Below are 57,671 nucleotides of genomic sequence, written 5' to 3'. Positions count from 1 at the left end.
TGCCTGCCACTACTATCACCCCCGATGATCTTACCCACATTGCCACCTTTGCGGACCTGCCCACCGAAACGCTGCAGTGGCTACTCGACCACAGCGAGGTGCGCACCTTCGCCTCCGGCGACACTGTGCTGAGCCCCGGCGACCCGGCCGAGTTTATGGTGGTGGTACTAGCGGGTGGCCTACAGTTCTTTGGAATACGCAACGGCAACCGTGAGCCCATCTTCCGGGTTGAGAAGGGCCACGTGAGTGGCGTGCTGCCCTATTCGCGGCTGCGCATCATTCAGGGGCTGGGAGTGGCGGTGGGTCATACGGAGCTGCTGCTGCTGCACCGCGACAACTTTCCGGCCCTGGAGCAGGTCAGCCCCGAACTGGTGCAGCGCCTGGTGGGGGTGATGAGCGACCGGGCCCGGCTGGAAGCCCGCGCCCAGGAGCGTGACGACAAGCTGCGGGCCCTGGGTAAGCTCTCGGCGGGGCTGGCCCACGAGCTGAACAACCCCGCCGCCGCCATCATGCGGGCCGCCGAAGCCCTAGACAACCGCCTGCGGGCCAAACCGGGGCTGCTGCTGGAGCTGGTGCGCCACTGCCCCGAGCCCAACGCTCTGGCCGACTTGGCCGCCATGGCCTCCAACCCACCCCTTAACCGGGAGCCCCTTTCGCCATTAGACCGCGCCGACCGAGAAGACGAGCTGGCCAACTGGCTGGAGGAGCAGGATGTGCCCGACGGCTACGCCCTGGCCGCGGGCCTCCTAGAAGCGGGCCTTACGCTAGACACTCTCAAACCGCTCATTACGGCGCTGCCGGCCCCCAGCCGCCCCTCGGCCCTGGTGTGGCTGGAAGGCCAGCTGACCACCCTGTGCTTGGTGCGCGACGTGCAGGAAGCCGGTGGCCGCATCAGCACCTTGGTCAGCAACGTGAAGACTTACAGCCACATGGACCGGGCCGGCGACTTTTCCCCCCTGGATGTGCACGCCGGCCTCGACAGCACCGTGAACATCCTGAGCTACTGCATGCGCGAGGAGAAAGTGCAGCTTACCCGCGACTACGCGCCCAACTTGCCCTTAGTGAAGGGCCAGGTGAGCAGCCTTAACCAGGTGTGGACTAACCTTCTCGACAACGCCATTGATGCCATGTCGGGCGGGGGCGAAATCACGCTACGCACCCGCCAGGAAGGCGACTTTGTGCTCGTATCGGTGATTGATAACGGGCCGGGTATCCCGCCCGATGTGCTGCCTCACATCCTGGAGCCCTTCTACACCACCAAGCCCGCTGGTGAAGGCACCGGCCTAGGCCTCGATATTGCCCTGCGCATTGTGGAACAGCACGATGGCCGCCTGGAGGTAGAAACGGAGCCGGGCCACACTGAGTTTCGGGTGTGGCTGCCGGCGGTGAAGTAGTGATGTAGTAAGCTGCCCCGTTGCTCGGCTGAGTCAGCCGGGCCGCAAAAGCACTAGGCCACTCCGCCACAATTCCATTTAATCCCCGATTATTTCCCTATTTCACCTCATGGCTACTAAGAAACCTATTCTGCTTGCCGTTGATGATGATGCGCAGGTCCTAAATGCTATTGAACGCGACTTACGTCAGGAATTCCGCCGCGACTACCGGGTGCTGCGCGCCAGCTCCGGCGAGGAAGCCTTGGCTACCATACAAGAGCTGCAGCAGCGCGAGGAGCCCCTGGCCCTGGTACTAGCCGACCAGCGCATGCCGGGCCTGCAGGGCGTAGAGCTGCTGGAGCAAACCCGCCAGCTCTTCCCCGATGCCAAGCGCGTCCTCCTGACGGCCTACGCCGATACCGAAGCCGCCATCCGGGCCATCAACCACGCCCGCCTAGACTACTACCTCATCAAGCCCTGGGACCCGCCTCAAGAGCTATTGTACCCCACGCTGCATGATCTGCTGACGGCCTGGCAAACCGCTTACCGTCCCCGCTTCCAGGGGTTGCGGCTGATTGGCTTCCAATGGTCGCCCCTCTCGCACGAACTCAAGGACTTCTTGGCGGGCTACATGGTGGCGTTTCAATGGCTTGACTACGAGAGCAATGGCGAGGCCCAGGAACTGCTACAGCGCACCGGCTTCACGCCCGCCGACTTGCCCGTGGTAGTATTCGAGGATAACACGGCCCTCTCTAACCCCGAGCGTAGCGTGGTGGCGGAGCGCCTAGGCCTGTCGCAGAAAGCCTCGCAGGAGTTGTATGATGTGGTAGTGATTGGGGCCGGCCCAGCAGGACTGGCGGCGGCCGTGTACGGCGCCTCCGAAGGGTTGCGCACCTTGGTGGTAGAGCGCATGGCCCCCGGCGGACAGGCCGGTACCAGCTCCCGCATTGAGAACTACTTGGGGTTCCCGACCGGTCTCAGCGGCAGCGAGTTAGCCCACCGGGCCTGGTCACAGGCGGTGCGGCTAGGGGCCGAGCTGCTGGCTCCGCAGGAGGTGACTGGCCTACGCATTCAGGACGGCTACAAAATCCTGACCCTCGGCAACGACACGGAGGTAAAGACCCGCGCCGTAGTGCTGACTACTGGCGTGAGTTACCGCACCCTAGAGGTACCCGGCATTCATCAGCTGACGGGTGCCGGCGTGTACTACGGTGCCGCCCGCACCGAGGCCCGCTCCTGCGACGAGCAAGACGTGTACATCGTGGGCGGCGGCAACTCGGCGGGGCAGGCCGCTATGTACCTGGCCACCTACGCCCGGCGAGTATTTATCGTGATTCGAGGCTCCTCCTTGGCGGCGTCAATGTCGGCGTACCTGATTGAGCAGATTGGCCAGACACCTAAAATTGAGCTACTTACTCATACCCAAGTAGCCGAGGTGCGCGGCGACGACCATCTGCAGGAAGTGGTGCTCAACCGCAACGGACAACTGGAGGAGCGGCCGGCCCGAGCCCTGTTCATCTTTATCGGGGCCAAGCCCAGCACCGAGTGGATCTGCAACACGGTGGTGTGCGACGGTAAAGGCTACCTGCTCACCGGCCGCGACCTAGTAACCGACCCGCGCTACGCCGAATCGTGGAAACACAACCGCGAGCCGTACCTGCTGGAAACCTGCGTGCCCGGCGTTTTCGCCGCCGGCGACAGCCGCGCCGGGGCCATGGCCCGCGTAGCCTCCGCCGTGGGCGAAGGCAGCATGGCCATCAAGTTCGTGCACCAGTATTTGGATGAGTAGAAGGGAGGTGATGAGGTGATGAAGTGACGAGGTGACCTAGCCTAGTCTAATTCAAAGGCGGTCATGCTGAGCGGAGCCGAAGCATCTCTCACGCTTCGTCCTCACGTCAGAAGTTAGCTAGAGGTAGAGATGCTTCGGCTCCGCTCAGCATGACGTTCTTCTCTATTGTATTCCACACAAAAGCCCGTCATCCTGCGCAGGATGACGGGCTTTATATAACAGCTTAAGTACAGTGGTCTAGGCCACTCCTGCAGCCACTATTTGGCGTTATACATGCGCTCGTAGTACTCTGTGGCCATGCGGTGCGACTCGAACTCGGGCTCTACTTCGCGCATGCTGGTTTTGGCAATTTCCAGGAACTTCTCGGGCTGCCCGTAGTAGAGCGGCACGATTTCGTTCTGGAGTACGTCGAGCACGTTGGTGGCTTCAATATCGTCCTTCACGTTGTCAGGCTGGTTGATGTCGGTGTGCTCGATGATGAAGCCGTTCTCGCCGTGGCGCACAAACTCCGGAATCCAGCCGTCCGCGATGCTCAAGCTCAGAGAAGCATTCATGGCGGCGGTCATGCCGCTGGTGCCCGATGCTTCGCGGGGGTAGCGGGGCGTGTTCAGCCACACATCAGAACCCTTTTTCAGAGCCGCCGACAGGCCTAGCTCGTAGCCCGTGAGTACGGCGCAGGTCTTCAGGTTCTTGGTTTTGGCGATGATGTCGTTGAACAGGCCGATAGCGCCGTAGTCCTTGGGGTATGGCTTGCCGGCCCAAATTACCTGCACGGGGCGGTTCTGGCTGTTCACGATTTCTAGGAAACGCTCGAAGTGGCGCAGAATCAGGTCGGCGCGCTTGTAGCCGGCGAAGCGGCGGGCCCACACCACGGTTAGCACCTCGGGGTCGAGGAGGGTACCGGTCTGGTCGGCAACAATCTTGAAAAGCTCCTGCTTCAGCTCCTTTTTGCGGGTTAGCAAAGCCGCATCGTCGTTGGCTTCTAGGGCAGCATGTAGCTGCTTATCACGCCAGTAGGTGCCGTTTTGGGAGTTGGTAATGGCAATGATAGGGCAGATGCCCTGGTAGTGGCCCCACATGTCGTTGGCCACCTCGCCGTGCACTTTGGATACGCCGTTAGAGATGCGCGAGAAGCGCAAAGCAGTAAGCGTGTAGTTGAGGCTGTTGTTTTCCACCAGGCCCAAGTCGCGCACTTCCTGCAGCGGCACGTTGCCGAAGAACGACATTTCGTCGAGTAGCTTCACGGGGTGCTCCTCGTTGCCGGCCAGCTCGGGCGTGTGGGTGGTGAACACGAGGCGCTTCTTCACCTCATCGAGGTTGCGGCCGTGCTTATCGTAGAGGTAAAACGCCAGCGGGAGGCCGTGACCTTCGTTGAGGTGGTACACCTCGGTCTGACGGCCAAGCAGATCAAGCAGCTTGCCACCACCCACGCCCAGCAGAATGCTCTGGGCCACGCGGGCCGCCGTGTCGGCGTCGTAGAGGTGGTGGGAGATGGTGCGCGAGAGGTAGTCGTTCTCGGGGATGTCGGTGGTCAGGAAGAACATCGGCACCGTGCCGAAGGTCTCAGGGGCCAGATACAGGGCCTTCACTAGCACCTGCGCGTTGTGAATGTTGATGGGGAACACTAGGCCAGTATCCTGCAGGAAGCTGTACTGCTTGATGCGGAAGTCGGCGCGCATGCTCATGTCTTCATTGCGGCCCTGGTCATAGTAGCCAAACGACCACAGGATGCCGATGCCTACTAGGTTCTGCTTCAGCTCATACGCTGAGCGCATGTGTGAGCCAGCCAAGAAGCCTAGGCCACCCGAGTAGGTTTTAAGCGCTTGGTCGAGCGCAAATTCCATGGAAAAGTAAGCCGCCGGAGTGCTGAACTCGGGGGCAGTAGCGTACATCTGAAAGTCAAATGCCATTGGAGCACGAAGGGTCAAAGTGAGAAGTATGGCGGCAAGTCCGCCTCGGAAACCGAGTACGGATTCCGGCTCAAAAAAAGCGGAAAAGTGCAGACTGTTTGAGGGTGAGCAGCCTAGGAAGGCCAAAATGCTAACCCGCCACCAATAAAAGACAAAAAACCATCATTGAGATGCCATTGGTAGTGGCCTAGGCCAGTACCGCGCCTTCTGCATGCGACACAAGCAGGATGATGAAAGTGTTCAGCAGCCTTTTAGCTCACGTACGAGGACTCAGCAATCGATTGTCAGTCTGCCATTTGATAACAAATCATTAATGCTGCTCAGCCGTATCATGGGCAATCTGCTGGGTAGCTTTGCCGGGCAGTAGTCCATCCTTTCCTACCTCCACAACCAAAACCCTCCTTTCATGCAGTATTCTTTTCGCTGGCTCACGGCCTCTGTTCTGAGCCTCGCCATGCTGGCTTGTGCCAAGCAGGACCTCTCGCCCAGCACCCCCGCGACGGCCGTTGTCATTGGGCAGAATGTAAGCAGCGCCGGCTTCCCCGAAGGCTTTGACACGGGCACCAAAACGGCCTACACCACGGGCTCCGTTACCCTCGGCTCGGGCTCCTGGACGCTCAACGACGCCCTGCTCGGCAACGCCACCGCCGACCCTAAAACCGGTGCGCAGTCGGTGCGGGTGCGTAACGTGGGCACGGTGGGCATGAACTTCGACGCAACAACCGGCGCGGGCGTAGTGACGGTGCAGCATGCGGTGTACGGCACCGATGGCAGCTCGCAGTGGGAGCTGTGGGTAAGCCAGAACAGCGGCAGCAGCTACGCCAAAGTGGGCAGCACCATCACTAGCAGCAGCTCTGCCCTGAGCACAGCCTCGTTCACCGTAAACCTAAGCGGCAACATCCGCCTGCAGATCCGCAAAATCTCGGGCGGCACCAACCGCATCAACATCGATAACGTGACCCTGGAGCAATATGGCTCCGGCACCACTACGCCCCCGCCCACCACGGGTGGCAAGAAGTTTCTGTTCGATGGCTCGCATGGAGAGTTGGCCGGCAACGCCGACTGGGTCCTGGACGTGAACAGCGGCGTGGCCTCGCGCTACCCCTCACCCGACCAAAGCGGTATCAGCAGCAGCACCCTGGAAACCTACTGGACCGGCGCTATTTCTGCCTGGGGCGTGGCCCTAGTGAAGCTAGGCCACTCCGTGGAGCAATTGCCCGCTGGCACGGCCATCACCTACGGCAACACCGCTAACCCGCAGGACCTAAGCAACTACAGCGTGTTTGTGGTGGATGAGCCGAACACGGTGTTCACAGCCGCTGAGAAAACAGCCATCCTGCAGTTTGTGCAGAACGGGGGCGGGCTGTTCATGATTTCTGACCACACAATTTCCGACCGCAACAACGACGGCTGGGACTCGCCAGAAATCTGGAACGACCTGATGCAGAACAATTCCGTGAAGGCCAACCCCTTCGGCTTCTCGGTGAACATGGATAACATCGTAGAAAACAGCACCAACGCGCTGGCCTCTACCACCAACCCCATTATAAACGGCTCGCAGGGCCGGGTGAGCCAGTTGTCGTTCCACAACGGTGCCACCATGACGCTCAACCCCACCGCCAACTCCACGGTGCAGGGCCTGATCTGGCGCACCTCGGCCACCCAGGGTAACAACCTGGCTATGGCTGCCAGCAGCACCTTTGGCACGGGCCGCGTGGTAATCATCGGCGACTCTTCACCGGCCGACGATGGCACGGGCTCGCCCGGCAACACCGTGTATGACGGCTGGAACGAAAACGTGAGCCACGCCCGCCTGCACTTAAATGCCTCGCTCTGGCTGGCTAAGTTGCAATAAGTTGCTAGGCCACCTCAGGTGGTCATCCCGACTCAACTCCCCGTCGTCTGGTACTGCAGGCGGCGGGGATTTTTCGTTAGCAACCCCTGCGGCAGGTAGCGCCATTGGCACCTTGGGCAAATAAAGTGGCCTAGAATAAGCTAACACAGCACCAATTCCGCGCATTTTGGCATTACCTCAACCGATTGCAGAGCCTGTATCTTGCAGTTCCGTCACTGAATCCCACCTCACGTATGATCTCAGCCCGATTTCTGCCTTTGCTGGCTGGCACCCTGCTGGCCGCTGCCGCGCCCGCTGTAGCCGCCACCACCCCTTCCGTTACTGAGCTGGCCGCCCCGGCCGCCAAAGCCGCCTCCGCTACCCGCATCGACCCTACCTTCTGGTGGGTGGGCATGAAAAACCCCAAGCTACAGCTGCTGGTGCACAGCCCCGGCATTGCCAGCAGCACGGCCTCCCTTAAGACGTACGAAGGCGTAACGCTGGACGGGGTGCAGAAGCTGGAGAGCCCCAACTACCTGCTGCTCAACCTCACCATCAGCCCCACGGCCAAGCCGGGCAAGCTGCAGCTGGAGTTCAAAGGCGCTAAGAAGATGACGTATGCCTACGAGCTGCGCCAGCGCACCACCCCCGGCGACAAGCAGAAGGTGCAGGGCCTTAACCAGCAGGACTTCATCTACTTCCTGATGCCGGACCGCTTCTCGAACGGCGAACCGAAAAACGACTACATCCCGGATATGCGCGCCCCCAAAGTGGCCCGCGACTCGATGTACTCCCGCCACGGCGGCGACCTGAAGGGCATCGAGAACCACTTCGACTACTTCAAGAGCCTGGGCGCCACGGCCATCTGGATGACGCCGGTGGTAGAAAACGACATGCCCAAGGCCAGCTACCACGGCTATGCCCTCACCGACTACTACAACACCGACCGCCGCTACGGCACCCTGGAGGAGTACCGGCAGTTTGTAGACAAGGCCCACCGCAACGGGCTGAAAGTGGTGCACGACGTGGTGCTCAACCACATGGGCAGCAAGAACTACCTGTTCCTGGATCAGCCGGCCAAAGACTGGTTCAACCAGTGGCCTAGCTTCACGCGCAGCAACTATAACTCCTCGGCTCTCAACGACCCCTACGGCTCGGAGCTGGACCGCAAGCTGTACAACCGCGGCTGGTTCGACACCACCATGCCCGATGTGAACCAGAGCAACCCGCTGGTAGCTACCTACCTGATTCAGAACTTCCTGTGGTGGGTAGAGTACACTGGCCTAGATGCTTACCGCATCGATACTTACCCCTACTCTGACCCTAAGTTCCTGATGCAGTGGGGGCAGGCTCTCAACGAGGAGTTCCCAAACCTATTCAAGTTTGGTGAGGCTTGGGTGGGCAGCACGGCCCAGCAGGCCTTCTTCGCCCGCAACATCTTCCAGCCCGTCGATGGGTTCAAGTCCAACCTGGAATCGGTGTTTGACTTCCAGTCGCAGGGCGCTATTCACGACGCCCTACGCGGCGACCAGCCCAACATGAACCGCGTGTATGAGGCCCTGCAGGGCGACTGGATGTACGAGGATGCCACCCGCAACGTGACCTTCCTCGACAACCACGACATGAGCCGCTTCTACTCCGTGATAGGAGAGGACTTTGCCAAGTACAAGCTGGGTGTGGCCTGGCTGCTCACCACCCGCGGTATTCCTCAGCTGTACTATGGCACTGAGGTGCTGATGAAGAACTTCTCGAACCCCGACGGCAAGGTGCGCGAAGACTTCCCCGGTGGCTTTGCCGGTGACAAGACCAACTACTTCACGGCCGCCGGCCGCACCGGGCAGGCCGGCGAGGCCTTTACCTACCTCAGCACCCTGGCCAACTACCGCAAAACGCACCCGGTAGTAGCCACCGGCAAGCTCATGCAGTTCATTCCGCAAGATGGAGTGTACACCTACTTCCGCTACAACGACCAGGGCCAGACCGTGATGGTGATGCTCAACGGCAACAAGGACGAGAAGACGGTAGACGGCACCCGCTTTGCCGAGCGCACCGCTGGGTTTACGTCCGGTACGGAGGTAGCCACCGGCGCCACGCTTTCCGACCTGAAATCTTTTAAAATTCCTGGCCGCACGGCTTGGGTAGTGGAGTTGAAGAAATAGTCTATCGAGGGACTGCGGGAACCTCCGCAGTCCCTCGTAACTTATGCGGATAGCACTGGTTGCTTTTTCAGCATAAGCCCACTAAGCCTGATTCTTATGACCGACCTGACCGACCAAGTAGCCATTGTAACGGGTGCCAGCCGCGGCATCGGGAAAGCCATTGCCCTGCTGCTGGCCCTGCAAGGCGCCAAAGTGGTATCTGTAGCCCGCAGCGCCGAGGAACTGGAAGAGCTCAACGCTAAAACCCAGGGCTTAGCCATTCCGGCCGACGTGGCCGATGCCGATGACGCCCAAAACGTGGTAGATGAAGCCCTGAGCCGCTTTGGCCGCCTCGATATTCTGGTGTGCAACGCTGGCGTAGGTTCCTTCAACCTGCTCGAAAACTTTGAGGCCGCCGAGTGGGACCGAATTTTTGACGTGAATGTGAAGGGCACCTTCCTGATGTGCAAGGCAATGGTACCTCACCTCAAAGCCCAGGGCCGGGGCCACATTGTGGGTATTGCCTCCGATGTAAGCAAGCGCACTTTCGAGCATGGCACCATCTATGGGGCCAGCAAGTACGCTCAGGATGCCATGCTGGGCTCTTTGCGCAAGGAGCTGCGGCCCCACGGCGTAAAGGTGAGCACCATTTACCCCGGCATGGTGGACACCTACTTCAACGACTCCCACCCCGGCTCGCCCGAACTCGAAAAGACCCACCTCAAGCCCTCTGATATTGCCCAGGCAGTGCGCTACGTGCTGGAAGCGCCGCCCCACGTGGTAGTAGATGAACTGATGATTCACCCCCTTACCCAAGAATGGTGAAATGCTGAGGTGGTGAAGCGGTGAATCTGCTGCGCTAGTGGCCTAGACAGAACAGTTAGTATTCCCTAGGCCAGTAGCTCAGTAAGCTCATCCTTCCGCAACTTCACCACTTCCCCTTTTCCCTATATTGTCTGCCTATGAAAAACCTGGTACTGCCGGTTGCCGTCCTTTCCCTAGGACTCGCTTCTTTTTCTTTCTATCAGCAACCCCCAGCTCCCGTGGCAGAAACCATTTCCAGCTCGGACCCCAACACCACCGACGAAGTACCCCAGGACCATAAGCTGGTAATTTACCAGATGATGACGCGCCTGTTCGGCAACAAAACGGCCGTGAACAAGCACTACGGTACGCTCCAGGAAAATGGGGTTGGAAAGTTCAACGATATCAACACCACCGCGCTGCAGGCCATCAAGAAGATGGGCGTGAGCCACGTGTGGTTTACCGGCGTGCTAGAGCACGCCACCATGACTAACTATACCAAAGACGGCATTGCCCTCGATGATGCCGACGTGGTAAAGGGCCGGGCCGGCTCGCCCTACGCCGTGAAGGACTACTACGATGTAGACCCTGACCTGGCCGTGAACGTGAAGAACCGCATGCAGGAGTTTGAGGCCCTGGTAAAGCGGACCCACGACAACGACATGAAGGTGCTCATCGACTTCATTCCTAACCACGTAGCCCGCACCTATAAGTCGGATGCCCACCCGGCGGGCGTGGTAGACTTGGGGCAGAAGGACGACAAGACTAAGGCCTTCGCGCCCAACAACAACTTCTACTACTTGCCCGGCAAGAGCTTTGTGGTGCCGGCCGGCTACAACCCGCTAGGCCCCCTCACCGGCCCCCGCGAGGACAAAAAGTTTCAAGAAGTGCCCGCCAAAGCCACCGGCAACGATGTGTTTTCGGAGGCACCCAAAGTCGACGACTGGTTCGAGACCATCAAGCTCAACTACGGGGTTGATTACCAGAATGGCCGCGCCAAGCATTTCTCGCCCACGCCAGATACGTGGCTGAAAATGCGCGACATCCTCATCTTCTGGACCAAGAAGAACGTGGATGGCTTCCGGTGCGATATGGCCGAGATGGTACCCGTAGAATTCTGGGCCTGGGTGATTCCAGAGCTCAAGAAAATCAAGCCCGACCTCATCTTCATTGGCGAGGCCTACGACGCCAAGACGTACAAAATGTACATTGAGCAGGGTCACTTCGATTACCTCTACGACAAGGTAGGCCTCTACGATGGCCTGCGCCGCCTCATGCGCGGGGAGGGCACCACCGAAGACATTACCAAGGTGTGGAGTGAAGAAAGCCGGGGCTTCGCGGGCCACATGCTGCGCTTTTTGGAAAACCACGACGAGCAGCGCATTGCCTCCAAAGACTTTGCCGGCAACCCCCGCGCCGCCATTCCGGCCATGACGGTTTCGGCCACGCTGGCCACGGGCCCGGTGATGCTGTACTTTGGGCAGCACGTGGGCGAGCCGGCGCACGGTGCCGAGGGCTTCTCCAGCGAGGATGGTCGCACTACCATCTTCGACTATTGGGGCGTGCCGGAGCACCAGAAGTGGATGAACGGCGGCAAGTTCGATGGCGGCAAGCTCAATGCCGACCAGAAGCAGCTCCACGACTTCTACACCCGCCTGCTCACGCTCACCAGCCAGAGCGACGCCATTCGGCGCGGCAAGTTCTACGAGCTACAGGACGCTAATAACCTCGATCAGCAGTACAACCAGCGCCAGGTGTACAGCTACGTGCGCTACACCGACAAGCAGAAGCTGCTCATCGTGGCCAACTTCAGCCCCGACAAAACCTACAAATCTACCCTGCGCATCCCGCCCAACGTGATGCAGCTTATGGGCCTCAACCCCAATCAGTTCTACACCTACACGGACATTCTCAACCAGGCTCCCACTGTGCAGGCCTTGAACGTGACCCTGGCCCCACAAAGCGCCTACATCTTCGAAATCAACGCTAAATAAGTGATGAGGTGAGGATGTGCTAAGGTGAAACGCTCCAGCACGCTATCCTGAGCAATACGAACTGCGGGCTGACGTGCCAGTACCTCCTACATCTTCACTGGCCTAGGCCACCTCATTATCCCATCACCTCACCCCTTACCACTTCCCACCACATGGCAACCCGTGTAGCGGCGGCTTCCACCAGCACCCGCGAAAAACCCCGCCTGAGCTTCTGGCAAATCTGGAATATGAGCTTTGGCTTCCTGGGCATCCAGTTTGGCTTTGAGCTGCAGAACTCCAACGTTAGCCGCATCTTCGAAACCCTGGGCGCCAACAAGGATGATATTCCGATTCTATGGATTGCCGCGCCGGTGACTGGCCTACTGGTGCAGCCCATCATCGGTTACCTCTCCGACCGGACCTGGAGCCCACGCTTTGGCCGGCGCCGGCCGTTTTTCCTGATTGGGGCCATTCTGGCTTCGCTAGCTTTGCTGGTGATGCCCAACTCCTCGGCGCTGTGGATGGCGGGCGGCATGCTCTGGATTATGGATGCCAGCATCAACATTTCCATGGAGCCCTTCCGCGCCTTCGTCGGCGACAAGCTGCCTTCGGAGCAGCGCACGTCGGGCTTTGCCATGCAGAGCTTCTTTATTGGGGTGGGCTCGGTGGTGGCGGCTTTGCTGCCTTGGGTGTTTACCAACTGGCTGGGCATGAGCAATACGGCCCCAGCCGGCGAGATTCCGCCCTCAGTGAAGTGGGCCTTTTACGTGGGCGCGGCGGCTTTCCTCAGCTCGGTTATTTACACGGTAGTTACCAGCGACGAGACGCCACCCGAGGACATGGAAGCGTTCCGGGCCGAAAACGCCAAGGTGGGTATGTGGGATGGGCTGCGCGAGTCGTTCACGGGCATCTTCCACATGCCGGCGGCCATGCGCCAGCTGGCCATAGTGCAGTTTTTCACTTGGTTTGCGCTGTTCTCAATGTGGATTTACGCCACTAACGCCGTGACTAGCAACATTTACAACATGCGCGTAGACGCGCCCTTGTACCAGAAGCTAAAGGCCCAGATTACCGGCGCTCCGTCTGATAATGCTAACGCTAAAGAGCTGGACGGTTTGAAGCGCGACGTAGCCGAAATTGATCAGTTTCAGGCTAGCAGAACCGATAAGGTCATCAGCTTGAACATGGCTAATTACGCCCTGAACAAGGGGCAGCTGACCGAGCAGGAAAAGGCCACGGCCAAGCGCGTGCAGCAAGAGTACAATGATGGCGCCGACTGGTTGAGCTTGTGCTCTTCGGTGCGCAACGGGGTAGCAGCCGTCTTTGCGTTTATTATTCCGCTAATAGCGGCCCGTACCAGCCGCCGCCGCACGCACATGCTCTGCCTGCTGCTAGGTGGCCTAGGCCTTGTGTCGCTCAAATTCATCACTAACCCCGATTTTATCATTGTATCGATGGGGCTGGTGGGTATTGCCTGGGCTAGTATCCTCTCAATGCCCTACGCTATTCTGGCCGGCTCCTTGCCCGCCAACCGGATGGGCTACTACATGGGCGTATTCAACTTCTTCATCGTAATTCCGCAGATTGTGGCCGCTACCATCCTGGGCTACTTCACCGTAAACGTGTTCCAAGGCAATACCCTGAATACGTTGGTGCTGGGCGGGGGCTCCATGATCTTGGCGGGCCTCCTGACCCTCTGGGTGAAAGACAACGACGATGTAAAACCTGGCGCTCAGATAACCGACTCGCCCGGCTACGACACCCCAACCGCAGTTGTACCCAAAATGTAAGCTCCTACTGAAACAGGCCTAGAATGAAACACGCTCCTTCTGCTTTGGTGGAAGGGGCGTGTTTCATTCTAGGCCTGTCCGTATTTCTACGAGGTGGCTTATAGTAAAATAAGCATTTACCCCTTTCTACCAATTAGCGCGCGGGCCGTATTCCATAGACAATCAGCGCCGCACCTTAGCCCTCAGCCGATGGGGCGGCCTATCATTCTGACAGGCAGCGTATGGTATTTCCGGTTATCTTCTTCGGCGTATTTTTCGGGTTATTCTTGCTGATGTTGCTCTTGCTGGTGCTGCCTCGCCCCGCCCTACAAGACACTGGCGCCCGGCCCCGCGTGAGCATCCTGATTGCTGCCCGCAACGAAGAAGCTACCATTGAGCGCTGCCTGCAGGCCCTCACGCAGCTGAACTACCCACCGGAGCAGTTGGAAATCCTGATCGGCGACGATGCTTCTACCGACAATACCATGGCGGTGGTGGAGGCTTTCATCAAGGATAAACCTCAGTTCCGGCTGTTGCCCATCCGGCACCGACTGGGCACTTCTAAAGGCAAAAGCAATGTGCTGGCCCACCTCTGCCGCGCCGCTACCACCGACTACTTCCTCTTCACTGATGCCGATATGGCCCTGGCGCCCAATTGGGTGCAGACGATGCTGGCGGCCGCGCCCGAGGGCGTAGGCGTTGTAACGGGCATCACCACCGCCGACGGCAACCTTTTTGGGCGCCTGCAAGGGCTCGATTGGCTGTTTGGCTTGAGCCTGATTCGGGTGCTTACTGACCTAGGCCTGCCCATTACAGCGGTGGGCAACAACATGCTCGTGACCCGGGCTGCTTATGAGTCGATTGGGGGGTACGAGGCGCTGGCGTTTAGCATCACGGAGGACCTGCAGCTGTTCGAGCAGATTGTAGGCCAGGGGTGGGGCTTCCGCAACATCATTTCTCCGAGTGCGCTGGGCGTATCAGTACCGCAGCCTACAGTGCGCCACCTACTGCAACAGCGCAAACGCTGGATGAAGGGTGCCAGCCGGTTGCCCTGGCAACTTACGGTGTTGTTCAGCTCCTACGGCTTTTTCTACACTATACTAGGGTGGCCGGGCTTGCTGCCCTACACCACTATTGCGTTGCTATATGCCGCTAAGGTGCTATGCCAGACGCTGTTCCTGACCATTACACTCCGGCAGGCTGGTCGGCGCGAGTCGTGGCAGGTGGTGTTTTTTTACGAGTTCTATCTACTGGTCATGTCGGTAGCAGCCTTGGTCTACACTGTTTGGCCATCTTACATTCAGTGGAAAGAACGGCGCTACCGGTGGGCCGAGGGCTAGGCCACTCCGCCCTGCTGGGGCCTTCTGCTTAATTGCCCGATTGAAGCCATTGCTGGGCTGGCATCTCCTCGGTAAACACGCGAATATCAGTGCCGCCATCCGTCGGAGTGTCCAGCTCTAATAAGCGGGGCCGCAGAATATCGGCGTGGTAGGGGGTGGTCAGGTAGGCCAGTCGGCGGGTGGTATCGGGCAGGGCAGCCTGAAAATCAGAGCGAAACTCCCGTAATACCCATTGCAAATCGTTTGGGTCGGCTAGTCCTCGACTACGCAAGTCTACCAGCCAGCGCCCCGCTTGTTCTTTCCGAGCTAGTTGAAGAGCAGCTTGATACCCGGCCCGATGCTCCGCCGGAGAAGCCGGCCTCTTCCACCGCAGAAACAGCAGCCGAAGGTCAGGACGGTAGGAGAGAGCCACATAGTCGATTTCGGGTGCTTGCATGAGGAAAGTCAATTGCAGCAAAGGTAGGGCTTACTTATCCCATTTTGAGACACCTTGCAAATTTTTCTAACATGACCTTTATCATACCAGCTTCTTGATGATTTTCACATGAACTCAACACAAAGGGGGCACCGCAAGTTATTTTGCGGTGCCCCCTTTCGTTTGTTATTCTCCGTATCCTAAGCCTTCGGTTTCTGTCCCATGCTCTTCTCCCGGATAGCCCGGAACTCGGAACTGGGCTTCCAGTTGGGGAAGGTGGTTTCTCCAGCGAGACGCTGCCCTACCCTAAACAACAGGCGGGCATCTTGCTCCATACCCCGCAGGTCCCAGTTGGGGTTATACTCATCCGAGGGCTGGTGGTAGTGCTTCTCCTCAAACTCGGCGTGCTGCTGCGTGATGTAGTCCTTGCCCTTGGCCCGGCTGTCGGCGGCTCCGCTAGCATAGAGCGAGGGTACGCCCACCTTGGCAAAGTTGAAGTGGTCGGAGCGGTAGTAGAACCCTTTCTCCGACTGCGCATCGGGCTGAATGTAGCGGTCCTGCTCTTTTGCCGCCGCGCGGGCGTAGTCATCCAGATCTGACTGGCCGTAGCCCACCACGGTCAGGTCGCGCATGGGCCCGAAGGAGGAGAGAGCATCCATATTGATGTCGGCCACCGTTTTGTTGAGGGGAAACAGGGGGTGGGCCGCATAGTAACCCGAGCCCAGTAGGCCTTGCTCTTCGCCCGTTACGGCCAGAAACACAATGCTGCGGGCGGGTGGCTGGGGCAATTTGGTGAAGGCTTTGGCAATGCTAAGCAGGGCCGCGCAGCCGCTGGCGTTATCCACCGCACCATTGTAAATAGAGTCGCCGTTGATGGCGGGGCCAATGCCGAGGTGGTCCCAGTGCGCCGAGTAGATGATGTACTCATTGGCCCGGGCGGCACCGGGCAGCACCGCCACCACATTTTTGGAGTTGCGGCGGCGCAGTTGGTTCTGCACGCTCACGCTCAGGGTCAGACCTATGGGCTGTGCCTTAAAGCCCTTTTTATTGGCGGCAGCGTAGAGCTGGTCGTAGTTAAGGTTAGCAGCCTGAAACAGCTTTTTGGTAGCGTCGAGGGTCAGCCAGCCTTCAATGGCGCACTTGCTGGCACCCTTATCGGCGGTTTGGGGGCGCAGCTTGGCGCCGGAGTAGCTGCTCTGCACCACCGACCACGGGTAGGCGGCCGGCTTAGTGTCGTGCACAATGAGTAGGCCGGCGGCACCCTGGCGGGCGGCTTCCTCATATTTATACATCCAACGGCCGTAGTAGGTCATAGCCTTGCCCTTGAACATGGTAGTGTCATTGCCGGCATTACCGGGGTCATTCACCAATACCACTACGGTTTTGCCCTTCACGTCGAGGCCCGCGTAGTCGTTCCAGCCGTACTCGGGGGCTACCACGCCATAGCCGGCAAACACCAGTTCGGAGTTTTTAAGGGCTACCGAGGGCACTTCTCGCTCGGTAAAGGCCATGAAGTCGGTTTTGTAGTTGAAGGTCAGGTTCTGGCCCTTGCCGGTTACCTGCATGGTGCTGGAGGGCGTACCCGTAATTTCTACCAAGGGCACGTTCTGGAAGTAAGAGCCATCGGGTCCGGGCTTCAGGCCCAGTTTCTTAAACTCGTCGGCTAAATAGGCAGTGGCTTTTTCCTCGCCCGCGGTGAAGGGTTTGCGACCCTGAAACTCATCGGAAGCCAGCACCTTGATGTGGTTCCCGATGTCGGCCGTTGTGATGCCGTCGGGTGGGGAGGCAGTGGTGGTGTCGGCGGCAGCAGTAGCAGTACCGGCAGCAGTAGTGGTTGAGGAGGTGTTACCCTGGCAGCCGGCCAACAGGCCTAGCAGCAGGGCCGGGCCCGCCAGGGCGGCGGAAGAAAGAACGCGCATACGCAGGTAGGGGAGAAGTGTAGAGTATCTGGAGTGGCCTAGCGCCCATTTGCAGTTGCTAGGCCACTCCGGTTCAAGGTGCCGAAAATCTGCTGGAATTACATCCCCTTGGTTGAAAGCATTTGGAGCGGCTTAGTGCTGCTCACTGCCCCGGAATAGGCCTAGGCCACTACTTGCATCTTCCTATTTTTTACTGTGTCTTTGACGGCGTAACTTCCGGGCTACGAACTTTCTTCATCCTCTATTTCCCCTATTTAATGACTCGTAATCATCTGCTCTTGCTTGGGCTGGGCTTCTCCCTAGCCTTCAACCCGGCAATGGCTCAACAAAAGTCTACTCCCAAGCCACCCACGGTTCAGAAAGCGCCTGCTGCTACGGCTGGTGGGGCCAAGCTGGTGGAGAAAGTAACCCGCAAGGGCAATGAGCTGGTTATCCCGTATGAGAAGTACGTGCTGCCCAACGGCCTCACCCTCATTGTGACAGAAGACCACTCTGACCCGCTGGTACACGTAGACGTGACCTACCACGTGGGCTCGGCCCGGGAGCAGATCGGTAAGTCGGGCTTTGCGCACTTCTTTGAGCACATGATGTTCCAAGGCTCCGACCACGTGGGCGACCAGCAGCACTTCAAGCTGGTAACCTCGGCCGGCGGTTCCCTCAACGGCTCTACCAACCTCGACCGCACCAACTACTACGAGACCCTGCCCAGCAACCAGTTGGAAACCGGCCTGTGGCTGGAAGCCGACCGCATGGGCTTCCTGCTGGATGCCGTATCGCAGAAGAAATTTGAAATTCAGCGCTCTACGGTAAAGAACGAGCGCGGCCAGCGCGTGGATAACGCCCCCTACGGGCAGGCCAACGAGTATATCATCCGGACGCTGTACCCCTACGGCCACCCCTACTCGTGGTCGACGATTGGCTACCTCGAAGACCTGGACCGTTCTGACGTGAACGACCTCAAGAACTTCTTCCTGCGCTGGTACGGCCCCAACAACGCCACTCTCACCGTAGGCGGCGATGTGAAGACGGCTGAGGTGGTGAAGATGGTGGAGAAGTACTTCGGCCCCATCAACCGCGGCCCGGCCGTGGCGAGCCAGAAGCTGGCGCCCGTGAAGCTGACCCAGGACCGCTACGTGAGCTACCAGGACAACGTACGCTTCCCGATGCTGCGCATGGTGTACCCAACCGTTCCTAACGGCCACCCCGACGACGTGCCGCTGGCCGTGCTAGCTCAGGTTATCGGGCAGGGCAAGAACTCCCTGATGTACAAGAACCTGACGAAGCCCCAGAAGGCCGTGCAGGCTACGGCCTACAGCAGCAACAACGAGCTGGCCGGCGAGTTCTCACTGATTGCGCTGCCCTTCCCCGGCAAAACCCTCGACTCATTGGAGCTGACGCTGCGCAAAACTCTGAAGGAGTTTGAAACCCGTGGCGTAACCGACGAGGACATTCAGCGCTTCAAGGCTTCCGAAGAAGCTGACCTGATCAATGGTCTGAGCAGCGTAAACGGCAAGGTAAACCAGCTGGCCGCCAACCAAACTTACTTCGGTAACCCCAACCGACTGCCCGAGGACTTGAAGCGCATTCGGGCCGTGACCAAGGCCGATGTGCAGCGCGTGTACAACCAGTACCTGAAGGGCAAGTCGGCGGTAATTCTGAGCGTAGTGCCCAAGACTGGTGGCGTGCAGCCTGCCAAAGCCGACAACTACACTGTAAGCAAGGAAGGCTACAAAGCCCCCGACTACGGCTACGAAGGCCTGAAATATGTGAAGGCGACGGATACGTTTGACCGCAGCAAGCAGCCCGCCGCCGGGGCCAACCCGGTAGTGCAGGTGCCCGCCATCTGGCAGACGTCTCTGGATAACGGCCTGCGCGTAATTGGTACCCGCAACCAGGAAATTCCGACGGTTACCATGCTGATGACCATCCGGGGTGGCCACCGCCTGGAGCAGACCATGCCTAACAAGGCCGGTATTGCTTCCCTCACGGCGGCCATGCTGAATGAAGGCAGCCAGAAGTACACCGGCGAGCAGTTCAGCTCCGAGCTGGATAAGCTGGGTAGTACCGTGCGCGTTTCGGCCGGCGACGACAACACCACGGTGTACGTGCAAAGCCTGACCAAGAACCTGCCCGCCACCATGAAGCTGCTGGAAGAGCGCCTCATGCACCCGCGCTTCGACCAGGCCGACTTCGACCGCATCAAGAAGCAGACGCTGGAGAACATTGCCAATCAGAACACCCAGCCGGTAGTCATTGCTGATAAGGCGTACTCGCGCCTGCTCTACGGCCCTAGCAACATCCTGAACGTGCCCACGAGCGGTACGGCTGCCACGGTGTCGGCCCTGACGCTGGATGACGTGAAGCAGTTCTACCAGCAGTACTACGCGCCCAACGTGAGCTACCTGGTAGCCGTGGGCGACGTGGACCAGAACACGCTCACTCCTCAGTTGGCTTTCCTGAAGGCTTGGCCTCAGAAGAATATCAGCCTGCCCGCCGGTGAAAATGCACCCAAGCCCGACAAAACGCGCATCTACTTCGTGAACAAAGATGGTGCTGCGCAGTCGGAAATCCGGGTGGGTTACCTCACGCCCTTCACCTACGATGCTACCGGTGACTACTACCGCGCTTACCTCTCCAACTACCTGCTGGGCGGGGCCTTCAACTCGCGCATCAACCTGAACCTGCGCGAAGACAAAGGCTACACCTACGGTGCCCGCTCGGGCTTCAGCAGCACCCGCTACGTGGGTCCGTTCACGGCCTCAGCGGGCGTGCGCGCCGATGCCACCGCCGCCTCGGTGAAGGAGTTCATGAAGGAAATTCAGAACTACCGCAACGGAGTTTCTGATGAGGAACTGCAGTTCCTGAAATCATCGGTGGGCCAGAACGATGCCCTGCGCTACGAGACTGGCCAGCAGAAGGCCGCCTTCCTCTCGCGCTTGGTGGAGTACGACCTGCCCCAGGACTACGTGAAGCAGCAGAGCCAGATTTTGAAGAACCTGACCAAGGAAGATGTGCAAGCCAGCGCGCAGAAATACCTACCCGCCGACAACATGTACATCCTGGTAGTAGGTGACCGCGCTAAGTCGTTCCCCGGCCTCGCTGAGTTGGGCTATGAAGTGGTTGAGCTAGACACGGAGGGCCTGCCCCTCGCCGCCTCTACCCCCATGGCCGCTCCGGCCCCCGCTGCTGTAACGCCCCCCGCCGACAATGAGAAGATGAAAATCAAGACCAAGGACGCGAACGGCAAAAAGGAGAAGCGCAAGGCTAAGAAAGACAAAGACGAAAAAGCTGACGCAAAATCTGCCGATGCCAAGTAACCTGGCCTAGCGCGGTATTACCACCCGCTCTAGCTTCACAAACCGCCCTGTCCGTTTAGTCGGGCAGGGCGGTTTGCTGTTTGTAGGCCATCGATTGGCCTAGCGCGTAAGGTATTTGTAGGGTTTATGCGTCTGCTTACTCCACTACCCCGGGCTGAGCCCGAACTAATTGAAGCTATGCGTAAATCGTTGAGAGTACTTGGCCGCCTGACTGCCAGTCTGATAGTTGTACTGTTGGTGGTGGGCGTGGCCTTTGCCAAACTGAGCCCCGAGTTGGGCGGCAAACCCACCAAAGCCCAACGACTGGCCTACGCTAAGTCGGGTCACTACGAGGACGGGGAGTTCAAGAACTTGGTGCCCACGGAGATGATGACAGGCGGTAGCACCTTCTCGGTGCTGTGGAAATTTCTGTTCAGCAAGACGCCCAACGCCAAGCCCGACGGCCCCCTGCCTACGCAGCCGCTCATGGCCGCCTACATTGAGCAGAAAGCCCCTGAAACGGTGCGGGCCACTTGGTTTGGGCACTCGGCGAGCTTGGTTGAAATAGCTGGCAAAAACATTCTCCTCGACCCCATGCTAAGCGTGAAAATGGGCCCCCTTTCCTGGGTCACGCCCAAGCGCTACAACCCGCAGCTGGCCATTACCGCCGAGGAGCTGCCGCCCATTGATGCCGTACTAATTTCTCATGACCACTACGACCACCTCGATTACCAGAGCATCCTGCGGCTCAAGGACAAGACCAGCAATTTCTACGTGCCGCTGGGCGTAGGGGCCCACCTGCTAGCCTGGGGCGTGGCGCCCGAAAAGGTACACGAGCTGGACTGGGGCGACTCAGTAAAGCTGCCCGGCCTGACCATCTTCAGTACGCCGGCTCGTCACTTCTCCGGCCGCGGCCTCACCAACCGCAACTCCACCTCCTGGAGTTCCTGGGTAATAAAATCGGCGACAAAACGCGTGTTCTATAGCGGCGACGGGGGCTACGGACCTCACTTTCAGGCCATCGGCCGTCAGCATGGCCCCTTTGATTTGGCCCTGATGGAGTGCGGCCAGTACGATGCTCAGTGGGCCAACATCCACATGCTGCCCGAGCAAACCGTGCAAGCCGCCCTAGATATACAGGCCAAGGTGCTGCTGCCCGTTCACTGGGGTGCTTTCACCGAAGCCCACCACCCGTGGAACGACCCCGTGAAGCGCGCCTCCGCCGCAGCCGCTCGCCATAGCCTACCTATGACTACCCCCCAGCTAGGCCAACCCGTAACCCTAGGGCAGCCCCTCCCGCAGCTGCAGTGGTGGCAGTAGCCGGAACCTTATTTAATAAACTAGGCTAAAGCTAGTTCCCCTCCTCAGCTGAGAAGGGGTTTGGGGTGGTTGACTGGCCTAGAACGGCTTACTCCAGATCGTTCACCCCCTGAACGTCATTCCGAGCGCAGCCGAGGAATTTCGCGTGCTGATGTTGTCGAGGTAATCCAATGATTCGAGCGAGATTCCTCGGCTGCGCTCGGAATGACGTTCTCTGTAAACAGCGATTGGTCAATTACCCCTTAACCCTTCCTTATCTGAGGAGGGGAACTAGCTTTAGCGTCCCACTAATCGAGTAATAACCAAGAGTGGTTGAAAAACTTAAACCGCTCCTAATCATTTGCCGGACCTTTGAGTTTTAGATATCTCGGCACTGAAGTATAGCGGGCCGGAAGAATATGCACAGTGTTACAAGTAAATAGAAAGGGTAGCCTAGGCCTATTGCTCGGCGGGCTGCTGAGCGGCCCAGTTTCTGCCCAGGCGCCCGATACGGCCGCAGCCATGGCCCCTCCGCGCCACAGCGTGCAGCTAGTGGGAGTAGGGCGGCGGCCCCAGCAGGATGTGGTGGATTTGTACCGCACCCTCTTTCCCAAGACCCACATGGCGGCCCACGACTCGGCGGCCTTAGGCCAGGGGCGCAAGTTTGTATGGGTGATTCCGGCCATTGGCTACACCCAGCAAACCCGCTTGCTGGCCCAGCTCACGGGTAACGTGGCCTTTCAGCGGGCCGGAGCAAACATGTCGACGCTGGTATCGGCCCTGAGCTATACCCAGAACAAACAGATCATTCTCACGGCTACCTCTAGCATCTGGAACCCCGGCAACCGCTTCAATTGGGTGGGCGACTGGCGGGTGATGCACTACCCGCAGAGCACCTACGGCCTGGGCATGCACACCTCCCTCGACCGCGCCGTGCTGATGGACTATAACTACCTGCGGGTGTACCAGAGTGGCCTTCGCAACATCAGCAAAGATTTGTACGCGGGTCTGGGTTACCAGCTCGACTACCACTGGGACATTGTAAGCCGCTCCGACGGCCAGGAAGTAGACCGCATTTCCTACTACCAGGACGGGGTACGGGGCGAGTCGGTTTCCTCCGGGCCTACCATGAGCCTGCTCTACGACAGCCGGGGTAACAGCATTAACCCGCTGGGTGGCACCTACGTGAACACGGTGCTCCGGTTCAACTCGCAGTGGCTGGGCAGCGACAACAATTACCAGACCTTGCTGGTAGATGCCCGCCACTACATCAAGCTGGCGCCCACCTCCCAGGACGTGCTGGCTCTGTGGTCGTACAACGCCCTCACCCTACACGGCAATCCGCCCTTTCTGGACCTACCTAGTACTGGTTGGGACACTTACAGTAATATGGGGCGCGGCTTTATTCAGGGCCGTTTCCGGGGTAAGAATTTGCTGTATGCCGAGGCCGAGTACCGTTTCGGCATCACCCGCAACCGCCTGCTGGGCGGCGTAGTGTTCGGCAACGCGCAAACCGTTTCTGAAAACTCGCCTCTGGCTTCCGGCACTTTACTTACCGCCCGCTTCGATAAAGTAGTGCCCGCCATAGGGGCTGGCCTACGCCTTAATCTCAATAAAGTATCCCGCACTAACCTCTCCGTTGATTACGGTATTGGTGCCGATGGGTCGAGAGGCCTAGCCTTCAACTTGGGTGAGGTGTTTTAGGGGAGTGGATACAGGCGGCTTCGAAACGGAACATTTTACCCCTTCCCGTACGTCCTTCCAGTGAGGAGACGGGTTGGTGCATCCTGCGCCCTTAAATCCGTATCTTTCCCAGGCCTGAAACTGGCTGAAGACCTATGGTGGAGCAAGACCCTGCAACAACCCGGGCGCTGGACGATGTGCTGGCCCGGCTCGATGCCTTTAAGCGTAAATTTTATCTGAGTTTGCTGGTGCGGGGGGCGCTGGTGGCCGGCGGGCTGCTGCTCACCCTGTTTCTGGTAGTCAACCTGCTTGAGTACTTCCTGTACCTGCCCACGTGGGTGCGGGCCGGGCTGCTATTCGGGTTCGTAGGCCTGTCGGTGTACGCGTTTGGGCGCTGGATCTGGCAGCCGCTGGCCGCCCTCACCAACCTGCGCCGCATGCTCACCGATGAGCAGGCCGCCCGCCGGGTGGGGGAGTTGTTCCCTGACGTGCAGGACCGCCTGCTCAACGCCCTGCAGCTACGGGGCCAGGCCCAGACCAACGCCCTGCTAGCCGCCAGCCTCGACCAACGCGCGGCCCAGCTACGCGGCGTAGAGTTCAGCCAGGGCATCAACATCAAAAGCCAGACTAGGCCACTCTGGAAGTACGTAGCCGTGCCCGCCGCCGTGGTTGTGCTGGTGCTCTTGATTTACCCGGCCTTGTTCGTGCAGGGCACCGAGCGGATTCTGCACTACAACAACAAGTACAGCCCACCTGCGCCGTTCCGGTTTGTAATTGAGAATAAGAACCTGAAAGCCTTCAAGGGCGAAGATTTTACCCTGGATGTAGCCGTGGAAGGTGAGGCCCTGCCTAACGAAATCAGTATTGAGTACGGAGGGCGTACTCGCCGCCTGACCCGTGGCCAGGGCAACCGCTTCCAGTACCAATTTCGGCAGCTCCAGCAGGACGTAAACTTTCAGCTTTCGGCAGCCAACGTTACCTCCTCCGACTACGACCTGAAGGTGCGGGAGCGGCCCAACCTGCGCGACTTTGCTGTGCGAGTGGCCTACCCGGCCTACATTGGTAAGCCCGCCGAAACCATCCGCAACTCCGGCAACCTCACGGTGCCCGAAGGCAGCACGGTGCAGTGGGAGTTCACTACCGCCGCCACCGATAAGCTGCAGCTGCAGTTCCGCAACCCCGACGAAACCGTGACGGCCGAAGCCAATGACGAGCTGTTCCGAGTGAGCCGCAAGGTCATGCGTAGCCAAGATTACTCGGTGCAGCTCCAGAATAGCTTCAGCCCCAACCGCGACCCAATTCAGTACCAGCTCACCGTAATTCCAGACCAAGCGCCTGAGATTACGCTGGAAAGCTTCCAGGATACTACCTCGCTCCGCTTCCTGGCCCTGGCCGGCAACGTACGCGACGATTATGGCCTCTCACGCCTGCAGCTGCATTACCGCGTGCTGAGCAAGGCCCGGCCCAATGCTGCCTATCAAACCCGCGCCCTGCCCCTGGGCAGCGGACCCAACCAGAGCTACGCCCACCAGTGGGATATCCGGCCGCTAGGCCTCAAGCCCGGCGACCGGCTAGAGTATTTTGTGCAGGTGTGGGACAACGACGGCGTGCACGGCCCGAAATCGGCGCGGAGCCGGGCGGCGGAGTTCCGGCTGCCCTCACGCACCGAAATGCGCCAGCAGCTGGCCTCGCAGAGCCAGGCGGTGCAGAGCCAACTGAGCCAGTCGAAGGAGCAGAGCAAGAAGATGGAGCGGGAGCTAGCCAAGGCCGAGGACAAGCTCAAGGTGAAGCGCGACCTGAACTTCCAGGACCGCAAGCAGCTCAAGGACATGCTGGACCAGAAACAGCAGATGGACCAGGCCCTCGACGAGTTGAAGAAGCAGTTTGAGCAATTGCAGGAGCAGCAAAATCAGCTCAACCCGGAGAAAAACGAGGAGCTGGCCGAGAAAGCCAAGGAGTTGCAGAAGCTGATGGAAACCCTGCTCGACCCGGAGACCAAGAAGCTCTACGAGGAGCTGCAGAAGCTCCTGGACCAGCAGAAAGACCAGAACCAGCCTGAAATGCAGAAGCTCCTGCAACAACTCGAAAACAAGGAGAACACCTTGCAGAAAGAGCTGGAGCGCGCTCTAGAAATGTTCAAGCAGTTGCAGTTTGAGCAGAAGCAGGACCAGGCTCTGGAAAAGCTGCAGGAGCTAGCCAAGGAGCAGGAGAAGTTAGCCGAGGAAACCCAGAAGAACGATAAGAACTCCGGCGATGCTCCTAAGGACAAAGCCCAGCAGCAACAAAAGCAGCAGGAGTTGCAACAAAAGCAGGCCGAGCAGAAGCAGCAGTTTGAGGAGCTAAAGCAGGACCTCAAGGACATGAAGGAACTGGACAAGCAGCTCGACGACCAGAATGGGGCCGACGAGATGAAGCAGGAGCAGCAGGACGTGGACCAGCAGCAGCAGGAAAGCCAGGAGCAGCTCTCAAAAAACCAGAACCAGAAGGCCAGTCAGAGCCAGAAGCAAGCTGCAGACAAGATGAAGCAGATGGCTCAGAAAATGCAGCAACAGCAAGAAGAAGAGGAATCTGACCAGCAGCAGCAGAACATCGACGACCTGCGCGACATCCTGGAAAACTTGCTTAAGCTTAGCTTCGATGAGGAAGCCCTGATGAAGCAGTTCCGCACCGTTGACCAGTCTGACCCGCGCTTTGTGCAGCTCGGCCAGACCCAGCGCAAGCTTAAGGACGACGCCCGCGTGGTGCAGGACTCCTTGTATGCGCTGGCCAAAAAGGTTTTCCAGATTCAGAGCTTTGTGACCCGTGAGGTGGGCGAGATGAACGGCCGCATGGACGAAAGCCTCGACCAAATTCGGCAGCGTAACGTGGGCCGGGCCACCAGCTCGCAGCAGCTAGCCATGACCAGCATGAACAACCTAGCCCTGATGCTCAATGATGCCCTGCAACAAATGCAGGAGCAGCAGCGCCGAAGCCAGCAGCAACAGCAGGGTGGGGGAGGCAAAGGCAGCCGCAAAAAGAAGAAAGGCAGCGCCGCCGGCGAGGGCCAGCTAGGCCGCATGCAGCAGCAACTCAACCAGCAAATTCAGCAGCTGCAGCAGAGTGGTAAGCAGGGTCGCGCCCTCAGCGAAGAGTTGGCTAAACTGGCTGGGCAGCAGCAAATGCTGCGGCAGGCCATGCAGGAGCTAGAGCGCATGCAGCAGAAAAACGGAGGCAAACCGGGTACCAACAAAGATGGCAAAGGCCAGGACGGTGCCGGGGGTCTCGGCGACGTTAAAAAAATGATGGAACAAACCGAAACCGACCTCGTAAACAAGCGGCTGACGGAGCAAACTGTTCTGCGTCAGCGTCAAATCCTGACCCGCTTGCTGGAAGCCGAGAAATCGGCTCGGGAGCGAGACCAGGACGATAAGCGCGAAGCCCAGACGGCCCAGAATCGTCCGCCTGTTTTTCCGCCGGCATTTGATCAGTACAAACGCCAGCAAAATCGGCAAACGGAGCTGCTCCGCACGGTTCCACCCGCCCTCACGCCGTACTATCAGCGCGAGGTCAGTGAATATTTTCAGAAAATGAAGTAGCGTTGAGCTACTTTTACCGCCCCTACGCCGCTTTCCCTCTTTTCTCTTTTTATGAAGCAGGTTAAAATTCAGATTCCTTCGCTGGTCGAAAATATCCGCGTGGTGGAGAGTTTCATCGACAACTCGAAGGATACGTTTCACATTGAGGACGACATCTACGGCAACATTATGGTGGCCGTCACAGAGGCGGTAAACAACGCCATTCGGCACGGTAACAAGTTCGACAAGGACAAGAACGTATTTCTGTCGCTGCAGGTAGATACCGACCGCGTGAAGTTTGAGGTAGAAGACCAGGGCGAAGGTTTCGACTACACCAACCTTCTCGACCCTACCGCTCCCGAGAACATCGAAAACCCCGGTGGTCGGGGCATCTTCCTGATCCGGCACTTAGCCGACGAGGTGGAGTTCCAGAAGGATGGCCGCAATGTGCAGCTGACGTTCTTCTTGCCTAACCCCCAGGAGCCTGCTCTGAACGACGCCGAAAACGCTTCCGCCAGCAACTAAGTATGAGCGACTTTCCGCACGACCACGACGAGTTTGAGGACAACGATACCACCCACGAGCACGAGGTACACGGTATCGAGTTTCTGGTGGAAGATGTCGAGTTCGAGTTAGGCGACGCTGAATCGTTGACTTCCTGGATTGAACAGGTAGCCAAGGTGCACGAGTACGAGATTGTACAGCTCACCTACATCTTCTGCTCCGATGAGTACCTGCACAAGGTAAACATGGAGTACCTCGACCACGACACCTACACCGACGTCATCACCTTCGATAATGCCGATACGTCGGACATTATTGAGGGCGACATCTTCATCTCGGTGGAACGCGTGCGGGATAATGCCGAAAAGCTGGGCGTACCCTTCCGCGACGAGCTGCACCGCGTTATGATTCATGGCGTGCTGCACCTGCTAGGCTACGCCGACAAGGACCTGCTCAGCCAGACTGCCATGCGCAAGAAAGAAGATTACTGCCTCTCCTTGCGCACCTTCTAGGCCTATTGATCTGACGTTGACCCAATAAATACTCACAAAGACGCTCGCCGAAACGCGGGCGTTTTTAGTTTTAGGTGGCCTAGAACTTCAGCTTATTTAAAAGACCGTCATGTCTCGACAAGTTCGACCTGATGATCTTCCACGCTCACCTTTTTACCTCTTGCCAGCAATGGCTAAACCTGAAAATCCTGCGCTGGCTCGGATAGGCAATGCTGAACTTATTCGGCAGCACTTTGGCTACTGGCCTAGCTTTCACGACGCAGAGATTACCAAGGTGATTTTTGAGGCTAACCCAGGCTACTGGCCTTCTGCTACATTCTCACTTAATATCTCGACGAAAAAGACTCACACGTTGGCAGATGCAGGCTCCGAGACGAATACATCCTGCACACTAGAGCTTCTATTCACTGACATTCAGGAATTGGAGTTTGCCGACTTCAGCCACCAAAATGTACTTTATGATTTAGTAATCGAAGAAAGTGCTAGTAATATCAAATGCACGTTTGATTCTTCCGCGGGCTTAGATGCCGTTATAGTTGCCAGAGAAGTTCGCGTGTTAAGTCTGACCTCTTTAGCTCAGTAATACGCGCTTAATATTAACTCTAGGCCACCTTCCTGCTACCTACCATTCACCAACCACCGCATGTCTACTACGCCTTCTTATCTGCCCACAATCAGAGGTGATGTACTAGATTATTACTTGAGTCAGGGCTATTATCGGATGCACCAAGACCTGTTTACGTGCCGGTTTCTGCCCGTGAATGACAATCTGTACACGGTGCATTGGCTGCGCCTAGTGCTGCCCGAGGTGGAGTTTGGCAGTGAGCAGCGCCGCCTGCTGCGCATAAACGAGCGGTTTACGACCACAATTCGGCCATTCCAGCTTACTGCTGAGCTAGAGGCCCTTTACGCCCAGTACCGCAGCTCCATCACCTTCGACGCGCCCGAAACGGTGGAAGCGTTCATGCTGGCCGGTGCCACGCACAATGTGTTTAATTCGGAGGTACTTGAGGTGCGAGACGGCGACCAACTGATTGCGGCCGGTATTTTCGACAGCGGCACCCGCACCATGGCGGGCATCATGAACTTCTATCATCCCAGTTACCGCAAGCATAGCCTGGGCAAGTACCTGATGCTGCTGAAGATCAAGCACGCCCTAGCTAAGCAGAACACCCATTACTACCCTGGCTACTTAGTACATAACTACCCTAAGTTCGACTACAAGCTGTTTCCCTGTGTGGCAGCCACCGAGGTATTCGACTGTACTAGTGGCCTATGGCTACCGTTTTCCTGGGATACCGTAGCAGCTCAATCAGCTCAGATAATAGCAGATCTGCCCAACGAGTATTTCGACGAGTTTGAATAATGCTTCGCCTAGCTTCTCTCGTGAGTAAGCCGGCGGCTGCGTATCTTTGCACACGTTTTGAGCGTGTTGCGTCTGGCTTCTGAACTTGATTTCTTGAAGAAACGTCCGTCTCAACGCGGGCGTTTTCTGTTTACGTGCAGTGCGAAGCTCCAGCTTCGTACTTCATTGAACGACTGAGGCCGCACCTGTTGTTTACCTCGAACGAATTACCGGGAGCTTTCGCTGCCAACCCGTTCACCGAAACGCGAAGCTGGAGCTTCGCGCTACTGTTACCCTGCCATGTTTCAGCAAGAAGAGTACGACGTTATTGTAGTAGGAGCCGGCCACGCCGGATGTGAGGCGGCCGCCGCGGCTGCCAACATGGGCTCGAAGGTCCTGCTCGTGACGATGAACATGAACACCATCGCGCAGATGTCGTGCAACCCAGCCATGGGCGGGGTAGCCAAAGGGCAGATTGTGCGCGAGGTTGACGCGCTGGGCGGACAGTCGGGCATCATCACCGACAAAACCATGATTCAGTTCCGGATGCTGAACCGCTCGAAAGGCCCCGCCATGTGGAGCCCACGCGCGCAAAGTGATAGGATGCGCTTTGCTGAGGAGTGGCGCCTGACCCTGGAGCAAACCCCGAACGTGGACTTCTGGCAGGAGGCCGTGACTGGCCTAGTGGTAGAAAACGACACGGTAGTAGGCGTGAAAACCCAGCTCGGCATTGAGTTCCGGGGCAAGTCGGTGGTCCTGACCAACGGCACCTTCCTGAACGGGCTTATCCACATTGGTGAGAAGCAGTTTGGCGGTGGCCGCGCTGCCGAGAGCAAGAGCACCGGCATCACGGAGCAGCTGAAGGAGCTGGGCTTTGAGGCTGGCCGTATGAAAACCGGTACGCCGCCCCGCGTAGATGGCCGCAGCCTCGACTACTCTAAAATGGAAGAGCAGTCGGGCGATGCAGAGCCAAGCAAGTTCTCTTACCTCGACACGCCCACCTTGGCCAAGCAGCGCCCCTGCTACATTACGTACACTAACCCCGAGGTGCACGAAATCCTGAAGGAGGGCTTCGAGAAGTCGCCGATGTTCCAGGGCCGCATTAAGGGTCTGGGGCCGCGCTATTGCCCTTCGGTAGAGGATAAAATCAACCGCTTCGCCGACAAGGACCGCCACCAGATTTTCGTGGAGCCTGAAGGCTGGAGCACGGTGGAGGTGTACGTGAACGGCTTTAGCAGCAGCTTGCCCGAGGACGTGCAGTACCGCGCCCTGCGTAAAATTGCCGGCTTCGAGAATTCGAAAATGTTCCGCCCGGGCTACGCCATTGAGTACGACTTCTTCCCGCCCACCCAGTTGCACCTGACGCTGGAAACCAAGCGCATCAAGAACCTGTACTTCGCGGGCCAGATCAACGGCACCACGGGCTACGAGGAGGCGGCGTGCCAGGGCCTGATGGCCGGCATCAACGCCCACAACCGCGTGCACGGCAAGGAGCCCTTCATCCTGAAGCGGAGCGAGGCCTACATCGGCGTGCTCATCGACGACCTGGTAAACAAAGGCACCGACGAGCCCTACCGCATGTTCACGAGCCGCGCCGAGCACCGCATCCTGCTCCGCCAAGACAACGCCGACCTGCGTCTCACGCCCCTAGGCCACTCTCTGGGCCTGGCTTCGGATGAGCGCATGGAGCGCGTGCGCGAGAAGCAGGAGCAGACCGCCGAAATCGTGAAGCTACTGAAGAACTTCGGTATTGAGCCCGCCGAAATCAACGGTTGGCTGGAGGAAATCGGTTCGGCTACCATTCACGAGAAAACCCGCGCCGTGAACTTGCTGCGCCGCCCCAACGTGGAGCTGCCGGACCTCACGCGCGCCTTGCCTGCCCTTACGCTGGCCCTAGGCCAGTACCGCCCCGATGCCCTGGAGCAGGCCGTAATTCTGGTGAAGTACGAGGCCTACCTGGAGAAGGAACATCAGCAAGCCGCTCGCGTGCAGGAGCTGGAAGACTTCACCATCCGTGGCCGCCTCGACTACCGCGCTATGCCCGCCCTTTCGCACGAAGCCCGCGAGAAACTGCTCAAGATTCAGCCTGAAACCCTAGGCCAGGCCAGCCGCATCAGCGGCGTTTCCCCAGCCGACGTGTCGGTGTTGATGGTGTACCTGGGCCGGTAAGGCAGATCAAGTGAAATAATTAGAACGTCATGTCGAGCTTGTCGAGACATCTCGCGTGCTGACATTGCAGAAGTAATTCAACGATGCGAGCGAGATTCCTCGGCTGCGCTCGGAATGACGTTCTGTTTTCAACAGGCCTACTACAGCTGCCACAGATTCTTACTGGAATTTGTGGCAGCTTCGTTTTGTACCTTCGCATTCGGGGCGGCGTAGTCTAGGCCTACCTGGCTGCTTCACCAATACATTTCATTAGCACAACTCAGTGGTTTACGAACGTCTGGACAAATGCCCGGTGTGTGGCAAGGCGGAGCTTCGCAACAAGCTCGTGGTGGAGGATAAATCGGTCAGCAAGGAAAGCTTCGCGATTCAGCAGTGCGCTGCCTGCTCGTTTCAGTTCACCAACCCGCGCCCCGACGCCGCCCACATTGGCCGGTACTACGAGTCGGAGGAATACGTGTCGCACAACAGTGGGGCAGGGGGGGTTATCAACCAAGCGTATAAAGTAGCCCGCTTCTTTACTATGCGCCGCAAGGTGGCCTTGCTCGACAAGCAAGCACCGCGCAAGGGCCGTCTGCTGGATTATGGTTGCGGCACAGGTCATTTTCTGGCGGCAGCTAAGTCAGCTGGTTGGCAGGTAAGTGGCCTAGAGCCCAACCCACGAGCCCGGGAGGAAGCCAGCCAGCGAGTCGGCCAGCCTATCGGTTCCGACGACCTCACGGCGCTAGAGCCAAGTACCTTCGATGCCATTACGCTCTGGCACGTGCTTGAACACGTTCACACGTTGAACGATACCCTGCAGCAGCTCATCAAACTGTTGAAGCCCGACGGCGTACTGATCATTGCCGTGCCCAATGTAGAGAGCCTCGATGCCCAGCACTACCGCCAAGACTGGGCCGCCTACGATGTGCCGCGCCACCTATACCATTTCAGCGCCAAAACCATGACCCACCTGCTCAAAAAGCACAAAATGGGTGTGCGGGAAGTGCTACCGATGGCCCTCGACGCTTATTATGTGAGCATGCTCAGCGAAAAGCACCGCGCCGAGCGAGGCGGTGGACTGCTTACCGTGCTCAAAGCCGGCTACAAGTCCAATCAGTACGCCGCCCAGCACGAGGGTCAATACTCCAGCCTGATTTACATCGCCACCCGACGCTAAGTGGCCTAGCGGGTGGGGTAGGGGAGGGGTTACCCTTCTGGCATCCATTACATTATCATTCCGAGCAGAGCGCGGAATCTGTGGCAGGCCACTAGGCCAGTAGCTCAGATTCCGCGCTCTGCTCGGAATGACAGTTTTTGGCCGTTGCAGCGTTGTGCATTGTACCTTCGGGCTGCGAATCCGGACTTGCAGCAACAGATTTTAGTCCGCCCTCTTTTCCGCGACTTTTCCTCTATGCTTCTTTCTGCCCGTTTTAGTTGGCTCTATTTTTTACCGGCGCTGGCTGGCCTAGCTGGGTGCGCGGCAGTCAGCTCCCCGGAGGGAGGAATTCGGGATACTACGCCGCCTAAGCTGGTGAGCAGCCTCCCAGAAAACGAAGCCCGTAACGTACGTGGCCAATCTATACGGCTGGTATTCTCCGAGTCTATTCAGGTAAAGGACCTGCAGAAAAACCTGATCATTGCGCCCTACATCGGCGACGATAACAAGTACAAAGTGCGCGAAGACCGCAACGCCGTTACGCTCACCTTCGATAAGCCGTTCAGCCCAAATACCACCTATTCTTTCAACTTCGGCAACGCCATTTCTGACATCACAGAAAGCAACCCGGCCCCCGATGCGCGCGTGAGCTTTAGCACCGGCGCGCAGCTCGACTCGGGCTCCGTGCGCGGCGCTGTTACGGAGCTACTGTCGGGTAAGCCGGCGGCGGAAGCGGTGGTGATGCTGTACCCCGAAACCGATACGGCCAACATCCGGCGGGGGCGGCCTTTCTACTTGGCGCGCACCGATAAGCAAGGCCGGTTTTTCTTGCAGTATCTGAAAGAGGGCCGTTACCAGCTCTATGCTCTGGCCGATAAAAACCAGAGTTTGCGCTACGAGGAAGGCGAGCGAATTGCGTATCTGCCTACGCTGTATACCGTGCGACCCAACTCCGACTCGTTGCAGCTAGTCCTGACGCGTCCCGATAGTCGCCGGCCCACGCTGGTTAGCCAGAAGCCGGGCCCCACATCTTTTGAGGTGAGCTACAACGAGGGCTTATCTGCCGCGGCACTTTCGCCCCTGACTGGCCCTACGCCGCCCGCGCTTACCGAAGCGTTGCAGCTCACGGAGCGGGGCCGCAACGTCTTGCTATACCGCTTCCCCGACCTCGCCGAAGGCCGCTACCTGCTGGCCGCCACCGACAGCGCCGGCAACGTGGGCCGCGACACCGTGAACGTACGTTTCCAAGGAAATCCACCCACTAAACGCCCCGCCGCTTACACCGTTGAAGGCAGCCCGCGCGAAGTGTACCGCCAGGGTCAAGTGAAGTTTAAGTTTACCGAGCCCATCCGACTGGTACCCGGCAAGCCCATTGGTACGCTCGTAGAAGACTCCCTTAAGCGCCGCCCACTGCGGGTGCCCACTGATGCCGCCCTTAGCCCCGACCGTAGCACCCTCACTGTTACCCTGAACACTCAGGCCAAGAAAAACGTGGGGATAATTCTGGACAGCACCGTGGTACAAAGCGTAACTGGGCAGCGCTTAGGCCTAAAGCCCTTGCTGCGCTTGCGCGTAACCGATCAGGCCACTACCGGTACGCTCAGTGGCACCATCACTACCAAATACACCAGCTACCAAGTGCAGCTACTCGATGCTAACAACCAAGTGGTAGCTACGCTGCTTAGCCCCAAGGGCACCTACCGCTTCGATTACCTGGCTCCCGCCACCTACTCCATGCGGGTACTCATTGATACCAACAACGACGGGCGCTGGCAGGGCGGCGACACTCAGCTCCGCGTGCCTCCAGAGCCCGTGTACTTCTTTCCCAAGAGCATTCAGATACGCGCCAACTTTGACATAGTAGAGGCGCTGCGCTTCTAAATGCACTGCGGTTTCCCACGTAATGCCCGGCCTAACAAGCCGGGCATTACTGTTTGTAGCCCATTTGCTAGCGGTGTATCTGTATGGTGCTTTCTCGTCCTCATGACTGAGTATGCTAGACTATTCTAGGCCAGTTGTCCTCTAGGCATGTTGCACCACTATGCGCGTGCACAGGGCTGGCGTAACTAAGCTCTGCTTTTTAGGCCTTGGCTGTCTATAGCTACAAGCAGCGTGCAGCCATCCATACATGCGGAGTCGAGTGCTCTATGGGATGTTAGCTTAACCCGCTTTCTAGGCCACTCGGTTTAACTCCAGACTGCACAAAGCAGGAGCGTGTTGTATGCGTACGGTAGGTGGTACGGGAAAGTACCATTCCTCACTATATAGAGAACTGCTCATTGAGCTATCCACATTCCTTATCTGCATTTCCAGCTTAACTGGGCCGTTTTTGCTGGATTTTCCACTCGCAATCCACATAGTTTTCCACTTCCTTTTTCGTAACGAGCATAATCTGTGGATAATAGTGGGGAAACCTGGGGATAACGCGTGGAGAAGTTGAGCATAAGTTTTTTTGGACGCTATTGGGCCGCTACAGCACAACTTCAGCGTGGATAAGGGTGGATAACTATCCCCTGAAAATTCAACAATCCACACACGGAGTACCCTGTGAATTGTGGATTTGTTGACAAGGTATGAGGATTGTGAAAAACCTACACAACCATTTATTTATCAGATACTTACTATCCACACACCCTGTTGATACACGGTGCATAACTCTGTTCTTGTACACAAGTTATCAGCCGTGTGTATAACCTTCTTTTATTATCCACTTATACACAGCCCCTATGACAGGGATAAAAAAGAGACTTTAAGAAAAAAATATTTTAAAAGTTATTAACCTGTGGAAAAGCAGAACGGGTTTCCGGCTTCTGGGAGAAGTGGCCTAGCCGGTCATGTCGTTTTCAATAAGCAGTCAGCAACTCGTTGAAACCCGAAGTCAGCCTTTTCACTTGATCAGAAGCGTGAGGCGGCTCGGGTAGCTCTTGCCTTGATAGTTCGCCAAGCAAGTGGCCCAGATAAAAGCCTTCTGCTAGGCCACTTCGTCTGAGAGGCAAGTGTGTTCTATTACCTAATGTCTCTTGAGCTACCAGTAATGTGAACTATGTTGTTTATAACTAATGAGTTATTCACAGGATAAGTGGGGTTTATCCACTAGTTAGGGTCTGTTTTCTTCTGCGAAGTACCCCGTAAGCTGAAATGGGCGTATAAAATCACCTTATCCACTGAGTTATCCAGATGACCCTGGCCTAGCACATATGCCGTTCAACTACGACCTCGATTTCCACTCCCTTGATTTTCGGCAGCACCCGGAACTCTACCGCGTAGGGAAAGGCGAGCAGGGGGTACTACTGGTGCAGCCGTATAAAGGCGAGATTCTGCCCCACTGGCGCTTCCGGACTGCTGAGGTGGCACGGGAGTCAAGCGAGACGATTTACGGCTTGTTTGAGGGCTATTTAAAGGCCCACGACTTTATTGGGGCCGACATGGCTCGCAAGTTTCTGCAAATGGGGTTTACGCGGGCCCGCCGCTACGCCAACCACCGCGGCGGTAAGAAGTACGATGGCCCCGTGCCCGACGACAAGAAAGGCCAAAGCGGCGCGCATGGTCGGGAGGAGTTACCCCGTTCCCCCGAAGATCCCGTAAAAGCGGAAGCTGCCGCTATCTTCAAGCGGAAGTGGGACCGAGCCAAGCAACATCCCGAGTACCTGCGCCAGCGGGCCGAGTTTGAAGCGCAATACGGCAAGTGACCCGTGAATACCTACCTTTACTCAATCTTTTTTTGAACCCCCACCCTCACTGATATGGCTATGCAAACGCCCGCCAACCAAGCCTCCGGCACCGAAGAAAACGAAATCACCTTAGGTGTGGGCATGGGCCCGCTTAAGTTCGGAGCCTCCATGGACGAAGTGCGCGCCCTGATGGGCGAGCCGGAAGAAATTGAAGAGTCGGAAGATGACGACGAGTTTGAGCACCAGGCCTGGAACTACCTCGAAGAAGGCTACTCGCTCTACTTCGACCGCGAAGACGACTACCGCCTGAGCTGCATCGAAACCGACCACCCTGGCATTCGGCTGTACGGCGAAGCCATTCATGGCAAGACTCCCGAAGAAATTCAGGAGCTTATGCAGCGCCACGGCCACGAGCAGAGCGAGGTTGAGAAAATGGATACCGGCGAGATGCGCCTCTCCTACGAGAAGGAGATGATTGACATGTACTTCGATGAAGACCAGCTACAGTTTGTGAACTTCGGCGTGTTCATCAACGACGATTTAGAAGTGCAGTGGCCTGCCTAAACTGAGTTATCCACAAAATCACACGTTTTTTGTGTTGATAAGTTGATAAGTATTTGATAAACCGGGCCTTTCTTCAACACGCAACATCTATTTGAGACTTGCTTCCCAAATAGAAGCGCAAAGCAGAAAATAGCCGCATAAAAAAAGCCACCCCAAACCGGGGTGGCTTTTTTTGTGTAATTCCGGGGTGGCCTAGGAAGGCAGGATAGCTCTGAAGAGCAGAAACAGTCCGCCCGCCAGCGCTACTGTAACCGGGAGCGTGAGCACCCAGGCCAGAGCAATGTTGCGCACCATTTGGGGGTTGAGGTTCTTGATACCGCGGTTAGCCACCATAGAACCCGCAATGGCCGATGACAATACGTGCGTGGTGCTGCTAGGCAACCCGTAGGAGGTGGAAGCGCCAATCATGGCGGCCGCAACTAGCTCCGATGAGGCTCCTTGCGCGTAGGTCAGGTGCTCCTTACCGATACGCTCACCAATGGTTTTTACAATGCGCTGCCAGCCAATCATGGTGCCTAGGCCCAGCGAAACCGACACGGCCACCAGCACTTCCCAAGGAGCGTAGTCGGTGAAGCCTTTCATGGTGTCTAGGCCACCTTTCAGCGTATCCCGGTCGTTGGTGCTCAGGCTTACCTTGTCGCTCGACTGGATTTTCTTCGCCTGGTCGTTGAGTAGCAGGATGGCTTTGCGAATCTCGAAGCGGGCATTCTGCGGCAGCTGGCTTACATGGGTTTTACCAGCGAAGATGCTGTCGAGCGAGTTGGTCTGCACTTTGATGTTGGCCACCGACTCGCGGTCTTTCGTGCCCAGCTCGTTAACGTTTACTTTCTGCATCACTTGCTCTACTTTCACCAGCGAGTCCCGCATGTCGAGCGGGTTCTTGCTGTGGTCGAGGGCGAAGTAGGTAGGCACAATGCCAATTAGAATCAGCATCATGAGGCCTACACCCTTCTGCCCGTCGTTGGAGCCGTGGAAATAGCTCACTAGGGTGCAGGTAGCAATCAGAATCAACCGGATCCAGAGGGGTGGGGGCTTGCGCTTGTGGGGCTCCTTGAAGATAGACTTATTCTTCACGAAGCGCTTCAACAGGAACATCATTACGATGGTCAGCGAGAAGCCGAACAAGGGACCAACTAGCAGAGCAATGCCGGTTTCGCCGGCTTTGCCCCAGTTTACCGCGGCATTGTTGGAGTCGGGCAGGAAGCTGTAGGCAATGCCCACACCCAAGATGGACCCAATGAGGGCGTGCGAGCTAGAGGCCGGAATACCGTAGTACCACGTGCCCACGTTCCAGATGATGGCGGCCATGATAAGGGCGCCCACCATGGCAATGCCGTGGTACACGTTTTGGTCTACGAGGCTTTCCACGGGCAGCAGATAGACCACGCCCATAGCCACGGCAATACCGCCCGTCAGAACTCCAATGAAGTTCCAGAATGCCGACCAGACGACGGCCACCCAGGGGCGCAGGGTGTTGGTGTAAATGACGGTGGCCACGGCGTTGGCCGTGTCGTGAAAGCCATTTACGAATTCAAAGGCGCAGGCTGCCACCAAACAGGCAATCAGCAGCAACAGCACATGAGGCTCTAAGCCAAACATAGAGGGGGGATTGGTGAGTATTCAGATTTTGGCAACCAAAGGTAGGGCTGCCGGAAAAGGGCACAAGATTATGAAATTGTTACCGCATCAACTGAACGGGGTGCTATTTGAGGCGCTAAACGTAGGCCAGCCGGGCAGGTTGGCTAGGCCACCCGCAAGTACAGTAAATTCCTAATAAACAGAGGGTGAGTGGCATTTTTGCCCACGTAGCTAGAAGACCGCGCAAGCTTTGGCTACTTTTGCCCGGATGTATTGAGTAAGAAATAGTGAGTATAGAGTATTCACTATTATGCACTGGCTGCAATTAGCGCACCTCCCGCATACTCACTACCCAATACTGCCTACTAACTACTACCCGCAATGAGCAACGAGCAGAAACCCGCCGCCACGGCCGAAAACACCCTGGCCGATATCGTGTCGCACGCTAAAGAATACGGCTTCGTATTCCCTTCTTCGGAAATCTACGACGGCCTGGCCGCCGTGTACGACTACGGCCCCAACGGCGTGGAGCTCAAAAACAACCTGAAGCAGCTCTGGTGGAAGGCCATGACCCAGCTCAACCAAAACGTGGTGGGCATTGATGCGGCCATCTTCATGCACCCGCTCACCTGGAAGGCTTCTGGTCACGTCGATGGTTTCTCTGACCCTATGATTGACAACCTCGACAGCAAGAAGCGTTACCGCGCCGACGTGCTGCTGGAGGAAAAAGCCGCCGAGTACGAAAACGCCGGCGACAAAGACCGGGCCGACGCTTTGCTGGCTGAAATGGGCCGTCTGCTCACGGCTGAGGACTTGGCCGGCGTGAAGCAGCTCATTATCGACGAGAAAATCCTGTGCCCTGTCTCGAAGACTGGCAACTGGACTGACGTGCGCCAGTTCAACCTGATGTTCTCGACGCAGGTGGGCGCTGTGGCCGACGACTCGAGCAAGATTTACCTGCGCCCCGAAACAGCCCAGGGCATCTTCGTGAACTTCCTGAACGTGCAGAAGTCGGCGCGCCAGAAGGTGCCGTTTGGCATTGCCCAGATCGGTAAAGCCTTCCGCAACGAAATTGTAGCCCGCCAGTTCATCTTCCGGATGCGGGAGTTCGAGCAGATGGAAATGCAATTCTTTGTGCGGCCTGGCACTGAAGGCGAGTGGTACCAGACCTGGAAAGAAACGCGCCGCCGCTGGCACGAGGCGCTAGGCCTGCCCGCCGACAAGCTCCGCTTCCACGATCACGACAAGCTAGCCCACTACGCCAAGGCCGCCGTGGACATCGAGTACGAGTTCCCCTTCGGCTTCAAGGAAATCGAGGGCATTCACTCCCGCTCCGACTTCGACTTGATGCAGCACCAGACCCTGAGCCGCAAGAAGCAGCAGTACTTCGACAACGACGTAAACCCCGAAACCGGCAAGCCCTACGGCAACTACGTGCCCTACGTGGTAGAAACCTCAGTGGGTGCCGACCGCCTGTTCCTGGCTACGCTCTGCCAGGCCTACCAGGAGGAGACCATCACGGAGGGCGAAGGCGAGAAGCAGCAAACCAAAACCCGCAAGCTGCTGCGCCTGCACCCGGCCGTAGCGCCCATTAAAGCCGCTATTTTCCCGCTGGTGAAGAAGGACGGCTTACCCGACAAAGCCAATGAAATCTACAACTCCCTGCGCCACGACTTCCGGTTGGTAGTCGAGGAGAAGGACTCTATCGGCACGCGCTACACCCGCCAGGACCTTATCGGCACGCCCTTCTGCATTGCCGTCGACCACCAGACCCTGGAGGATAACACCGTGACCGTGCGCCACCGCGACTCCCGCGAGCAGACCCGCATGCCCATCTCGGAGCTGCGCAGCTACATTGGGGAGGCCGTGAGCCTGTCGCGCATTTTCGAAAAGCTCTAGGCCACTTCCCGGTTATTGCCACTGGCCTAGAACGCAAAAAAGCCCTCGGAGTAATCCGGGGGCTTTTTTGTTGGGGAATATTTAGAAAGGAAGGAATGGAGTTGGGTAGAACGCGGGATGCTTAGTTCTCGCTGAGCCAGGCGGTGGCGTCGCGGCGGGAGGTGAAGTAGTTGAATTCGATGTGTGCCGGCGGAACCGTTTGGCTGGCCGCCGAGGAGTAAGAGGCAATCTGGTGTTGATACTGCCCCTCCGAAACCACCGCGGCAATGTAGAGCGGCTGGTTGTGGTGGGCGGGCAGGGCTGTAATCAGGGGTTGCAACAGGTGCTCCGTCTCATCCTCGGTGGGCGGGGCGTTGCGTTTAAGGTCTAGCAAGAGCTTGTCAACATTCTGATCAAGCATTTCCTGCAGCGCCCGTTGGTAGGCCTGCTCGAAAGAAACCGACAACCGAGTGGCTTTGTAGCTAAGGTGCAGAGTTTGAGAAGCTGAGTTGAAAATAAGCGTCGCTTCAGGAGTTGAGAAGAGTGTCATTAAGCCGAAATAAAGCAACCAACACGCCAAAAAGTGCAATTGGGAGAATCCGCAACGTGTTGATGTGCGGCTGTTTACGCTGTAAGCTACATAAGTTGTTGCCTATATTCTAAAGAAAAGTTAAACAGGCCGCCGAATAGTTTGGTTTGACGGCGGCCCAGAGATATAGTTTAATGGCTGAGGCTCACGGCGTAGTTGCGTACCTTTGCTGCATTTTAGCAGCCTATGTGGAGAAACCTCGCTCTGTTTGTCATCAAGAACCGCCGCTTGCTCATTGGGCTGCTGACGGTCATCACGGTGTTTATGGCTTGGGAGGCCCGCAAGGTCCAGATGACCTACGACTTCGCCCAGGTAGTTAGCCCCACCGACCCCGACATGGTGTACTTCCAGCGCTTCAAGCAGAAGTTCGGGGAGGATGGCAACGTGCTTGTGCTGGGCATGCAGGACAGCTCGGTGTACCAGCTTGGCAACTTCAACGAGCTGCGTAGCCTCACTGACACCCTGAGCAAAGTGCGCGGCGTAAACGGTATTCTGGGGGTTACGCGCCTGCCCAAGCTGGAGAAGGATACGGCCACGCAGTCGTTCCGGGCGGTGCCCATCTTCCGCAATTTCCCCCAAACGCAGGCCGAGCTCGACTCCCTAATGCGGGTGGTAAATGCGCAGGAGTTCTACAAAGGCCAGCTGATTTCGCCTACCACCGGTGCCACGCTGCTGGCCCTCACCATGGACCCGGCCTACCTCAACTCCAGCCGCCGCGAGGCCGTGATGCAGGAGATTTTAGGCCACGCCGAGCGCTTCCAGAAGAAGACGGGCATTAAGATGCACTACGCCGGCCTGCCTTACGTGCGGGCCACCATGACCACGAAGGTGGCCAGCGAGATGAAGCTGTTCGTAGGCCTCACCATTGTGATGATGGCCCTAACGCTGCTCATGTTCTTCCGGACGTGGTCGGCGGTGGTTTTCCCCCTGCTGATTGTGCTGATTGTGGTGGTATGGTGCATTGGCAGTATGGTACTGTTGGGCTACAAAATCAACCTGCTCACGGGCCTAATTCCGAGTATCATCATCGTAATCGGTATTCCGAACTGCACTTACCTGCTCTCGCGCTACCACTACGACTACCGTAAGTCGGGCAACCAAGTACTGGCTATGGCGCGGGTAGTCCGCAAAATTGGCTTGGTAACCCTGATGAACAACACTACCACGGCCATCGGCTTCGTGGTGTTTTGCTTCACCAACATTGCAATTCTGTTCCAGTTTGGGGCGGTAGCTACGCTCAATATTTTCGTGGCCTTTGCGGTGTCATTCATTCTGATGCCCATTGTGTTTACCATTCTGCCGCCCCCCACGCCCAAGCAGCTGGAGCACCTAGAAGCCAAGCCGCTCATGAAGCTGCTGGAATTCTTCGACTACGTGGTGCTAGAGCGGCGCCGCACGGTGTATCTCACGGCCCTGGCCCTGATGGTGCTGGCTACGTTTGGAGCCATGAAGGTGCGCTCGGTGTCGTACATGGTAGACGATCTGCCCAAGGACTCCTCAGTAAACTCCGACCTAAAGTTTTTTGAGCAGCACTTCAACGGCGTAATGCCCCTGGAAATGGTGGTAGATACTGGCAAGCCCAAGGGGCTGCTGAAGCTCAAAACACTGGAGAAAATTGACCGCCTCGAGAAGTTTCTGCGCACCCAGCCCGTGCTGACTACGCCCGTGAGCGTGGTTACTTTCCTGAAAGCCTCTACCCAAGCTTTCTACAACGGCAGCCCCGAGTACTACCGCCTCCCCGATAACTCCGAGAAGAACTACATCTTCAGCTACCTGGCTCACTCGCAGTCTACTAAGGGCAACGAGGGGCAACTTACCAGCAAGCTGCTGCGCTCCTTCACCGACAGCACCATGCGGGAAGCGCGCATCTCCCTGAAGATTGCCGACGTAGGCTCCCATAACCTCGATACCCTGCTCAACAACCGCATCCGCCCCGAAATCAACAAGATTTTCAATGGTACCGGCATGGATGTGAAGCTGACGGGCACTACCATCATCTTCACCAAGGGCAACGAATACCTCATTGGTACCCTCAAAGAAAGCCTGCTGATTGCTTTTGCGCTGGTAGGCCTAGTAGTCCTGATTCTGTTCCGCAGCATCCGAGCGGTATTCTTTACCCTGCTGCCCAACTTCTTTACGCTGCTGCTCACGGGCGGTATTATGGGCTACTTCGGCATCCCGCTCAAGCCCAGCACGGCCTTGATTTTCAGCATTGCCCTGGGCATTGACGGCGACAACTCTATTCACCTGCTGGCCAAGTTCCGGCAGGAAATGGCCGCCAACGGCCGCCGGGTGAAGGCCGCCATCAGCACCACGCTATCTGAAGCGGGAACTAGCATGATTTACACCAGCATTGTGCTCTTTCTGGGCTTTTCAGTGTTTGCCTTCTCGGAGTTTGGCGGCACCAAGGCCCTAGGCCTGTTGATGTCGGCCAGCCTGCTGATAACCAACTTCTCCAACCTGATTCTGCTGCCCTGCCTGTTGGTTACCTTTGAGCACGGCAAGGACGAGGACGTCATCGACCAGTCGGGTATCAAGCACTACGACGACAACTACCACGAGGAAGACGACGACCTTGAACTGAACCTCAGCCGCATGCAGGTGCAGCCCAGGTTGAACGGCTAAGCCACAATTTATACCACCGTCATGCTGAGCTTGCCGAAGCATCTCTCCCGCTTCGTTGCAGTGGCCTAGGCCAGTTAGGTAGCCAGCAGTAGAGATGCTTCGGCAAGCTCAGTATGACGTTCTGATACAACGACCCTCAAAATGAACTACCCCGAATACAAGCAGCCGCTCAACTACGGCCAGGTCGGCACCGATATCCTGGCGTGGTGGAAGCAGAACGGCATCTTTGAGAAAAGCGTGAGCACCCGCGAGGGGAAGCCCACCTTCGTGTTTTATGAGGGCCCACCCTCGGCCAACGGCGCCCCCGGCATTCACCACGTAATGGCCCGGACGGTGAAGGACATCTTCTGCCGCTACCAGACCCTGCTGGGCAAGCAGGTAAACCGCAAAGGCGGCTGGGACACCCACGGCCTGCCCATTGAGCTGCAGGTAGAGAAGGAGCTGGGCATCACCAAGGAGGATATCGGCAAGAAAATCAGCATTGAGGAGTACAACCAGCGCTGCCGCGAAACGGTGATGCGCTTTAAAGCCCAGTGGGACGACCTCACTGAGAAAATGGGCTATTGGGTTGACCTCGATGACCCCTACATCACCTTCGAGCCCGAGTACATCGAGAGCTGCTGGGCCCTGCTAAAGAAGCTCTACGACAAGGGCCTGCTCTACAAAGGCTACACCATTCAGCCTTATTCCCCAGCCGCCGGCACCGGACTGTCGTCGCACGAGCTGAACCAGCCCGGCACCTACCGCGACGTGAAGGACACGACCATCGTGGCCCAGTTCAAGGTGAAGCGGGATGAGAAATCGGAGCAGCTGTTCAGCAATGTGCAGTTGGATGAAGTGCCCCTCGCCGAGCTGTATGGCGATGGTGCCGCCGAGCCGGATGTGTACATCTTGGCCTGGACGACTACGCCCTGGACCTTGCCCGCCAATACTGGCCTAGCCGTTGGGAAGAACATTCCGTACGTGCTGGTGAGCACCTTCAACCCCTACACCCATGCGCCCATTCGGGTGGTGCTGGCGGAGGCGTTGGTAGGAAAATACTTCTCGGAGAAGGGCAAGGATGCGTCGTTTGCGGACTTCAAGCCCGGCGACAAAGTGCTGCCCTGGCGCATTGAAAACACCTTTAAAGGCTCCGATCTGATTGGTATCAACTACCAGCGGCTTTTTGGGCAGGACAAAGGCTTTCCAGCATTTGAGGGCGAGGAAAACGGCTTTCGCGTTATCAATGGTGACTTCGTGACGACCGAGGATGGTACGGGTATCGTGCACATCTCGCCTACGTTTGGCGCCGATGACTTCCGGGCTGCTCAACTGGCCGGCGTGCCCGCCCTGCTGGTAGCCGACGACGAAGGCAAGCTGGGCCCAGTAGTTGACCGTACCGGCCGCTACGTAGCCCAGATGGGCGAGTTTGGCGGCCGCTGGGTGAAGAACTACGACGGCCACGACGACTCGGGGTCTGACTATAAAACCCTTGATGAAAGCATTGCCATCCGCATGAAAGGCGACGGCACGGCTTTCAAAGTGGAGAAGTACGAGCACACCTACCCGCACTGCTGGCGCACCGACAAGCCCGTGCTCTACTACCCCCTGGATTCCTGGTTTATCAAGACCACAGCGGTAAAGGACCGGCTCATCGAGCTCAACAAAACAATCAACTGGCAGCCCGAAAGCACTGGCACCGGCCGCTTCGGCAACTGGCTGGAAAACCTGGTGGACTGGAACCTGAGCCGCTCGCGCTACTGGGGTACGCCCTTGCCCATCTGGCGCACCCAGGACGGCTCGGAGGAAATCTGTATCGGCTCAATCGCCGAGCTGAGTGCGGAAATCGACAAGGCCGTTGCGGCCGAGGTGATGACGCATAACCCCATCAAGAGCGGGGAAATGACCGACCTGCACCGCCCCTACGTGGACGACGTGTTCCTCGTGTCGCCCAGCGGCCAGCCTATGTACCGCGAGACTGACCTCATCGACGTGTGGTTTGACAGCGGCGCCATGCCCTACGCTCAGTGGCACTACCCGCTGGAGAACAAGGCACAGTTCGAGAAGAACTTCCCGGCTGACTTCATTGCCGAAGGCGTGGACCAGACCCGTGGTTGGTTCTTCACTCTGCACGCCCTGGCCGTAATGCTGGAGGACTCAGTGGCCTACAAGAACGTAATGGCCAACGGCTTGGTGCTGGACAAGAACGGCAACAAGATGAGCAAGCGCCTCGGCAACGCCATCGACCCGTTTGCGACCATCAACCAGTTCGGCCCCGATGCCACGCGCTGGTACATGATTGCCAACGCCCAGCCCTGGGACAACCTCAAGTTTGACCTGAACGGCATCACTGAGGTGCAGCGCCGCTTCTTCGGTACGCTGTTCAACACCTACTCGTTCTACGCCCTCTACGCCAACCTCGATGGCTTCCAGGCCCGCGAGTTTGACCGGATTTCCTACTCGGATCTGACTGAACTGGACCGCTGGATTCTGAGCAAACTTCAGTCTTTGATTGTGGAAGTGCGCGGCTATTACGATGGCTACGACCCCACCAAGGCCGCCCGCGCCATCCAGGATTTCGTGACCGACCAGCTCTCCAACTGGCACGTGCGCCTCTCGCGCCGCCGTTTCTGGAAGGGTGAACTGACCGCCGACAAGCGCGCCGCCTACGAAACCCTGCAGGAATGCTTGGTGGTAGTGGCCCAGTTGATGGCTCCCATTGCGCCCTTCTTCGCGGAGTGGCTCTACAAGAACATGACCGACGGCATGCGCGAGGAGGCGGTGGCCAAAAACACCCCGCTAGCCCCCGAATCGGTGCACCTCACGCTGCTGGTAGAAGCCGACGAAGCCCGTATCGACAAGGCCCTGGAGGAGCGCATGGAACTAGCCCAGCGCATTTCTTCGCTCACCCACTCTCTGCGGAAGAAGTCGGTGCTGAAGGTGCGCCAGCCCCTGCAGCGCATCCTGGTGCCGGTATTCAACGAGACGACTCGCGAGCAAGTAGGCAAGATGGAAGACCTGATCTGCGCCGAGGTAAACGTGAAGCACGTGGAGTTCCTCGACGATACCAGCGGCGTGTTGGTGAAGTCGGTGAAGCCCAACTTCAAGCGCCTAGGCCAGCAGTACGGGGCCAAGCTGAAAGCTGTGGGTGCCCGCATCCAGCAGATGACGCCGGAGGAAATCAGCACCCTCGAAAAGACCGGCCAACTAGCCGTGGAAATCGACGGCGAGGCCTACACCCTGGCCCCCGACGACGTGGAAATCCGCACCCAGGACCTGCCCGGCTGGCTGGTAGCCACCGACGGCCCCCTCACTGTGGCCCTCGACGTGACCCTGACTGATGAGTTGCGCCAGGAAGGTGTGGCCCGTGAGCTGGTAAACCGCCTCCAGAACCTGCGCAAAGACAGCGGCTTGGAGGTCCAGGATAAGATTCAGGTAACCCTAGGCCACCAGCCCGAGCTGGAAGCCGCCGTGCAGTCGTTCGGCAGCTACATCCGCGAGGAAGTGCAAGCCTTGGCCCTGAACTTCGCCCCCGACCTGACTGGCGGTTCGGTGCTGGAATTTGACGAGTACACGGTGCCGGTGCAGCTGGAAGTAGCCAACGGCTAGTGGCCTAGGCCAGTATCCAAAGAACAAAAAGGCCGCGAAACACATGTTTCGCGGCCTTTTTGTTTGCGCTAGTGATAACAAGACCATCATGCCGAGCACAGCCGAAGCATCTCTACCTCTCACTACTCAACTGGCCTAGAACCGACTCAAAGAAGCGGGTAAGATGCTTCGGCTGCGCTCAGCATGACGATGGTATGAATGATATAAGCCCTACTTCACCACTAGCTCCTTCCTTACTTCCTCCTTCTGCTTCTCTGAGAGCACGCGGTATACGTACCGGCCCGGCACTAGGCGAAGAGATAGTGCGTCGTCTGAGGGCCGTAATTCGTGGGTGTAGATGGGCACAATGTCCTCCCGCACGGCTAGTTCTGGCTGCAGGTAGAGCTGCACCATCCGGCGGCCGGTGGTAGCGGTGGGTTTGAAAGTGCGTACATCTAGAGAAACGAGCTGGGCATTGTTGGCATTAAAATAGGGCAGGGGCAGCTGGCCGGCGTTGAGGTTGTTGCGCACTACCAGGTCGTTTTCGGGGTAAGGGGAGCGGCGCTGGCCCTTCCGGAGCTGGTATACTACTTGGGCAGTACCAGCGGGAGTAGCCGCGAGGCCACTGCGGGCCTCGTTGCTCATGCGCGCCTGGTTCACACTCAGGATGGGCCAGCCGGTCAAGTCTACGAGGTGCTGCGCCATCCACTTCTTTTCTTTGCTGCCCTTCATGGGCAGCATGTTGACGTGGGAGCCCCCGCCGTACACCAGCACCCGTGCCTGCGGGTCGTGGCGCAGGGCGTTGTGCAGGTTGGTGGCCTGGGCCAGTTCCCGCTCTAAATTGCCGCGGGCCGCCTCGTAGGCCACCAGCGTAAAGCCCAGCTTTTTGGCCGTGCGGATCATGTTCGCATACGTAGCCTCGCGGGTATAGAAGCCCGCTTTCAGAGGCAGCGGATCTAGGCTGGCGGCGGCCGAATCTTCGAGTGTTTCCAGAGCCAAGTACCGGAAGCCCTGCTGGTACAGGCCCGGCAGCAGCTCCGCCGCCAGCTGCCGGTGCCGGGCGTGGCTGTGCGACTCATTCAAGAGCACCACCCGGGCGGCAGCGCTGCGGCGCAAAATCTCCGGCACGGCCTCCACTGCCACCAGCGTATCAGCGGTAGCAACCCCGCGCCGGGTAGGGGCGGAAGCAGCCGGGGCCGGCAGCCGCACGTGGTCGGGGCTGAGCTGCTGGAAATACTCCACTGAATCGGGGTTGCCCGACATGGCGTGGTACTGCAGCAGCATTTGCCACAGCATGCCGTTAATGCTAGGGTCGTTGGCCGTAGCGGGAGCGTGGCGGCTCTGGGCCAGCGCCACCAGTGGGGCCAAATAATCCCCGTTTGGGCGGCTCAGAAAGGCATCGTTAGCCAGCCTGATCGGCGAAACCACCCGCGGCCAGCGTCCCTGCTGCACCGATGGAAACGTGAACGTCACGAACTCAGCGTCCATCTCGAAGCTCCGGTCGCGGATGGAGGTGCCGGGGCGGGAGCTAGCTTCATCGGTAGCCACCAAGTACAGCCAGCCCTGCTTGTCAGGCAATGGCGCGGCGTATTCCATCAGCAAATCCTGGCCTACGGTGTCGGTGCGCTGGTAGCGGCCAATGCCATTTTCTTGGAACCCCAGGGCGTGCCAATTAGGGCTATCGGCCACGCGCATGGCGCGTAGTCGGTACGTTGGGTCTAGGTTGGTTTGGCTAGTAAACACCAGCGCCGCCTGCCGCCGCGAGAGGCCTAGTTGCTTCAGGCGCAGTTTGGTCACGGCATCGGGCTTGTTTTTAGGGTGCAGCTCTACGTCGTAATCCCCATTTAGCAGCAGGCTGGTGTTTAGCTCCCGGTTGTACACCGTGGTGGTCATGGTCTGCTGCTGCTCATTGCTCCGGGTGAGTGGGTGCGGCGTGGCGCAGGCTCCTAGGCCTATGGTGCAGGCCATAAGTGAGGCTCTGAACGGCAGATGCGAAAGCTGATTCTGGCTGATTAACATAGAGATAGTAGATGAAATGATACTAGACTTGAATGTATAACTAAAAAACTAGTTTGATACTGGAGCCCCATTTATTCCGACGTATTATCCTGTGATTTTCGAGTCTGCGCCGGCTGGTTTAGCTCTTTAACTCGGCCGGAATGTGGCTGCGCAACTTCTCTCGGAAACTGCGTGCGGCTTCTCGCCCGGAAAAAGGTTTGTTTGGAGTAAGTTTGCCGTTGAAGGAGCGTTTGGCATAACGCCGCACAAATCCTGGAAAAACAGGTTTAAATCGGCACAAAAGCCACCTCAGAACATATACCAACGGCGCAGAGGCTGCGGTGGGGCGCCACGCAGCGGAGTCAAAAATTCTGCGTCACTTTGTGCTTATGAAGTATTGGAAGTATTACCTGGTGGCCCTGCTGGTCATCGTTATTGATCAGGTCTCGAAGTGGGCCGTGCACACCTACATGGACCGCTTCGATGAGATTCACCTTATCGGCGACTGGTTTAAGCTGCATTACACGCTGAATCCGGGCATGGCTTTCGGTGTTGAATTGCCGCCGCCCTACGGTAAAATTCTCCTTACCAGCTTCCGGTTGGTGGCCGTCACGGGCATCGCCTACTACATCTACAAGCTCTGGCAGCGCCACGCCCCCAAAGGCCTTATCACCTGCGTTTCCCTGATTCTGGGCGGGGCCATCGGTAACCTGATCGACTCCATCTTCTACGGCATCATCTACAACAATGCCCCTATTACGGCGCCTACGCCCTGGTTCCATGGGCAGGTGATTGACATGCTCTACGTGGATATCTACGAGGGCATGTTGCCCGCTTCCTGGCCCTTAGTCGGTGGCTCCCACGTTTCCCTCTGGCCCATTTTCAACATCGCCGACTCCGCCATCTTCATCGGCGTGGCCCTGATTCTGATCTTCCAGAACCGCTTTTTCAGCCACCACGATGACGATGACCACCCTGTAGCCGCCGATGATGCCGCCGCTGCCCAAGCCCGCCGCGACGCCGAAGCTTCGGAAGTGGCCTAGACAAGTTCTTAAATGCCAAAAAGGCCCGCTGGAATGATTTCAGCGGGCCTTTTTCATGGCTTAAGGTGGCCTAGAGTGAATGAACCTCAGACCCACAAGCCCGTCATTCCGAGCTTGTCGAGGAATCTTGGGTGCTGACGTTGCTTAATTAGAAAGCAAGTCATCCTGAGCCCAGTGAAGGATCTTGTCACGTCAGCACGAGGCACTAGGCCTGTCGTTCCCACCTGATAAGATCCTTCGCTGCACTCAGGATGACGTACGGGTGTTGTAGGCCAGTTTGATTACCACTACAACGTCAGCACGCGAGATTCATCGACAAGCTCGGAATGACGTTCTGGGGTTATCGTGCTAGGCCACTCAGCCTACCACAGATTATGCACCAGCGGCTTGATGCGTTGCTCGTAGATGCTACGCACGGCGTCCATTTGCTCGCCTGACAACGCGGGTAGCTCCGCGGCGCTGAGGTTCGACTCGAGCTGGCTGGGCTTGGAAGCGCCGGGGATTACGCAGCTTACTTCATCAAACATCAGCACCCAGCGCAGGGCAATGGGGGCGAGGTTGGGCTGGTCGGGGAACACCTTTTTCAGCTCTTCCACGGCTGCTAGGCCAGTCTCGTAGTCTACGCCCGAGAAGGTTTCGCCTTTGTCGAAGGCCTCACCGTGGCGGTTGAATTGGCGGTGGTCGTCGGGGGAGAAGGTGGTTTCGCGGGAGAACTTGCCGGTGAGCAGGCCACTAGCCAGCGGCACCCGCACAATCAGGCCCACATCGTGGCGCTTGGCCTCACTAAACAGCAGCTCCGTGGGGCGCTGCCGAAACATGTTGAAGATAAGCTGAATGGTTGTGACGTTAGAGAAATTGAGGGCCTTGAGGCCTTCTTCCACTTTTTCCACGCTCACGCCCAGGTTCAGGATCTTGCCTTCGTCCTTGAGCCGATCAAACACCTCAAAGATTTCGGGGCGGTAGTACACCTCCGTAGGCGGGCAGTGCAGCTGAATCAGGTCGAGGGTTTCCAGCTGCATGTTGCGCAAACTGGCTTCCACAAACTTGCGCAGCGCCTCGGGCTGGTAGGCCTCGTTCACGTGGGGCTGCAGCTGTCGGCCGCACTTGGTAGCCACGTACACCCGCTCGGAGCGGCTGCGCACCAAGCGGCCCACGGCCTTTTCGCTCTCCCCGTCGCCGTACACGTCGGCGGTGTCAATGAAGTTGATGCCGCTATCTACGGCTTTGTTCAGAATGGCGTCGGCAGTTTCGTGGCTGAATGGGTCGCCCCATTTGCCGCCGACCTGCCAGGTGCCCAGGCTGATTTCAGAAACCTCGAAGCCGGTTTTACCTAGTTTGCGGTAGTGCATATGTGTTGGTTGGAGTGTTGTGGATGTTGAATTGAACAGGTAGCCAAGGCTAGAGGCTAGTTCCCCTCCTCAGCTGAGGAGGGGTTAGGGGTGGTTGACCAATCGTTGAACATCCTCTAGCAACTAGCTTTATTCTTCGTTCTAGGTCAGTCAACCACCCCCAGCCCCTCCTCATCTGAGGAGGGGAGCTCGTACTAGTTTGCCTAGCTTCAGCATACGGGAGACTTGCGCCGCAAGCTACTGCCCGCCTGCCTATCTTTACTTTTTTCCGCCTCGTCTTTCGTCGCCGTGTCCCAGCCCATTCTTTCCGTTCGTAACCTGACCATCGACTTCTCTAGCCACCGCGGCGACACGCGGGCGGTGGAGAACATTTCGTTTGATCTGCGGCGGGGTGAGACCCTGGCCATCGTGGGCGAGTCGGGCTCGGGCAAGTCCGTAACGTCGTTGGCGCTGATGGGGCTGATACCGCTGCCGCCTGGCCGCATTACGTCGGGGGAGGCGCGGTTTCAGTCGGAGGCGCTCGGGGAGGTGGACCTACTGAAGCTTTCCGAAGAACAGCTACAGCGCGTGCGCGGCAACGACATTGGGATGATCTTCCAGGAGCCCATGACCTCGTTGAACCCGGTGTACACCTGTGGCAGCCAAGTGGTGGAAGCCCTGCGCCTGCACACCACCCTCAGCGCGAAGGAAGCCGAGGCCCGCACCGTGGAGTTATTTCGGATGGCCCAACTGCCGCGCCCCGAAAAGATCTTCAGCAGCTACCCCCACGAAATCAGCGGCGGCCAGAAGCAGCGCGTGATGATTGCCATGGCCATGGCCTGCAACCCCGCCATCCTCATTGCCGACGAGCCCACCACCGCTCTCGATGTGACCGTGCAGGCCCGCATGCTCCACCTCATCGACGACCTGCGCCGCCAGCACAATACCGCTGTCATCTTCATCACCCACGACTTGGGCGTGGTAGCCGAAATAGCTGACCGCATCATGGTAATGTACCGCGGCCGGGTAGTAGAGCAGGGCGCAGTGCTCGACATCTTCACCAACCCCCAGCATCCCTATACAAAGGGTTTGCTGGCCTGTCGACCAAAATTATCAGTTGGCAAAAAAAAGTTGCCCGTAGTAGCCGATTTCATGCGTGAAACGGCCGATGGAGGCTTTATTGCTACTGAAACTACCCCTGTGCAACTGCTTGCTAATGAAATTGGTGAACAAGGTGGCCTAGCCTCTCAAAACGGCATTGAAACCACCAAAACGTTCCCCGTGGAACATCCTGTTTCACGCCCCAAAGCACCACATTTCGGCCTGGAATCAGCTCCTGGCCTAGAATCTGGCCAGCCGCTGTTAGAAACCCCGAGTGTAGGAGTTGATGCCGTGGCCGAGATAGATGTGCCAACTACGGTAGCCTCGGAACCAGTACTGGCCTATGGAGCAGCAGAAGCCCTAACGAAACCTGTTGCCGATGCTAGGCCACTGCTGGAGGTACGCGACCTGAACGTGCACTTCCCCATCCGTAAAGGGTTCTTCAACCGCACTACCGAATATGTGCGGGCCGTGGACGGTGTGAGCTTTGACATCTACCCCGGCGAGACGGTGGGGCTGGTGGGCGAGTCGGGCTGCGGCAAGACTACGCTTGGCCGCACGCTCTTGCGGCTGGTGGAACCAACCTCGGGTAGTATTCTGTTTGAAGGGGTGGATTTGGCCAAGCTACCAGCCGGGGAGCTCCGCCGCCGCCGCCGTGAGTTTCAGATGATCTTCCAGGACCCGTACGCTGCCCTCAACCCCATGCTGACGGTAGGCGAGGCCATCCAGGAGCCTATGCAAGTGCACGGTGTAGGCGGCACCCGCCATCAGCAGAAGGCCCGCGTGATGGAGCTGCTCCGGACCGTAGGCCTCAAGGAAGAACACTATCTCCGTTACCCGCATGAGTTCAGCGGCGGTCAGCGCCAGCGCATTTGTATTGCGCGGGCCCTGGCGCTCCAACCCAAGTGCATCATCTGCGACGAGTCCGTATCGGCCCTCGACGTATCGGTGCAAGCCCAGGTGCTCAACCTGCTCAACGACCTCAAGCGCGAGTTCGGCATCACCTACCTCTTCATCACCCACGACCTCTCCGTGGCCCGCTTCATGTCGGACCGCTTGTTGGTGATGCGTCAGGGGCAGATTGTGGAAAGTGGCCTAGCCGCCGAGGTCTACGCTAACCCCCAGCACGAGTACACCCAGCAGCTGCTAGCCGCCATCCCGAAGGATGAACCTTCCGACATCCGGGCGGCCGTAGCCAGCCGGGCGTAGGGAAGGAGTGGCCTAGTTGGCTTTCTTCAGATCATAGACTCGCCCGTTATGTCGAGCGGAGCCGAAGGATCTCGTGTGCTAACGTTGCCAGAGTATCTGTCATGCTGAGCTTGCCGAACCGAAGGTCGCCGTAGGCAAGCATCTCTATCGCTTCGTTGAGTTAGCATTCCAACATCAGCACGCGGGATCCTTCGGCTGCGCTCAGGATGACGTTCTGGGTGAATCGACGAGCACTTGCCCACTACCCGCATAACACAACCGTAACTACCCCCGCTACCGGCAGAAATAGTTATTTGCCGATATATTCCGTATCATCTCCCAAGAGCGCCCTGAAGCGCCTCATTACCCTTACTCCGGAAGGCTTCGTATTATCATCAGCTTTCCCCTTATCAACCCGCCGCCTGCGAAAAAGACAACCACTGGCGGCTCTCATTTTCTAATGAAAAGAAAAGACGAATCCGCCGCCCCCCGCGCCTCTCGCGCGAAGGCGACCCGTGGCGAAGAAGCCACCGCTGCCGCATCAGTATCCAAAGACCTCGTGTTTCGGATCTTCCGCGACAACCCCACCAAAGTACTGGCCTACCGCCAGATTTCTCGCCGCCTCGGTGTGACTACCAAGCAGCAGCGCGAAGACATTTTTGACCACCTTAAAGCCCTCAAGAAAGCGGGCCTGATTACCCTTCTCCAGAACGACGAGTACCGCCTCACCGACCCTGGCACCACCGAGTTTGCTAGCGCCCCGGCCAGCAGCCGGCGGGCGCGCAACCCCGAGAATACCCCGGTGCCTACCCGCCGCAGTGGCCGCCCCATCGAGACGGAGTTTGGCCAGGACCCCGTGGTGCACCGCCGCCGCGAAGCCGGCTTTGACTTCCCCGATGCTGATGAGCCCGACACCCGCCGCCGGCCCGGTCGAGACCACGATGCCCAAACCATTACGGGTACCGTGTCCCTGGCCACCGACCAGTTTGCTTTCGTCATCAGTGAGGAGAGCGAAACCGATGTGCGCGTCTACACCGACCGTCTGAAGTTTGCCATGCACGGCGACACCGTGCGCCTGCGCCTGCGCGGCTCCCGCGACGGCCGCCCCGTCGGCGACGTGGTGGAAGTAGTAAACCGGGTGCGCCCCGAGGTAGTGGGTCGCTTGTTTGTGCAGGGTGGCATCGGCTTCGTGAAGCCCGATAGCCGCAAGATCTATTTCGACGTGTTCGTGCCCTTCGAGAACCTGCACGGCGCCAACCACGGCGAGAAAGTGCTGGTGCGCATCACCGAGTTTCCGGAGGTGAGCGAAGGCCGCACGCCGGTAGGGGAAGTGGTGCGCAGCTTCGGACAAGCCGGCGAAAACGAGGCTGAGATCAACGCCATCATGGCCGAGTTTGGGCTGCCCTTCGAGTTCCCCACGGACGTAGAAGCCGAGTCCGAATCCATCTCTGATGTGATTCCGCAGAGCGAGATTGAGCGCCGCCGCGACTTCCGCGACATCACCACGTTCACCATCGACCCCGCCGACGCCAAGGACTTCGACGATGCCCTTTCCATTCGGAAGCTGGAGAACGACCACTGGGAGATTGGCGTGCACATCGCCGACGTGACCCACTACGTGCGGCCCGGTATGGAGCTGGAGCGCGAGGCCAAGTACCGGGCTACCTCTGTGTACCTCGTCGACCGCGTGATTCCCATGCTGCCCGAGCGCCTCTCCAACGGCCTCTGCTCCCTGCGCCCGAACGAGGATAAGCTGACATTCTCAGCGGTGTTTGAGCTCGACGAAAACGGCAAGCTCTACAACTCCTGGTTCGGCAAAACCATCATTCACTCCGACCGTCGCTTCGCCTACGAAGAGGCCCAGGAGCGCATCGAAACTGGTGAAGGCGACTACGCCGAGGAGATTCAGCTGATGAACAGCATCGCCAAGAAGCTCTGCGCGGCCCGCTTCAAGCAGGGTGCTATCAGCTTCGAAACCCAGGAGGTGAAGTTCAAGCTGGATGAGAACGGCAAGCCGCTGGGCGTGTATGTGAAGGAGCGCAAGGATGCCCACAAGATGATTGAGGAGTTCATGCTGCTAGCCAACCGCAAGGTGGCCGAGTTCGTGTTCAAGCTCAAGAACCGCAAGCCGCGCTTCACGATGGTATACCGGGTGCACGAAGCTCCCGACCCCGACCGCCTCGAAAACTTTGCCCTCTTCGCGAAGAAGTTTGGCCATAACCTCGACCTCTCCAACCCCAAAAAGCTGAGCACTGAGCTCAACGATTTGTCGGAGGAAGTGATGGGGCGGCCGGAGCAAAACGTCATCCAGACGCTGGCCGTGCGCACCATGTCAAAGGCCATTTATACCACCGAGCCCCTAGGCCACTTCGGCCTGGCCTTCGACCACTATTCACACTTCACCTCACCCATCCGGCGCTACCCCGACATGATGGCGCACCGCCTGCTGGAGCACTACTTGGAGGGCGGCAAGAACGTGGAAGTGGGCCCCGTGGAAGAAGAGTGTAAGCACTCCTCGGAGCGGGAGAAACTGGCGGCTACGGCCGAGCGCGCCAGCATCAAGTACAAGCAGGTGGAGTTCATGTCGGAGGTTATCGGCGAGACCTTCACCGGCGTGGTATCAGGCCTCACCGAGCGCGGACTGTACGTGGAAATCGAGGAGAACAAGTGCGAAGGCATGGTTCGCCTGAGCGAAATTCCCGGCGACTTCTTCGAGCTGGACAAGGACAACTACCGCATCGTGGGCAAGAACACGAAGCGCATTATCCAGTTCGGCGACGAGATGCAGGTGGTGGTAAAAGCCGCCAACCTGCTAGACCGCACCATCGACTTCGAGTTGGTGGATAACCGCCCCGACGCCGTGAAGCGCCGCGAACAGGAGGAGCGTCGCCAGGGCAGCAAGCCCCGCGGCTACCGCCCCGAGCGTAACGGTGGCGGCCGCCCCGGCGGCAAAGGCGGCAAGCGCCGCTAGGCCAGTAACCGGGTGGCCTAGCGGGCTGTCTTTACGAGCGGAGTCAAGCACCCGCAGGACAGCGCAGCTAATCCTTGCCTTACCGAGCGCGAAACAATGATTATCTCTAAGCCCTTACTTCCGATGAGGAGGTAAGGGCTTTTCGTTTGTTCAAGGCTTTGCGCATTGAGCAGGATGGGTTAGCTGCGCTGTCCGGTGGGTGCTTCGTCGTGTCTCCTCGTAATGACAACCAAGCCTTACTCCCTAGCCTAGGCCACTCATCCAACCCAACCGACTCCTCCGTACCTTTCCCTTTCGAACCATACCCGTTTCTGTGGACCTGTCCCAACTCACCGACCGCCTCAACACTGGCCTAGGCCAGCTACGCTACGGCGAAGCGCCCGACGCGCTCTATGAACCCATTCGCTACATCATGGCCCTCGGGGGCAAGCGCATCCGGCCCCTGCTCACCCTGCTCGGCGCCCACCTCTTCACCGATGATCTGGACCCGGTACTAAAGCCTGCCTTGGCCACCGAAGTCTTCCACAACTTCACCCTGCTCCACGACGACCTGATGGACCAGGCGCCCCTGCGCCGGGGCAAGGCCACGGTGCACGAAAAGTGGAACCCCAATGTGGCCATCCTCTCCGGCGACGTGATGCTGGTGCGGGCCTACGAGCTGTTCCTAGACATTAAGCCGGAGCTACTGGCCTACGTGCTGCGCCGCTTCTCGCAAACGGCCGCCGAGGTCTGCGAAGGCCAGCAGTGGGACATGAACTTCGAGACGGAAACGCAGGTCAGTATTGAGCAGTACCTCGACATGATCCGGC

At 58.1% G+C, this 57,671-nt stretch carries 35 protein-coding genes (2 of these 35 only partly in view); 28 read left to right on the top strand and 7 right to left on the bottom strand.

The features are described 5' to 3' along the window. Window positions 1-1,394: the 3' portion of a sensor histidine kinase gene (locus EU556_RS00450; RefSeq protein ID WP_135429914.1), read on the top strand. 1 nt of this gene lie to the left of the window's left edge; the window shows 1,394 of its 1,395 coding nt (coding positions 2-1,395); the start codon is cut by the window's left edge — 2 of its three bases fall inside, at window positions 1-2; the stop codon is at window positions 1,392-1,394. Between the two features lie 109 nt (window positions 1,395-1,503). Next, a complete protein-coding gene (locus EU556_RS00445; protein ID WP_135429912.1) occupies window positions 1,504-3,162 on the top strand; it encodes an FAD-dependent oxidoreductase in 1,659 nt (552 codons plus the stop codon). 257 nt (window positions 3,163-3,419) lie between these two features. On the opposite strand, the gene glgP is transcribed toward EU556_RS00445, so the two are convergent. Continuing rightward, on the bottom strand, window positions 3,420-5,072 hold the full coding sequence (gene glgP / locus EU556_RS00440; RefSeq protein WP_135432534.1) for an alpha-glucan family phosphorylase: 1,653 nt from the start codon (window positions 5,070-5,072) through the stop codon (window positions 3,420-3,422). Between the two features lie 406 nt (window positions 5,073-5,478). On the opposite strand from glgP, the gene EU556_RS00435 reads away from it, so the two are divergent. The 6 genes from EU556_RS00435 (at window position 5,479) to EU556_RS00410 (ending at window position 14,930) form a co-directional block, all read left to right on the top strand. Then, a complete protein-coding gene (locus tag EU556_RS00435; protein WP_135429910.1) occupies window positions 5,479-6,927 on the top strand; it encodes a hydrolase in 1,449 nt (482 codons plus the stop codon). 233 nt (window positions 6,928-7,160) lie between these two features. Then, window positions 7,161-9,065: a glycoside hydrolase family 13 protein gene (locus tag EU556_RS00430; protein ID WP_135429908.1), complete on the top strand. Its 1,905-nt coding sequence runs from the start codon at window positions 7,161-7,163 to the stop codon at window positions 9,063-9,065. A gap of 96 nt (window positions 9,066-9,161) precedes the next feature. Then, window positions 9,162-9,869, top strand: a complete 708-nt coding sequence (locus EU556_RS00425) for an SDR family oxidoreductase (RefSeq protein WP_135429906.1) — start codon at window positions 9,162-9,164, stop codon at window positions 9,867-9,869. A gap of 137 nt (window positions 9,870-10,006) precedes the next feature. Beyond that, window positions 10,007-11,842: an alpha-amylase family glycosyl hydrolase gene (locus EU556_RS00420; protein ID WP_135429904.1), complete on the top strand. Its 1,836-nt coding sequence runs from the start codon at window positions 10,007-10,009 to the stop codon at window positions 11,840-11,842. A gap of 152 nt (window positions 11,843-11,994) precedes the next feature. Beyond that, window positions 11,995-13,611: an MFS transporter gene (locus EU556_RS26395; protein ID WP_135429902.1), complete on the top strand. Its 1,617-nt coding sequence runs from the start codon at window positions 11,995-11,997 to the stop codon at window positions 13,609-13,611. Between the two features lie 221 nt (window positions 13,612-13,832). Beyond that, entirely contained in the window at window positions 13,833-14,930 is a 1,098-nt protein-coding gene (locus EU556_RS00410) for a glycosyltransferase (protein ID WP_135429900.1), read from the top strand. Between the two features lie 28 nt (window positions 14,931-14,958). On the opposite strand, the gene EU556_RS00405 is transcribed toward EU556_RS00410, so the two are convergent. Together EU556_RS00405 and EU556_RS00400 are read right to left on the bottom strand one after the other, a co-directional pair. Further along, window positions 14,959-15,366, bottom strand: coding sequence for a hypothetical protein (locus EU556_RS00405; protein WP_135429898.1), 408 nt, complete (start codon window positions 15,364-15,366; stop codon window positions 14,959-14,961). A gap of 179 nt (window positions 15,367-15,545) precedes the next feature. Further along, a complete protein-coding gene (locus tag EU556_RS00400; protein WP_135429896.1) occupies window positions 15,546-17,264 on the bottom strand; it encodes a M28 family metallopeptidase in 1,719 nt (572 codons plus the stop codon). A 257-nt stretch (window positions 17,265-17,521) separates the two neighbouring features. Between EU556_RS00400 and EU556_RS00395 the strand changes: the two genes are divergently transcribed. From EU556_RS00395 to EU556_RS00335, 13 genes are all read left to right on the top strand, one after another. Further along, a complete protein-coding gene (locus EU556_RS00395) occupies window positions 17,522-20,581 on the top strand; it encodes a M16 family metallopeptidase (RefSeq protein ID WP_135429894.1) in 3,060 nt (1,019 codons plus the stop codon). A 177-nt stretch (window positions 20,582-20,758) separates the two neighbouring features. Beyond that, a complete protein-coding gene (locus tag EU556_RS00390; RefSeq protein WP_210116194.1) occupies window positions 20,759-21,880 on the top strand; it encodes an MBL fold metallo-hydrolase in 1,122 nt (373 codons plus the stop codon). Window positions 21,881-22,285: 405 nt separating this feature from the next. After that, the gene (locus tag EU556_RS00385) at window positions 22,286-23,563 is read left to right on the top strand and encodes a BamA/TamA family outer membrane protein (RefSeq protein ID WP_245327343.1); all 1,278 of its coding nucleotides are present in this window, start codon (window positions 22,286-22,288) and stop codon (window positions 23,561-23,563) included. A gap of 134 nt (window positions 23,564-23,697) precedes the next feature. After that, window positions 23,698-27,117 (top strand): DUF4175 family protein, encoded by a 3,420-nt coding sequence (locus EU556_RS00380; protein WP_135429890.1) that lies wholly within the window; start codon window positions 23,698-23,700, stop codon window positions 27,115-27,117. Window positions 27,118-27,168: 51 nt separating this feature from the next. After that, window positions 27,169-27,621 carry an ATP-binding protein gene (locus tag EU556_RS00375; protein WP_135429888.1) on the top strand — a complete coding sequence of 151 codons (453 nt, stop codon included), beginning with the start codon at window positions 27,169-27,171 and terminating at the stop codon, window positions 27,619-27,621. Between the two features lie 2 nt (window positions 27,622-27,623). Continuing rightward, the gene (gene ybeY / locus EU556_RS00370) at window positions 27,624-28,112 is read left to right on the top strand and encodes an rRNA maturation RNase YbeY (protein ID WP_135429887.1); all 489 of its coding nucleotides are present in this window, start codon (window positions 27,624-27,626) and stop codon (window positions 28,110-28,112) included. A 109-nt stretch (window positions 28,113-28,221) separates the two neighbouring features. After that, window positions 28,222-28,695 carry an Imm50 family immunity protein gene (locus EU556_RS00365; protein ID WP_135429885.1) on the top strand — a complete coding sequence of 158 codons (474 nt, stop codon included), beginning with the start codon at window positions 28,222-28,224 and terminating at the stop codon, window positions 28,693-28,695. 60 nt (window positions 28,696-28,755) lie between these two features. Further along, the gene (locus tag EU556_RS00360) at window positions 28,756-29,478 is read left to right on the top strand and encodes a GNAT family N-acetyltransferase (protein WP_245327342.1); all 723 of its coding nucleotides are present in this window, start codon (window positions 28,756-28,758) and stop codon (window positions 29,476-29,478) included. Window positions 29,479-29,757: 279 nt separating this feature from the next. Further along, a complete protein-coding gene (gene mnmG, locus EU556_RS00355; protein WP_135429883.1) occupies window positions 29,758-31,626 on the top strand; it encodes a tRNA uridine-5-carboxymethylaminomethyl(34) synthesis enzyme MnmG in 1,869 nt (622 codons plus the stop codon). A 262-nt stretch (window positions 31,627-31,888) separates the two neighbouring features. Beyond that, window positions 31,889-32,782, top strand: a complete 894-nt coding sequence (locus EU556_RS00350) for a class I SAM-dependent methyltransferase (RefSeq protein WP_135429881.1) — start codon at window positions 31,889-31,891, stop codon at window positions 32,780-32,782. Between the two features lie 234 nt (window positions 32,783-33,016). Beyond that, a complete protein-coding gene (locus EU556_RS00345) occupies window positions 33,017-34,642 on the top strand; it encodes an Ig-like domain-containing domain (RefSeq protein WP_135429879.1) in 1,626 nt (541 codons plus the stop codon). A gap of 1,316 nt (window positions 34,643-35,958) precedes the next feature. Continuing rightward, window positions 35,959-36,450 (top strand): DUF4385 domain-containing protein, encoded by a 492-nt coding sequence (locus EU556_RS00340; protein ID WP_135429877.1) that lies wholly within the window; start codon window positions 35,959-35,961, stop codon window positions 36,448-36,450. 54 nt (window positions 36,451-36,504) lie between these two features. Further along, window positions 36,505-36,996 (top strand): hypothetical protein, encoded by a 492-nt coding sequence (locus tag EU556_RS00335; RefSeq protein ID WP_245327341.1) that lies wholly within the window; start codon window positions 36,505-36,507, stop codon window positions 36,994-36,996. A 192-nt stretch (window positions 36,997-37,188) separates the two neighbouring features. Here EU556_RS00335 and EU556_RS00330 read toward each other — a convergent pair whose 3' ends face one another. Beyond that, complete coding sequence (locus EU556_RS00330) at window positions 37,189-38,595, bottom strand: inorganic phosphate transporter (RefSeq protein ID WP_135429875.1); 1,407 nt, start codon at window positions 38,593-38,595, stop codon at window positions 37,189-37,191. A 360-nt stretch (window positions 38,596-38,955) separates the two neighbouring features. Here EU556_RS00330 and EU556_RS00325 point away from each other — a divergent pair, with 360 nt between their 5' ends. After that, complete coding sequence (locus EU556_RS00325) at window positions 38,956-40,473, top strand: glycine--tRNA ligase (RefSeq protein WP_135429873.1); 1,518 nt, start codon at window positions 38,956-38,958, stop codon at window positions 40,471-40,473. Between the two features lie 121 nt (window positions 40,474-40,594). Here EU556_RS00325 and EU556_RS00320 read toward each other — a convergent pair whose 3' ends face one another. Next, window positions 40,595-41,002: a hypothetical protein gene (locus tag EU556_RS00320; RefSeq protein ID WP_135429871.1), complete on the bottom strand. Its 408-nt coding sequence runs from the start codon at window positions 41,000-41,002 to the stop codon at window positions 40,595-40,597. A gap of 225 nt (window positions 41,003-41,227) precedes the next feature. Here EU556_RS00320 and EU556_RS00315 point away from each other — a divergent pair, with 225 nt between their 5' ends. Both EU556_RS00315 and ileS read left to right on the top strand, forming a co-directional pair. Continuing rightward, window positions 41,228-43,666: an efflux RND transporter permease subunit gene (locus EU556_RS00315; RefSeq protein ID WP_135429869.1), complete on the top strand. Its 2,439-nt coding sequence runs from the start codon at window positions 41,228-41,230 to the stop codon at window positions 43,664-43,666. A gap of 141 nt (window positions 43,667-43,807) precedes the next feature. Beyond that, window positions 43,808-47,254: an isoleucine--tRNA ligase gene (gene ileS, locus EU556_RS00310; RefSeq protein WP_135429867.1), complete on the top strand. Its 3,447-nt coding sequence runs from the start codon at window positions 43,808-43,810 to the stop codon at window positions 47,252-47,254. A 210-nt stretch (window positions 47,255-47,464) separates the two neighbouring features. Here the strand turns inward: ileS and EU556_RS00305 are convergent, their stop codons facing one another. After that, window positions 47,465-49,201: a hypothetical protein gene (locus EU556_RS00305; protein ID WP_135429865.1), complete on the bottom strand. Its 1,737-nt coding sequence runs from the start codon at window positions 49,199-49,201 to the stop codon at window positions 47,465-47,467. Window positions 49,202-49,620: 419 nt separating this feature from the next. On the opposite strand from EU556_RS00305, the gene EU556_RS00300 reads away from it, so the two are divergent. Next, window positions 49,621-50,274, top strand: coding sequence for a lipoprotein signal peptidase (locus EU556_RS00300; protein ID WP_135429863.1), 654 nt, complete (start codon window positions 49,621-49,623; stop codon window positions 50,272-50,274). A gap of 362 nt (window positions 50,275-50,636) precedes the next feature. Here the strand turns inward: EU556_RS00300 and EU556_RS00295 are convergent, their stop codons facing one another. Next, a complete protein-coding gene (locus EU556_RS00295; protein ID WP_135429861.1) occupies window positions 50,637-51,623 on the bottom strand; it encodes an aldo/keto reductase in 987 nt (328 codons plus the stop codon). A gap of 288 nt (window positions 51,624-51,911) precedes the next feature. Between EU556_RS00295 and EU556_RS00290 the strand changes: the two genes are divergently transcribed. The 3 genes from EU556_RS00290 to EU556_RS00280 form a co-directional block, all read left to right on the top strand. Further along, window positions 51,912-53,912 (top strand): ABC transporter ATP-binding protein, encoded by a 2,001-nt coding sequence (locus tag EU556_RS00290; RefSeq protein WP_135429859.1) that lies wholly within the window; start codon window positions 51,912-51,914, stop codon window positions 53,910-53,912. Between the two features lie 439 nt (window positions 53,913-54,351). Then, window positions 54,352-56,862 (top strand): ribonuclease R, encoded by a 2,511-nt coding sequence (rnr, locus tag EU556_RS00285; protein ID WP_135429857.1) that lies wholly within the window; start codon window positions 54,352-54,354, stop codon window positions 56,860-56,862. Between the two features lie 313 nt (window positions 56,863-57,175). Further along, window positions 57,176-57,671, top strand: the 5' portion of a protein-coding gene (locus tag EU556_RS00280) for a polyprenyl synthetase family protein (RefSeq protein ID WP_135429855.1). 476 nt of this gene lie beyond the right edge of the window; 496 of the gene's 972 nt are visible here — the first part of the coding sequence; its start codon is at window positions 57,176-57,178; its stop codon lies off the right edge, out of view.

It is taken from the genome of Hymenobacter fodinae, assembly GCF_004745825.1.
Lineage (GTDB): Bacteria > Bacteroidota > Bacteroidia > Cytophagales > Hymenobacteraceae > Hymenobacter > Hymenobacter fodinae.
Note: the sequence above shows the minus strand (reverse complement) of the source record. Positions and strands in the feature narration are given on the sequence as shown.

Coding starts and splice junctions, on each gene's coding strand:
- EU556_RS00335 (WP_245327341.1), top strand. CDS start 36,505: ATGGCTATGCAAACGCCCGCCAACCAAGCCTCCGGCACCGAAGAAAAC.
- EU556_RS00425 (WP_135429906.1), top strand. CDS start 9,162: ATGACCGACCTGACCGACCAAGTAGCCATTGTAACGGGTGCCAGCCGC.
- EU556_RS00330 (WP_135429875.1), bottom strand. CDS start 38,595: ATGTTTGGCTTAGAGCCTCATGTGCTGTTGCTGCTGATTGCCTGTTTG.
- EU556_RS00400 (WP_135429896.1), bottom strand. CDS start 17,264: ATGCGCGTTCTTTCTTCCGCCGCCCTGGCGGGCCCGGCCCTGCTGCTA.
- EU556_RS00340 (WP_135429877.1), top strand. CDS start 35,959: ATGCCGTTCAACTACGACCTCGATTTCCACTCCCTTGATTTTCGGCAG.
- EU556_RS00390 (WP_210116194.1), top strand. CDS start 20,759: ATGCGTAAATCGTTGAGAGTACTTGGCCGCCTGACTGCCAGTCTGATA.
- EU556_RS00305 (WP_135429865.1), bottom strand. CDS start 49,201: ATGGCCTGCACCATAGGCCTAGGAGCCTGCGCCACGCCGCACCCACTC.
- EU556_RS00410 (WP_135429900.1), top strand. CDS start 13,833: ATGGTATTTCCGGTTATCTTCTTCGGCGTATTTTTCGGGTTATTCTTG.
- EU556_RS00325 (WP_135429873.1), top strand. CDS start 38,956: ATGAGCAACGAGCAGAAACCCGCCGCCACGGCCGAAAACACCCTGGCC.
- EU556_RS00365 (WP_135429885.1), top strand. CDS start 28,222: ATGTCTCGACAAGTTCGACCTGATGATCTTCCACGCTCACCTTTTTAC.
- EU556_RS00360 (WP_245327342.1), top strand. CDS start 28,756: ATGTCTACTACGCCTTCTTATCTGCCCACAATCAGAGGTGATGTACTA.
- EU556_RS00445 (WP_135429912.1), top strand. CDS start 1,504: ATGGCTACTAAGAAACCTATTCTGCTTGCCGTTGATGATGATGCGCAG.
- glgP (WP_135432534.1), bottom strand. CDS start 5,072: ATGGCATTTGACTTTCAGATGTACGCTACTGCCCCCGAGTTCAGCACT.
- EU556_RS00380 (WP_135429890.1), top strand. CDS start 23,698: ATGGTGGAGCAAGACCCTGCAACAACCCGGGCGCTGGACGATGTGCTG.
- EU556_RS00295 (WP_135429861.1), bottom strand. CDS start 51,623: ATGCACTACCGCAAACTAGGTAAAACCGGCTTCGAGGTTTCTGAAATC.
- ybeY (WP_135429887.1), top strand. CDS start 27,624: ATGAGCGACTTTCCGCACGACCACGACGAGTTTGAGGACAACGATACC.
- EU556_RS00345 (WP_135429879.1), top strand. CDS start 33,017: ATGCTTCTTTCTGCCCGTTTTAGTTGGCTCTATTTTTTACCGGCGCTG.
- EU556_RS00435 (WP_135429910.1), top strand. CDS start 5,479: ATGCAGTATTCTTTTCGCTGGCTCACGGCCTCTGTTCTGAGCCTCGCC.
- EU556_RS00395 (WP_135429894.1), top strand. CDS start 17,522: ATGACTCGTAATCATCTGCTCTTGCTTGGGCTGGGCTTCTCCCTAGCC.
- EU556_RS00315 (WP_135429869.1), top strand. CDS start 41,228: ATGTGGAGAAACCTCGCTCTGTTTGTCATCAAGAACCGCCGCTTGCTC.
- EU556_RS00320 (WP_135429871.1), bottom strand. CDS start 41,002: ATGACACTCTTCTCAACTCCTGAAGCGACGCTTATTTTCAACTCAGCT.
- rnr (WP_135429857.1), top strand. CDS start 54,352: ATGAAAAGAAAAGACGAATCCGCCGCCCCCCGCGCCTCTCGCGCGAAG.
- EU556_RS00375 (WP_135429888.1), top strand. CDS start 27,169: ATGAAGCAGGTTAAAATTCAGATTCCTTCGCTGGTCGAAAATATCCGC.
- EU556_RS00405 (WP_135429898.1), bottom strand. CDS start 15,366: ATGCAAGCACCCGAAATCGACTATGTGGCTCTCTCCTACCGTCCTGAC.
- mnmG (WP_135429883.1), top strand. CDS start 29,758: ATGTTTCAGCAAGAAGAGTACGACGTTATTGTAGTAGGAGCCGGCCAC.
- ileS (WP_135429867.1), top strand. CDS start 43,808: ATGAACTACCCCGAATACAAGCAGCCGCTCAACTACGGCCAGGTCGGC.
- EU556_RS00420 (WP_135429904.1), top strand. CDS start 10,007: ATGAAAAACCTGGTACTGCCGGTTGCCGTCCTTTCCCTAGGACTCGCT.
- EU556_RS00430 (WP_135429908.1), top strand. CDS start 7,161: ATGATCTCAGCCCGATTTCTGCCTTTGCTGGCTGGCACCCTGCTGGCC.
- EU556_RS00300 (WP_135429863.1), top strand. CDS start 49,621: ATGAAGTATTGGAAGTATTACCTGGTGGCCCTGCTGGTCATCGTTATT.
- EU556_RS26395 (WP_135429902.1), top strand. CDS start 11,995: ATGGCAACCCGTGTAGCGGCGGCTTCCACCAGCACCCGCGAAAAACCC.